Source organism: Marinobacter maroccanus, assembly GCF_002933275.1.
GTDB classification, from domain to species: Bacteria; Pseudomonadota; Gammaproteobacteria; order Pseudomonadales; family Oleiphilaceae; genus Marinobacter; species Marinobacter maroccanus.
Genome location: NZ_PSSX01000014.1, coordinates 1 through 57,014 on the forward strand (window position 1 = coordinate 1; position 57,014 = coordinate 57,014).

Genomic DNA, 57,014 nt, shown 5'->3' on the forward strand with positions numbered 1-57,014 from the left:
ATTAGCATTCATAGGGACGGCGGTGGATTGGTTAATTTTGTTGTTTTGGCGAACTCAAAACTAACCGGTTTTACCGCCGTCTCCTACTTTTTCACGCTAACCTGCGATGAACCTTTTTTTTGGGGTAATGTAAACGCCTCGCAACGGATGCCGATGAGCCGCCCGACAGGAGCCCCAGATGCAACGCCCCCTATCACTGAATGTTGTTTTCGTTCTGACTGTCTCACTGCTTCTGAGCGCCTGCTCACGTCAGGGAATTTATGAGACGGCCATCAGGTACGAACGGTCCTCTGCGGGCCTGGAAGCGGATACAGTGGCTGTTGGCAACCTGGAGATCGCCTACCTGAGGAACCACCGGGCGGTTAATGGTGACACCATCGTAATGATCCATGGCTTTGGCGCCAACAAGGACAACTGGACCCGCCTGGCCGGTCTCCTGACCGACGAGTTCAACGTCTACGCCATCGACCTGCCAGGACATGGAGAGAGCAGCAAGCCATTGGACATCGGCTATCGCCTGGAAGATCAGGCAGGCTATGTCGCCCAGATTCTGGAGGCACTTTCCGTAGATGATGCCCATATCATGGGCAATTCCATGGGAGGTGCGATTACCGCACTCTATGCTGCCAACCATCCCGGCAAAGTGAAATCAGCCGTGCTGTTCGATCCTGCCGGCATTCTGGAGTATGAAAGCGAACTGGTGGATCTTGTGATGGAGGGGGACAACCCCCTGATCCCCAAACAGCCCGGTGACTTCGAACGGCTCATGGAGTTTGCTCTCGAGAAAGAACCCTTCGTGCCCTGGCCTATCATGAGCGTTATGGAAGAGCGGGCCATTGCCAATCGGGAAGTCAACGAGGTCATTTTTGCGGCCATTCGTGATGCCGGTTTCGAGTCAGACTTCCGCAATGCCATTACCCGGATTCAAGCCCCGGTCCTGATCCTCTGGGGCAAGGAAGACCGGGTCATTAACTATCGAAACGGCGAAGTTTTCGAAGCAGCAATCCCGAATGCCAGGCTGGAGGTGATGGACGGTATCGGCCACGCACCGATGGTGGAGGCCCCGGTCGAATCAGCAGAGATTTTCCGGACCTTTATCGGGCAGCCGGCTGAGTGATGCCCATTTAAACACCAGCTTCCACATTCCACCTTCAGCGACTACAAGGGCACGGCAAAACAGGGTAGCCTAGCAATCATCGTGCTCTTGACGTCCGAACTGATACCCCATGCCTGAAGCGATCTGGATTACCTTTGCCTTCGGCCTTGGCCTGCTGGTCAAGCTTGTTGGTCTCCCCCCCCTTGTTGGCTACCTGGCTGCGGGCTTTGTGCTCAGTGGCATTGCAGAGACAACCAGTGTTGTGATTGAGGAGACCGACGTTCTCCAGCACATAGCGCACCTTGGGGTGCTCCTGTTGCTTTTCACCGTGGGGCTGAAACTGAAGCTCCGTTCCATCGTCAGCCCGGAAGTGATTGGTGGCAGCCTGCTGCATTTCGGGATTACCTGCGCGGTGTTTACACCCGGGCTGTACCTGCTCATGGATATCGAGTGGTCAACAGCGTTCATGCTCGCCATTGCCCTGTCCTTCTCGAGCACGGTCCTGGCCGCCAAGGTGCTTGAATCCAAACGGGAACTGCGGGCGTTCCACGGCCGGGTCGCCATCGGCATCCTGATCATGCAGGACCTGATTGCCTTGGTCGTCATGAGCCTCGCGGCCGGGAAAACACCCTCCGAGTGGGCGCTGATCGTATTCGGTCTTCCCCTGCTTCGGCCTCTCCTGTTCAGGCTGCTGGATGCCAGCGGCCACGACGAACTGCTGGTGCTACTGGGCTTGCTTCTGGCGCTTGTTGTGGGCGGGCTTGGCTTTGAAGCGGTCGGTCTGAGCTCCGAGCTGGGCGCCCTGGTTTTCGGTGCCATGCTGGCAAATCATCCTCGCTCCCAGGAACTCTCCAAATCGCTGTGGAGCGTCAAAGAAATGTTTCTGGTGGGTTTCTTCCTGCAGATCGGCATTGGCGGCCTGCCTGGTGGGGATGCACTTCTCTTTGCTGTGATCGCTGGTCTGGTCCTGCCGCTGAAAGGCATCCTGTTCTTTTTCCTGCTGCTTGCCTTCCGTTTGCGGGCCCGAAGCGGCTTCCTGAGCGCCCTGGCATTGACCAACTACAGCGAGTTCGGCCTGATTGTCGCAAGCGTTGCCTTGCCTGAGTGGCTGGTGCCTCTGGCCATTTCGGTGTCGCTGTCTTTCCTGGTTTCTGCCCCCATCAACCGCTTTGCACATGGGCTCTACGAGCGTTACTCGCAGGATCTCAGCCGGTTTGAGGGCAGCAAGCACCACCCGGATGAACAGCCGCTGTCACTGGGCGATACCCGGGTACTGGTCATGGGCATGGGGCGCACCGGAACCGCTGCCTACGACTGGCTCTGTGAAGATCGCCCCAAACTGATGGGGCTCGACTCTGACCCGGCAAAGGCCCGGCAACATCAGAAAGAAGGCCGCAACGTGGTCTTTGCTGATGCCGAGGATGCTTCCTTCTGGAACGGATTGCACATGCCTGCGGTGCAGTCGGTGATCCTTGCCATGGGTGACATCGAGGGCAAGCTGATCGCCGCACGAATGCTTCGGAAACTTGGCTTCAAGGGTTTTATCGTGGCCCACACCATGTATGAGGATGAGGCGAAACAAATCCGGGAAGCTGGCGCCGACGAAGCCTACCTGACCATGAGCGAGACCGGCGTGGCCCTCGCGAGCCACCTCATCGACAACACGCCCGCCAAACCATCCCTGGTTGTTGGCAGAACAGAGCCATAAGATCTGCGCGTAAAGCCTGACGATCAGCCCTGCTCAAGGGCGCAGGTTCGAAAGCCGGTATAGACATCGTTCCGAAGCGGAAGATAAGCCTGCCGATAGGTACCCCTGAGAAGGCAGGATGACGTTGCACAACTGCCGCCCTTGGTGACTTTGTGATCACCGAACTGGAGGGTGGACATGAAAGGGTACATATCCACCTTGAAGCCGTCGTAGGGCAGGAACTGATCGCTGGTCCATTCCCAGACCGTACCGGTCATCTGCCGACAGCCAAAGGGGCTGTCGCCATCGGGAAAATCAAACACCGGATTCTGGGCCATGGCCCGCCCGCTCAGATCCGCCAATTGCTCGGTCGGCGTCGAGTTGCCCCAGGGGAAACGCCGGAAGGGCTCGCCCGGGCGATTACCCAGGGCCGCGACTTCCCATTCGTATTCCGTCGGCAGCCGACGTCCTGCCCAACGGCACCAGGCCTCCGCCTCCCAGAATGTAACGTGAGTGACCGGCGCATCCGGATTGAGCGGCTGCCAGCGATCGAACACCCTCTCCTGCCACTGCTCATCATGCCAGCGCCAGTAAAGCGGGTGGCGAGGCGCCCGCAAAAGAGGCTGGTCACTGCCGTGAACCAGCGCGATATCGGTTTCGGTCTGGAGCCATTTCCGCCCGCCGAAAGACCAGAGCTCGGGCCGCCGGTAGCCACCGTCTTCCACGAACTCCAGGAACTGGCGATTACTGACCAGGTATTTTGAAATGGCGAACGACTCTAGCTTCACGGTAAACCGCGGCTTTTCATTATCGAAGGCGAAGTCGTCACTGGCGTACCGCTCGGACTCACCCGGCATCCCGATCAGCCACTCTCCTGCCGGAATCACCGCATCGCCCTGACAAGGATCTCCAGGTGCCGGTCGGTAAAGATCGGTGCCAGGCGGTGCCGGGTAGCCAACGGTCTGACGACACCAGATCATCGACTCGATGTGCATGTTCTGATGGTAGATTGCATAGCGATAGAGGTAAAGGGCCTGGTCGGTTAATGGCTCTTTTTCGATCCGCTCGGCAACGCGATCATAGATGAGATTGAAGTACTCGAGGGTCTTCCGACGCCCGGGAAACAACTCCCGGTTCCAGCGATCCCGGTGCTCGATATGGAACGAATCCCAGAGATCATCCATGGACGGATCATGGCTGGGCGTGCCATCCAGCAGATTGAATACGAACACCTCGTAGAAGAAGGCTGCGTGGCCCATTTCCCATAAGGGCGGATTGACGCCCGGATGGTAGGGAACGTCCAGCGCGGCCTCCGAAAGAGAACACACCAGGGTCTCGGTGCGCTTCCTTGTCCACTCAAGCTGATCCAGCAATTCCGCCTTTGCCTGATCGATTTGCTCAACCGCTGTCATCGTCAACCACTCTTCATTGATACGGTCTTCTCAGCATACCAGAGAGTCCGGAGCCGGGTTAAAAAGCTTCACCCCCAGACAGCCAGAATGACAGGGACAGCCACCGGGGTTACCAGAACAGACAGCGGCAGCCACAAATAGCCTGACTCGTGCTCACTGTACCTCCATGGCTTCAGCCTCTGCCCAACCGCCTTGTAACCTGTGTCGGCAAACTTTACAGAAAGCCCGTATTGGCAGAAGCCTCTGGCCCTAACCTCCTGAAAGGTCGGAAAGTGCATAAACTGGCATACAAACTGAATGTCCGCCAGCAGGAGTTGTTTGCCTGTTTCCCCCAGCCGTATGCGGTCACAGGGCAGTGATCGGATCGAGCAGTTCCGGTATTACCAGCATTTACTGAACGTCCAGCAGTTCGTTTTCCGGGCACAGTCTCAGGGAGAGTCGCCATGAAGGAAAAACGACCGCTCGTTTGGTTGTCGGCGGTGTACCCGGTTTTTTCAGCCAACGGGCCCTTGTTCAGGGACTGGCAGCTTATTCATGCCTCGCCCTTGGGCAAACCCTGCACTGGCGACAGGCCCGGCAGTGGAGCCAGAGTTGGCGTGTTTGATCTTGGCTCCCTGAAAGGAGATCAACTGACCCAGCTGCCCCAGTGGCTGGACACGATGCCGGTCCAGCACTGGGTTGCCACCCTGGAATCTCACCAGATCCAGAGTCCGGAAATCTGTGCTCTGATCAACCGTTACTGTAAGGACTACCATACACTTCCGCTACAGGCCGACCGACTCAATGCCATTCTTGGCCACCTGTGGGGAATGTCTGAGCTTCAGGCGAAGGCGTCCCGGGCAAAACCTGCCTGTTACCACGACGTTGCCCTTGAAGGTGAGTCGATGGCGATCCGGCATGTCAGAGAGTTATTGCAGAAATTTGCCCGCACCGAAGAATCCGTATTGATCTATGGCGAGAACGGAACCGGCAAGGAAGCGGCCGCCCGTTTCATTCACGACAATTCGCCACGTAAAAACAAGCCACTGATCGCAGTGAACTGTGCCGCCCTGCCCCGCTCTCTGACCCAGAACGAGCTCTTCGGCCACGAAAAAGGGGCATTTACTCATGCCATGAGTGCCCAGAAAGGTCGAATTGAAGCGGCCAACGGCGGCACCCTGTTATTGATCGGTGTCGATGAGCTTTGCTCAGAACAACAATCGGCCATTCTGCGCTTCCTCCAGGAGGGCCTGATTGAGCGCCTGGGCTCCAATCATCCCATCAGCGTCGATACCCGACTCATTGCAACAAGCACCAAACCGCTTGAACAGCTGGTCAGGACCGGGGACTTCCGAAGCGATGTGTTTTATCGACTTGGAAGCCTGCATGTGTTGTTGCCACCGTTACGGGAACGCAAGGAAGACATTCCTGTTCTGGCCCGACGGATACTCTCGGCCACACCCTCGGCTAAAGGCACCAGGCGCCTCACTGACAATGCATTGATTTGTCTGGCTGGACACCCCTGGCCAGGCAACCTCAGGGAACTGCAGAACCGATTGCGTCAGGCATTATTGCTCGGAGAGGGCCCACTGATCGGGTCCGAAGACATGGGTTTCACCGCCAACCCGGCAGACAGTTACGACCGCAGCCGAGAACTCTCACTGGACGCTTTTCGATCGAGAGCGGACCGGCAGGCGATCTCGGTAAGTCTCGCGCTTGCCCACAACAACGTATCAGCAGCCGCCAGGCTTCTGAATATTTCAAGGGTTTCGCTCTACCGGCTGATGGATAAGCACCGCGTGCCTCATGGCGCCTCGGCCCGGCCGCAGAAAGACAACTGAAGGAGTTTCCCCATGAATAAAAACACACTCTGGTTCATCCCGCTGATAGCTCTCAGCCACCCTGTTCTCGTTGAAGCCGCCCAGGCCGACGATGATGCCTCGGCCGCCCCGCCAAATATCCGGACAACAACTGATGAAGGCCATGATCCGGCAACCGACATTGCCTCCATTACCGCAGACCGGGGCATCGTCACGCGGCCGGGCCGGTTTACCATCGAACCATCGTTTTCCCATGCCCACAGCAACTCAACGGCAGTGGCGATCGAAGGTTACACGGTGATCCCTGCCCTGTTGATCGGACTGATCAACATTTCCGAAATCCAGCGTGATATTTTTGTTGGTGCCATGTCACTCAAATACGGATTTACCAGCAAATTTGAAGCGGCGGTCCGTGTGCCATACCTGAGCATCAATGAGGATCTGAGAGAGCGTGAGGTTTTCCAGGGCACGCCGGTGGATACACTGCGTGAATCCTCCGGCGAGGGACTCGGTGATGTTGAAGTTTCAGCCCGCTATCAGCTAACCGATGGCCTGGGCGGCTGGCCCTACGTGATTGGCGCGCTGCGGGTGAGAGCGCCAACCGGCGAAGGCCCCTACGACGTTGACCAGAGGGTCATCGAGGATAGTCAGGGTAATCCGATTGGCATCGAACTGGAAAGCCGGCCAACAGGTTCAGGCTTCTGGGCATTCGAACCCGGACTCTCATTTATCTACCCGACCGACCCGGCCGTGCTGTTCGGCAATCTGAGTTATGTCTGGACCCTCAAAGAGGAGCAAGGCTTTGAAAACGGAGGCACGGTCGACCCCGGCGATATCGTGCGTTTTGGCTTCGGGATGGGATTCGCCTTTAACGAACGCACGTCTTTCAGCCTGGGCTATGATCACTCGGTTATCCGAAAAACCACGTTCGAGAGGAACATTGATCTTTTTGAAGCCAATTTCGACCGAATTCAGATCGGTTCGCTGTCATTCGGGTTATCCCAGCGCCTGACGCAGTCCACATCCCTGAGCCTGACGGTGAGCATTGGCGTTACTGAAAACGCGCCTAACAGCGAGATTACGCTCAAGCTTCCAATCAGTCTCTAGAGAGGATTCAGGCACCCTTCAGCGGCCAAGCAACTGAATCAGTTGATCACTGAATCGGGCCGGGAACTGATTCCCGGCACCCAGATTGTTCAGCTCGATATTCAACTGATGCATATTCTGTATCACAGTGCTATCCAGGCTGTTCTGAACCACCGTCATCCAGCCGTTGGGACCCGCCATATTGCTGGCTACCCGTGCACCGCCGCTGCGGTTCGCGCTGATTACCTCCAATACGGTCTCCATCCGATGATCTGGTAAACGGTCATTGACCGGCTGATTAAGGTTGGGAATGGTCAATCGATTGATAACCAGGGTGTCACCGTTAATACCAACGATCTGCTCCAGACCAATACTGATCTCCAGGTTATCCATCAGGAAGCCGCCACGATACTCTGCCAGCTCCGTGTCACTGATAGGGTCAACCCCGGGATTCAGTTCGGCCCGGGTAACCGGCGATAGGATCGTGCAGGCAACAGCCAGCAATGCGACCTTAGGCATCCTGCCCTTCATGATTATCACCATTCCCTCGTGGAGGGCCAGTACGGCAGCGTGTGCCCCAGAGATGGCCCTCCGAGGCCTTTTGCCAATGGCGCCCTGGCCACCTGGGGCCAACGACCATCGGCGAGAAAGTGATCGCGCCCCCGATCAAGGTGACTGCGAATTACGAAGGCGGTGCCATCCCAATACTCGCTGAATTGTGAGTAAGAATAGATTTTCAGACCCCGGGCCGGGTCTCCTATTAACACCTCGTCTTCACTGATGCCCTTGATCAGCACGAAATGACGGAAACCCTCAATGTTCAGCAACACAATCATCGGCAGGCGAACCTTCTCCCTGAGCCCGGCCAGGGGCAAGCGGAATCCATCGGCCTGGTACCCTCTGGATGCCAGGTAGCGCTTCATATCGAGCATGGAGAACCCTTGCCGGCGCACCTTTTCCTCATCTGCCAACGCCAGCATTTCAATGAAAACATCGTGCTCGCTGACCTGATCGTCGTAATGAAAGCTCAATAAAGAGGCGACCGCTGCGGAGCCACAGCTGAAGTCGTACTGCTGTCGCAGGACACTGTCAAAGCGACGGCTTTCGAAACTGCTCACCGTAAGCCGGATATCACCGCCAATCCCCGGCACCATGACCGAGCCGGCAAATGCGGTGGACCATAGCAGCCCGGCACTCGCGCAAACCGCGACAAGAACCTTTCTGGTCATGGCCCACCTCCGTCAGTGATTGATCAGTATGTTGATCTGGGTACTGTCCTGAATGACCACCTGATTACCCGTGTTCTGGATAACCGTGGCAACCCCGCTCATGTTGCCGAACGCATTGTCGGAAATACTGTTATTTCCGGTGACAACATTTCCGGTCAGCAGGTTGTCGGAAACATTTGCATTCTGCTGGTTATTGTTAACCTGCAATTGCATCGAAACTCCCTGGCGACCACTTGCATCCGCCAACTGATCCTCCGTCAGGGGCATGGCATCCATCCACTGCTCAGCCGAACCAAATGCCGGTGTTCCGAGCAACAATGCCAGCAAGGCAGCCTTCAGTTTCCCTCTGATGACGTAACCCATGGCAGCTCTCCCGGAATAACCGGGCCGCACCCGTTGAGATGCGGCCCGGATTCCTTACTGGCCGGTGGACAGGTTGGACATTACACTGACATTCGCCTGTGTAACGTTGCCATTGCCTGCATTCTGGGCAAAAGCGCCAACACCGGTGAAGTTCGCTGAACCGCCAGAGATTTCGTTGCGGTTGCGAGCCTCGGTGTAGGAAGCTCTGCCGTTGGCATCGCCATAGGTGGTTGAGGAGCCCGATACACTGCCATCAAGATCGGCGTTGTTCAGGAACACATCCAGATCAAGGGCCAATGAGTTGTCGGAGCTGTCATTTCCGCTGTCGGAGATAGTGGTGTTCCCGCTATCGGCAATGTTGGTTGAGTTGTCGGAGCTGTCATTGCCACTATCCGAGACGGTGGTATTACCGCTATCGGCTACATTGGTGGAGTTGTCGGAGTTGTCGTTCCCGCTATCCGCGACGTTCGTGGAATTATCGGAGCTGTCATTCCCACTGTCTGCCACATTGGTGGAGTTGTCGGAGTTGTCATTTCCGCTATCGGCCACGGCGGTATTGCCGCTGTCAGCGACGTTGGTGGAATTGTCCGAATTGTCGTTTCCACTATCCGCAACATTGATAGAGTTATCGGAACTGTCGTTCCCGCTGTCAGCCACATTGGTGGAGTTGTCCGAACTGTCATTCCCACTATCCGCTACGTTGATGGAGTTGTCGGAACTGTCGTTCGCACTGTCTGCCACATTGGTGGAGTTGTCGGAGTTGTCATTTCCGCTATCGGCCACGGCGGTATTACCGCTGTCAGCGACGTTGGTGGAATTGTCCGAATTGTCATTGCCGCTGTCGGAGATCTTGAACGAATCAGCCACATCGGTGCTGTTGTCGGAATTGTCGTTCCCACTATCCGCAACATTCGTTGAGTTATCGGAGCTATCCGTGGAGTTGTCGTTGCCACTGTCGGCAATCTTGAACGAATCAGCCACGTCAGTGCTGTTGTCCGAACTGTCAGTGGAATTGTCGTTGCCGGAGTCGGTATTACCGGAATAGCCGTTATTGGCCGTGGAGGTGTTATCCGCGTTGGTATTCGGATCTCCATCTCCACCCTGGTCCGCATAGGCAAAACCAGAAACGCCCATTGTCATGGCGATGGCAGCTGCTAGCAGTGTTTTTTTGGTGTTCATGATGTCATTTCCTTTGAAGTTATTGGCTTTTAAGGGATCCGACCCAACCCGCTAGCCTTCGGGTAAGCCAAGGTTCAGACCCGCCAGAACAAAGGAGCGATTCCCGTGCCACAATTGAGAAACTGGAGCCAGATGCATGTTTTTTAGGGGTTTTCTGTTATTCGATGGGAAACCAACCGGCCCTGGCACCGTTGAAACTGTTTCAGGAATGAAACAGGGAGGGCAAACAAAGAGGAGGATACAGGCAGTTTATGCCGTTGTTTCAGACACATACCTCAAATACACAGTGTCAGAAAAACCAAACCCCGCACAGGGCGGGGTTTGGGGTCTGAAGCGAGCATCAAAGCCCGCTTCGGCAACATCTGAACCTTCGATTAACCGAACTGGTTCATGGTGTTGTCTTTACCACCGGCCTTAAGGGCCGCGTCACCAGCGAAGAATTCCTTGTGGTCGTCACCGATGTTGGAACCAGCCATATCCTGGTGCTTGACGGTGGCGATACCCTGACGGATTTCCTTGCGCTGTACACCGGCAACGTAGGCCAGCATGCCTTCGTCGCCGAAGTAGCCCTTGGCCAGGTTGTCGGTAGACAGAGCCGCAGTGTGGTACGTCGGCAGGGTGATCAGGTGGTGGAAGATACCTGCTTCGCGTGAACCATCACGCTGGAAGTTACGGCACCACTCGTCGGCCAGCTGACCCAGCTCGGTGTTGTCGTACTCTTCGCTCATCAGCTTGTCGCGGTCGTAGGCAGACACGTCCTTGCCCTCTTCCTTCCATGCGTCGAATACCTGCTGACGGAAGTTAAGGGTCCAGTTGAAGGACGGGCTGTTGTTGTAGACCAGTTTGGCGTCGGGCACCACTTCCTTGATGCGGTTAACCATGGCAGCGATCTGGCCAACGTGCGGCTTCTCGGTTTCGATCCACAGCAGGTCAGCACCGTTCTGCAGGCTGGTGATGCAGTCCAGAACAACACGGTCTTCGCCAGTGCCCGGCTTGAACTGGAACAGGCCAGAAGCCAGACGCTTCGGACGAACCAGCTGGCCCTTCTGCTTGATTACAACGTCGCCGTTGTTGATGTCTTCAGCTTTCTCGATCACTTCACCGTCAATGAAGCTGTTGTACTGGTCACCCAGATCGCCCGGCTCTTCGGTTACGGCGATCTTCTGGGTCAGGCCAGCGCCCAGGGAGTCGGTACGGGCAACGATCACACCGTCGTCAACGCCCAGCTCAAGGAAGGCCAGACGAACAGCGTTGATCTTGGACAGGAAGTCGGCGTGGGGAACAGTTACCTTGCCGTCCTGGTGGCCGCACTGCTTCTCGTCAGACACTTGGTTTTCGATCTGGATGCAGCAGGCACCGGCTTCGATCATCTGCTTGGCCAGCAGGTAAGTCGCTTCAGCGTTACCGAAACCTGCGTCGATGTCGGCAATGATCGGCACAACGTGTGTTTCGTGGTTGTCGATCTGCTTAATCAGCTCTTCAGCCTTGGCGTTGTCGCCGGCTTTCTCGGCTTCTTCCAGGGCACGGAACAGGTGGTTCAGTTCCCAGGCATCGGCCTGACGCAGGAAGGTGTAGAGCTCTTCGATCAGGCCGGATACGGCAGTCTTCTCGTGCATGGACTGGTCAGGCAGCGGACCGAACTCGGAACGCAGGGCAGCAACCATCCAGCCGGACAGGTACAGGTAACGACGCTTGGTGGTACCGAAATGCTTCTTGATGGACAGCATCTTCTGCTGACCGATGAAGCCGTGCCAGCAGCCCAGGGACTGGGTGTACTGGGACGTGTCCTTGTCGTAGTTCGCCATGTCTTCGCGCATGATCTTGGCGGTGTACTTGGCGATGTCCAGACCAGTCTTGAACTTGTTCTGGGCGCGCATGCGAGCGGCGTGCTTCGGGTTGATAGCGTTCCAGGTCGGGTGCTGCTTCAACAGGGAAGCAATCTGGTCAACGTCTTGTGCGTAGGGCATGGTCTCAATCCTTTCTACGTTGGTTTTCTAAGTCGATAGGGAGAAGCGTACAGCAACTTCCGAAGCCAAAAGCCTGCTCACTTTTTGAGCAAAGCGATGACGTTGGTGGTTACTTTAGTGGTTTCAAATTTATAATTGAAATTTATATGATCTATTTTCGGCATTTTTCTGGTGAATGCATACGCTCAGATCTGGAAAGGCCGAAAAGCCGGCTGCTTTCAGTGTTTCAGCAGTTCCATCAGGTCAGGCAGAGGACCACCAACCTGTCACCGGGCTGTAGTTCCAGATAGTCCTTCCGGAACGGATTCAGTTGCAGGTGACGCCCACGTTCATTGGCCTTGTTGCGAAAGACACCCAGGGCGAGTTCACCTTCTGCCGCCACGGTCTTCTCCAGAACCTGAAAGGTCGCACTGGCGGGCAATGGATAGTCCGCGGGGTCCCGGAACTGAATCTCGGCACCGCCAACGGTGAACAGTTCATCCAGCACGATCCGAAGCTCCCGCCGCAGGGCAACCTGGGCCAGAACGTGACTCAGAATCATGGGACTGATCAACATTTCACTCTGGTGCCCGTACAAAAGGTGGCGGTTATCCGGGTCACTCAGCTCCATTATCAACTGGGGCCTTCGGGCAAAATCGGCCAGAATATCTTCAAGCTGGAGGTAACCTACCATCGACCGGGCATCGGCCTCTTCGCCTGAGGCCAGACGGTCGCTGCTAAGCAGGATCACGGTATCGTAGCCCGCCGGCCCAATCCGGCGCAGCTCGCCTTCCACCATGTAATCCGCCTCGATATGCCGACAGGTCAGGCGTTCGGAATTCTCCACGTACTGGGCAATGGCCTGTTCCCGCTCGGCTTTCGGAACCACGGAAACCAGGTCCACTTCAAAATGACGGTGTCCGTAGCTCAGAAATTCCGCGATCAGGCTAGGCACCCGCCGGTTCCACCCCAACACCAGAACCCGGTGGTTCGCCTGATCGACAGGCCGGTCGACGCGCACCGCTTGTCCTCTCTCCAGCTCCGGCAAAGTTGCCTTTTTGGGATCGGGTTCGGTCTCAGAGTAGTCCCGGGCCATGAAGACCACCCGGTCGGTCGGATCAATTCGCGAGTCTGAAGGGGCCAGCAGCTGAACGTCCCAGCCTGCATCACGGTGTTTCAGAAGCCCCAGCACAATAACCTCGGGCCGGGCCGCGGCCAGCTCACCAAGCGTCATTCCGCCCAGCGACTCTCCGCCCCGGATATAGATTTCGTTGCCCTCACCCGCCGTGAGCAACTCGTTGTAAACTTCCGACAGCCCTGGGTGAAGAATGTTCTGAACCATCAGTCGGCTGATAGTGGCATCGCCGGCCACGACTTCCACCGCGCCGGGATAGGCACGTTCAATCACCGGCAGCTTGCGGACGTCCTGGATCTCCGCCACGACGAACGGCAGGGAAGCCTGAAAGTGCCTGGCCTGGGCGGCAATGGAAAGCAGCGCTTTGACCGTTTCCACGTCCGATGTCACCAGGCTGCCGGCCTCATGGGCTGCGCTGGGGACGATCACGGCTGCCGCATCCAGACAGGCCACCCGGTGCAGGGCATCCGGCTGGATCGCCGAGCCTGAACGCAGGATGATCTGGCGGGCTCTGCGCCCGATACCCGGCTCACTTCGCAGCTCGTGAACCTGGGCCGCAGAGGCCTCCTCCGACAACACCACCAGGTTCAGTTTCTGGGCATCGTGCTTCTCAAGAAAACGTCGCATCCGGCCACTGGAGCCCAGCAATTCGGAGAGCAGCGGCAGGGTCTGGCTGGTCCAGCCCAGCACCACCACATGGTTTTTGAGGGTCACCGGTGTGAGGCCGCGCTCAAGGTCCGCCATTTTGGCAATCAACCACCGGGTCAGAATGGCCACCAGGGTACCCATGAACACCACGTAGCCACTGATGGTCAGCAGGGTTGAGACGAAGCGCTGCCAGGTTCCTACGTCGTCACCCAGGTAACCGGGATCAGTCAATCTCAGAAATGCCCACCAGATAGCCGAGCCCGGGTCCTCGAAATCGCCACCCTGGGGGACCACCAGCAGTCCGCCGATCAACGAGATCAGGCCAATGAACACACCCACCACAACAAGCTGGAACCCCGCTCCCTTAACGAGTTGGCGTTCCAGTATGAATTTCACTCGGTCGATCAGCCGGAAAGGCAGCATGTCATTCCTTCATTTTGACGAACTCTCATCGCCAAAGGGTAAACCATTCGGAGACTTCAAGGATCAACGTTTTATCCGGAAGACTGATCAGCTTCAGCGCCAGGTCGGGAAATCAGACGCAAGGCTTCGTCCAGGGAGGAAGTATAGCGGCTAACGCCAGCTACCGGCGTAACCCCGGCGCGAGCGAGAGTTCGCAATGGCTGAAACTGGAGATCGGCGATGACGATCTGCGTGCCGTCCCGTTCACAGGTGGCGATGAGCTTGTTCAGGGCAGACAGGCCACCGGCATCGAGAATTGTGACGCCATCCATATACAGAACGAACCCGCGGGCATTCCGGGAAAGCGCTGCCAGCTCGCCGAAAATCCGGTCGGCGGCGGCAAAGAACAGCGGCCCGTTGATCTTGAAGACCTGCCAGCCATCGGGCAGTTTGTAGTCGGCAATTCGATTGCTCAGGGTGATATCCGTGACCCTGGTCATCTGTGCCATTTCCCGCATGAACAGCACCGCCGCCAGCAAAACGCCGGTCGTGATGGCAATCACCATATCCAGCAATACCGTGAGCGAAAAACAGGTGAGAAAAACCAGAATGTCGCTGCGCGGCGCTGTTTTCAGCAGATGCAGCGACTTGGGCGCCTCACTCATGTTCCAGGCCACCATAATCAGCAAGGCCGCCATGGCCGGCATGGGCAAGTACGCCAGTAGCCCCGCCAGCGAAACCAGGGCGAGTAGCACGACCAGAGAATGAACCATTGCGGATACCGGTGACTCGGCGCCGGCGCGGTAATTGGCTGCCGAGCGTGCAATGGCTGCGGTCGCAGTAATGCCGCCGAAAAACGGCGTAATGATGTTGCCCAGGCCCTGCCCCATTAACTCGCTGTTGGCGCTGTGACGTTTGCCGGTCATGCCATCCAGTACCACGGCACAGAGCAGGGATTCGATAGCACCGAGCATGGCGATGGCAAAGGCTGCTGGCAGCAGATCCCGGACCAGCGACCAGGACACCCCGATCGGCTCGCCCGATGCCCCCGCCCGCTGCCAGGGCCAGGCAAATTCCGGCAGAAAAGGCGGTATACCCGCCCCCACCGAACCATCCGGCAACAGATAGCTGAACCTTGAGCCGATGGTTTCAACAGCAGCGCCCTGGCCATTCAACCACAGTGCCAGAAGACTCCCGATCACCACGGCCGGCAGGTGGGGTGGCACCGGGGTTTTCAGCCTTGGCCAGAGCAACATGCAGGTGAGCGTGACACCGGCCACAAGCGTGCTCATGCCATCAAACTCCGGCAGCGCGCCGGCCAGCAGCGCCAGCTTGTCCCAGTAGTGTTCGGGCATATCGCCAATCGGCAGGCCCAGAAAGTCCCGGACCTGCAGAGTGGCAATCACCACCGCAATGCCGCCGGTGAACCCCAGGGTGACAGACTCGGGAATGTACTCGATGAAGCGGCCCAGGCGCATCAGGGCCATAAGAATCAGCAGAACGCCGGACATCAAAGTGGCCAGCAACAAACCACCCAGGCCATAGCTCTGGGCGATGGGGTACAGAATAACGACGAAGGCGGCCGTGGGGCCGGAGATACTGAACCGGCTGCCGCCCGTCAGGGCGATCACAAACCCGGCAATAATGGCGGTATAGAGCCCATATTGCGGCGCAACACCGCTGGCAATCGCCAGCGCCATGGCCAGTGGTATGGCGATAATGCCCACCGTCACACCAGCCATCAGGTCGCGCAGGAAACGGCGTCCCCGATAGGGTTCATCAATGCAGGCTTCACGAAATGCGTGAGCCATCCGGAGTGAAAACAGGTGGGCGCGATGCGGCATGAAAGGCTCGTTAATTGCCAAGGTTCGGAAATTGCAACGAATGCCTGTAAATTATATGCTCATAATATATTCATTCAATGTTAATCTGATTAACATCACTGAAAATCACCATAAGTGAAGAACAACCTGATGGAAAAACGCACTGCCCGCCTGACACTGCTGATCGACCCGGAAAAAAAGGCCGCCTTTGAAGAACTGTGCAAGCAGGAGGATGTAACGCCCTCCCAGCGCGTACGCCAATTCATCCGGGAATACGTGGAAGAAAGATTGGGGCCGGACTGGCGCGAAGAACGCGAAAAAAGATCCTGACTGTGTTCAGAACGTAAGGACTTCCATGAAACTGTTCGCGCCCGCCCTGCTATTTGCCTCACTCTCTGCTCTGAACGGATGCACTGCCATGCCTTCTTCAAATGCTCAGGAAGCCACACTGTCGGCACCTCAAACCCAGTACGATGCCCGGATAGTGCAGCCGGAAAGCAACACCGTCCTGACTCCGGAGGAGTTGGCGCAGCGACTGGTCAACACGGATGTCGTGGTTGTGGGGGAATACCATGGGCACCACGGTTCCCATCTTCTGCAGTCCCGGCTTCAGACGGCATTGTATCGGCTGCGGCCAGAGCAGGTTCTTGCCATGGAGCAGTTCAATCTGGACCACCAGGATGAGCTGAATGGGTATCTGCAGGGTGAGATCGGCGAAACCGAAATGATTGAGGATGCCGGGGCCTGGGACAACTACCGCGCGTCCTACCGGCCACTGGTGGAATTTGCACGCCAGCAGAATCTGCCGGTAATAGCTGCCAATGCGCCGGCGGACGTGGTCCGCTGTGTCGGTCGGAAAGGCCCTGAATATCTCAGCGGTGTCTCGGACACCATAAAGCAGAAGTTACCCACCGATCCTTTCATGGACACCCCGGCCTACCGGGAAAAGTTCATGGCAGCCATTGGCGCCAGCCATCAGGCAGACGACACCATGAGCCAGCGGATGGAGAACACCTACAATGCCCAACTGCTCCGGGACAACACCATGGCCACCCGCATTCTTCAGGCCCGGAAAGAGCATCCAGGGCACCAGGTTCTGCACCTGACCGGCACGTTTCACAGTGAAGAGGGCCTGGGTACCGTGGCTCTGTTGAAACAGCGAGCACCAGAAGTGTCTGTTGTCGTTGTCAGTCCGGTATTCTGGCCCTCGGACGTCAACGAACCACCACTGAACCAGAATCGCGAAAAAGGTGACTTCATCTACTTTATCGAGCCCCTGCCCGACGAATTCCGGGACGCCGAGCGGGAACGTAAAGCCATGCAGGCCCGTTTCAGCCGATCGACCGACAAGACCTGTGACTAGAAATCGCCGCTACCGATCTGACAGTCTGGATTCGAGCTTCAATGCCTTATCGAATACGGAAAGATCCTGATCGCTGAACAGGACAAACCGGACCAGGCGAACAGAATTGAGATCCGCCAGGGTGCCGGCGACCGCTTTCATAGCCACGACGGCTGCATCTTGCAGCGGGTAACCAAAAACACCGGTAGAGATGGCAGGAAAGGCAATGGACGCCTGCCCATGACGGTCTGCCAGCAACAGGGCGTTCCTGAAACAGTCCGCCAGCAAACGGTCGGATGGTTCATCAACTCCGTAGACCGGCCCCAGGCAGTGGATGACATACTGGTTCGGCAGGTTATGGGCCGAACTGATTACCGCCTGGCCTGGCCTGATGGGCGCCAGTGCGCCGCATTCCTCTGCCAGCCCCGGTCCGGCAGCACTGTGAATGGCACCGGCCACGCCACTGCCGGGCAGAAGTTCGGCATTGGCCGCATTCACGATTACATCCATATCCTGCTGTGCGGCGATGTTGCCTTTGACACACTCAACTTTCACAGCCGTCATGATTCCTCCCTTTCAGCCTGGGGCGTGAAGCGCTAATCTTGTTCCTGATCTTCAGGATAGCAGCTAGCAAACGGACGCTTTCCGGAACTTTCCGGTAGTGCAATACAGGGAACACTCCATGAAACTTCTCGCCTCACTGATTCTCGGTATCAGCGCCATTATTTCCGCAGGCCTGATCGGCAACGGCCTTACCGACCTGCGCACCGGCGACCGCTATGTCACCGTCAAGGGCGTGGCGGAACGGGAAGTGAATTCAGATCTCGCCTTGTGGCCTATCCGCTTTGTTGCAACCGGGGCGTCGCTGAGTGAGGCCCAGGACAGGGCCCGAAACAGCCGGGATGCGATCATGGCATTCCTGAAACTGCAGGCCATTGACCAGGATGCGGTCGAGCTCCAGCGCCTGGATGTCACCGATACCAGGGCCAACCCCTACCAGGCCAATAACGGCGAACAGAAATTCATCATCAGCCAGACCCTGATGGTTCGCAGCACCGATATCGACCGAATCCGTCAGGCCGCCCAGGGTGTCAGTGAGCTGGTGGACTCGGGGGTGGTGCTGTCTTCCGACTACGGCCCATCCGGCCCGACTTATCTGTTTAATGGCCTCAACGAAATCAAGCCGGAAATGATTGCGGAGGCCACGGCATCGGCGCGGGAAGCCGCCGCCCAGTTCGCCCAGGATGCCAAGGCGGAGCTCGGGGGCCTGCGCCGGGCCAATCAGGGCGTTTTCCAGATACTGGCCCGAGATCAGGCACCCGGCATCATGGAAGGTCAGCAGCCGGTGAAAACCGTTCGGGTGGTCTCGACCGTTGAATATTACCTTCGGTAGTTCGCCGGCCTACTGCGTTGCCACCATCTCATCGGTCACCTGATACTCACCCGCCAGCCAGCGCAGAATCTCATTGGCCGCCGGGTGGTCAAAGGCGTCGTAGGTGTGTTGCAGACTCTGCCGCTTTTCATCACTGATCCGGCCCAGACCAGCGTCCTGCAGCACCAGTAAATCCGCATGCAGCTGCGCCGCCAGTTCCCTGCCCAGCACCTCCCGGGCGACATGGCGGAACGCCTGACCGTATTGATAGGACGGCCCAAGCCGATAGGACTCTGCCAGCGTGATGGCCGGAATCGCCGTTAATGTGGGCTGCAATGCCGGATTGATTCCGTGGCCGGCCAGGTGAGCCGCATTTGCAGCGGGTCGCCCGGTGAACGCTCGAAGATGCAGGTGCTGAGACATCCGGTCACCATCATTGACCGGGTAATTATCCCAGAGTACCGGCTTGCGCCCGAGCAGGTCCCCGACCCGCTTCAGGTGCCCGGGAGACACTTCCCGGGAACACACCTCCTCCCCGGTCCAGAAGACGTTGACCGAGTGGTCCAGCTTGCGTCCGAGAGTCTCCAGATAGTCCGCCGGACGCTCCCCGAAAACCCGATCCAGCACCGGATCGTCGGAATAGTAACTGGGACAGACACTCAGATGCCTGATGGTTGTGCGATCACGAACCCAGTGCACTATGTCTGCCTGGGTGCTGGCAAGATCGGGAGTATCGGAGCGCATGTCATCAAACAGGATCGCCAGTTCATCAATGCCGATACGCTCCAGCAGGGCGAGTTTGTCTGCCAACGCTGCGCGAGCCTCATCGTCAAACCGGTTGAATACTTCGAAGGGGCTCAACCCTACCCCGAAACGCACCCCCTCATGCCGGCAGAAACGGGAAAACTCGGCCAGCTCAGAGGCCATGGCCGGTGGGTGGGGCTGCTGCCATTTGCGACGCAGGAAGGCATCGGCCTTGGGGGCATAGAGATAGAATCCGTAACCGTGGGGAGCCAGAGTGCGGACCAGGTGCCGACGTTCCTGCCAGGTCCACATGGGGCCGTAGAATCCTTCAATGATGCCGAGTGTCGTTGCCATGGCCACTTTCCGCTCCGCTGGTTCCCGGGTCCGGTACAGGTACCCTATGCCCCCTAATTTTGACTAGACTTATCGATAATGCCAACTACAAACGATCCGCCCCGGCGAGGAGCAATGCAATGGAGATAAAAACGTTCGAGGACCTTATCGAATGGACCCGGCAACTGCACGCGTATCTGTCACGATGCCTGAAGGAATCCGCCAAACTGAACAACGACGAACGTGCCAGTGCACTGCTTGATTATCTTGCTGGCCACGAGGCCCTGATGGAAAGAGCCGTCACTGAATTTGAGAAGCAGGCTGATCCCAAGGCCATGCACACCCGCATGTACGACTATCTGAACCATAAGCCGATCAGGGCCAGCGCCGACTCCTACACGCACTACGCCTCCATGTCGTTCACTGACATCGCCAAAGAGGTATTCCATTTCCACGACCAGGTCATGGACCTCTACGACTCCCTGATCGGAAAGGCGGAAATTCCCGAAGCCAAGTCCCTGCTGGAGGACCTCCTGGCTCTGGAAGAGCACGAGGCCATGCGTCTCGCCAGCCAGATTGGCCGGATGGAAGACCTCTGATCCGCCTTACGACCAAGGTCGTACAACCAGCGGTTTTTGATTTCGTTTGTTAACGATAATTGCTAACGTGAACTAGCATCAAGAGTGGTTTTTCCCCAAAAGGGGGACCCTCGACCCACAAAAAAGATAAGAGGATAGAAGAGCAATGAAGATCCGTTCTGTTCTTTCCGCGGCTGTGCTGGCTGTGGCAACAACCTTTGCCTCCACACAGGCGCTCGCCCAAGACACCTTCACACTCCGCCTTGCAGAAACCTGGGGGCCAAACTTCCCGATTTTCGGTGATACCACCAAGCGCTTTGCCGAAACCGTAGAGAAAATGTCTGACGGACGACTCAAAGTCCGCATCGATTCGGCCAACAAACACAAAGCCCCGCTGGGTGTGTTTGATATGGTCAAGGCTGGTCAGTACGACATGGGCCACTCCGCATCCTACTACTGGAAAGGCAAGGTTCCCGAGACCCTGTTCTTCACCAGCATGCCGTTTGGCATGAACGCCATGGAACAGTACGCCTGGTTCTACCACGGCGGTGGCATGGAGTTGATGCAGGAAGTCTATGAACCCCACAACATGCTGTCTTTCCCGGGCGGTAACACCGGCGTGCAGATGGGTGGCTGGTTCCGCAAGGAAATCAAATCCCTGGAAGACCTGGAAGGTCTGAAAATGCGCATTCCCGGCTTTGCTGGTGAAGTGTTTGCAGAAGTTGGCGTAAACCCCACCAACATCGCTCCGGGTGAGCTCTATACCGCACTTGAGCGCAACACCATCGATGCGGTTGAGTGGGTAGGCCCGGCACTGGACCTGCGTCTCGGTTTCCAGCAGATTGCCGACTACTACTACACCGGCTGGCACGAGCCTGCCACCGAGTTGCAGTTCCTGATCAACAAGCGGGTATGGGAGAAGCTGCCGGCGGACCTGCAGGAAATCATGCGTGTTGCCATGCGCACGGCATCCTACGACATGCTGGTTCACTCCCAGCACGCCAACGCCGAAGCCTGGGCTAACATTCGTGAGGAATATCCGAATGTCCAGATCAAGCAGTTCCCGGATGACATTTTCGACGCGATGTACGCCGCCAACAACAAGCTGCTGAAGGAAGCTGCTGCTGAAAGCGACATGGCTGCCAAGATTATCGACTCCCAGCAGAACTATCTTGAGCAAAGCCGCGCTTACACCAACATTTCCGAGCGCGCTTACCTCAACACCATGGCCGAAGTCGAGTAAGATATAGGCTGTAACGGAGCCGGGATCGCTCTACGAGTGATCCCGGTTTTGTCGTTTATAGCAACTGAAAAATCGCCAGTCCGCCTGGCGGAGGATCATCAATGCGGTGGATTATCAAACTGGACGAGGGGCTCTCGCGCCTGTCCACATTCTGTGGCTGGGTTGCCTGTGTCGCGATGATACTGATGGCAGCCAACGTCTTTTACGACGTCGTAGCACGCTACGCCTTTAACAACGTCTCAATTGGCATGCAGGAAATGGAGTGGCACCTATATTCGGTGGTGTTCCTGCTGGGTATACCTTACGCATTGCGCACGGATGGTCATGTTCGGGTTGACGTGTTCTACACCCGCTGGAGCAATAAAGCCAAAGCCTGGGTTAATCTTGTCGGTGCATTGATTTTCGTTATTCCTTTTGCGTACCTGATCGGCATCTACGGTTACGATTTTGCACTGGACTCTTACCGCATGGGCGAAGGCAGTGGTGATCCGGGTGGCCTGCCACATCGCTGGATCATAAAGTCGGTTATCCCGATCAGTGCCGTGTTCATAGGCATTGCAGGGCTGAACATGGCCACCTACGCCCTGCGCGTGATGGCCGGCGACAAAGAATATGAAGGTGAACACAGCGCAGGAGGACTCGCATGATCGGTATGATTATGTTCGGTGTCGCCCTGCTGATGCTGATGCTGGGCTTCCCCGTAGCATTCACCTTTGGCGGCGTTGCCCTGTTTTTCGGAGTTTTCGCCGAGGGCATGGATCTCTTTGCCTTCATGCCCTATCGCATCATGAGCGTGATGCAGAATACGGTCCTGATGGCGGTTCCCCTGTTCATTTTCATGGGCGTTGTGCTTCAGCGCACGAAACTGGCAGCACAGCTGCTGACATCCATGGGCCGGCTGTTCGGTGGCCTGCCGGGTGGCCTGGCCATTTCAACCATTCTGGTGGGCGCCCTGCTGGCCGCCTCCACCGGCGTCGTGGGCGCCAGTGTGGTTGCCATGGGTCTGATTTCGTTGCCCGTCATGCTCGCGCACAAATACGACAAACGACTGGCTACCGGTACTATCTGTGCATCCGGGACTCTCGGCCAGATCGTGCCGCCTTCGATCATCCTGATCATCCTGGGTGACGTGCTTGGCCTTCCGGTTGGGGATCTGTTCAAAGCCGCGGTCTGGCCCGGCATCGTGCTGGTCGGGCTATATATCGTGTATATTCTGGTTCTGACCAGACTGAAGCCCGAAACCGCACCGGCCATGCCGGATGAGCCAGGCGTATCCCGCAAGAAGGAAATCTTCAATGCGCTGTTGGCGATCATTCCGCCGCTGGCATTGATTGTGGTGGTTCTGGGCTCAATCTTCACCGGCATTGCCACACCCACTGAGTCATCCGCGCTGGGTGGCGTTGGCGCTGTGGTTCTGGCGATCATCTACCGGCAGTTCTCCTTCAAGATGGTGTGGGACGCGTCCAAGGACACCGTCAAGGTGACCGCCATGGTCTTCGCGATCCTGATCGGTGCCACCGCATTCTCCATGGTGTTCAGCTACACCGGCGGCGACTACCTGCTGGAAGAGTGGCTGCTCCAACTGCCCGGTGAAAAGTGGGGCTTTATCATTCTGGCCATGGTGGTGATTCTGGTATTGGGTTTCTTCATCGACTTCGTTGAAATCTCTTTCATCATCGTGCCGATTCTTGCTCCTGTGGCCGAGGCTCTTGGCATCAACATGCTCTGGTTCGCCATCCTGATCGCGATGAATCTACAAACCAGCTTCCTTACGCCACCATTCGGGTTTTCGTTGTTCTATCTAAAAGGCGTCGCGCCGCCTGAAGTGCGAACGACGGATATCTACAAAGGCGTGCTGCCATTCATCCTGATACAGATGTTTGTGCTGGCACTGATTGTGATTTTCCCTGAATGGTTTGGTATGAGCTCTTCATACTGACCGACTGACCGAAAGTACCGGGCCTCAAGGCCCGGTACTTTTTTACCCTTCAATTTTTGTGCCTCGCTATCCTTCCGATAGTTTTCTTCTATTCTCGCTCAACCTGACAAACTCTCAGCCTTTTCTATACTGAACGGACAACCGGCGATTCTCAGACTGGTATTCGGGAACCCTGGCGTAAACACGTCGACAAACATTGATGTTGAGGTTATCAAGGGAGAGCGGAGTCCATGAACCAGAGCACTGCCCAGAAAACCCGTGACAACGGGCAAGAATCCAAAAGCCACGTTCTGACCCTGCCACTGGAAAGCACCCACGTTGACCGGTCACCGCACACTTATGAGCGCTGGCTGATTGCCAAGCTCATGCGTATGGCGGGATCACCCCCTCTCCGCTTCCGGCTCTGGAACGGCGATGTTATCGAACCGGAGGGCCAACACGCACAGTTCACTTTGCACCTGACCGACCCCAAAGCCCTGTACGCACTGGTGACCAATCCCAACCTGGCGTTCGGCGATCTCTACAGCGCCGGTCGCCTGGAGGTGGAAGGCGACCTGCCTGACCTGATGGAAACCCTCTATCGCTCAGTTCATCAGGCGCGCCAGAAATGGCCGAAATGGCTGGAAGCCCTGTGGCGCAATCACAACCCCCGGTCTACCGGCATCTCGGAAGCCAAGGAAAACATTCACCACCATTACGACCTGGGCAACGAGTTTTACCAACTCTGGCTGGACAGCGCCGAAATGCAGTACACCTGCGCCTACTACGAGAGCCCGGACCTGTCCCTGGAACAGGCTCAGCTGGCGAAGCTGGAGCACGTCTGTCGCAAGCTCCGGCTCAAGCCCGGCATGACCGTGGTCGAGGCCGGTTGCGGCTGGGGCGGGCTGGCCCGTTACATGGCCCGCAACTACGGCGTCAAGGTGCACTCCTACAACATCTCCCGGGAACAGTTGGCCTATGCCCGGGAAGAGTCCCGCAAACAGGGGCTGGATCATCTGGTGGAATACGTCGAAGACGACTACCGTAATATCAGCGGACAGTACGATGCCTTTGTCTCCATCGGCATGCTGGAACATGTGGGCAAGGGCAACTACGAGGCCCTGTCCAAGCTCATCAAGCGGAGCCTGAAACCCGACGGCATCGCGCTTCTGCACAGCATTGGCCGTAATCGCCCGATGCTGATGAATGCCTGGATCGAAAAACGCATATTCCCCGGCGCCTACCCACCGAGCATCGGAGAATTCATGCAGATCTGCGAGCACGGTGATTTCTCGGTGCTGGATGTCGAGAATCTACGCCTGCATTACGCCCAGACCCTGAGCCACTGGATGGAGCGCTTCAACGAGAACGAAGACAAGGTAACCGCCATGTACGATGGCCACTTCACCCGGGCCTGGCGCATGTATCTGGCCGGATCCATCGCCGCCTTCCGGGCCGGCTCCCTGCAGCTGTTCCAGGTGGTCTTCAGTCATGGCGATAACAACAAGCTGCCCCAAACCAGACAGGATCTCTACAATTTTCCTGCCGCACCCGAGGAGGGCTGATGGACTATTACGACCTGATCATTGTCGGTGCCGGTCCAGCCGGCTCCACCCTGGCCAGCGCTCTTGAGGACAGCGGCAAAAAAGTACTGATTATCGACAAGCAGGATTTTCCCCGGGACAAGACCTGTGCCGGCTGGGTGACCCCTGCAGTCATGGATACCCTTAAGATTAATCCCGGGGAATACGGCAAAGGACGAACAATTCAGCCCATTCGTCGTTTCCGCATCGGCATGATGGGTCAGCCGGCCGTTGAAAACGATCACGGCGAGGTGGTCAGTTATGGCATCCGCCGGTGTGAATTCGACGATTATCTGCTCAGCCGCGTAAACAGCCCCAAGCAACTTGCCACGCCGGTCAAATCCATCGTCCGTAAAGACGGCAACTGGGTGATCAACGACACCTGGGGCGCGCCCCTGGTGGTTGGCGCCGGCGGCCACTTCTGCCCGGTTGCACGGCTACTTGGCGACGGTCCGGGTGGCCATGAGACTGTCGTCGCCGCCAAAGAGGTTGAGTTCGAAATGACGCCGGAACAGGCCTCGTCCTGCCAGGCGAGGGGGGATACACCGGAACTCTGGTTCTGCCGCGATCTCAAGGGCTATGCCTGGGTCTTTCGCAAAGGCAATTATCTGAATATCGGCCTGGGCCGGGAGGACAACCACAAGCTGACCGGCCATCTGCAGGCGTTTGTCGATGAGATGAAGTCCACCGGACGCATCCCGGAGGACCTGCCAGGGCGCTTCAAGGGCCACGCCTATCTGCTTTATGCCCATGCAGAGCGGCCTCTGGTGGACGACGGCATTCTGCTGATCGGCGATTCCGCCGGCCTGGCCTACACCCAGAGCGGTGAAGGCATTCGGCCTGCGATCGAATCGGCACTGCTGGCAGCGGATGTGATACGCAACGCGCCAAATTATTCAGCTTCTTCATTGCAGGTCTACGGCGATGCCATTGCCGAACGCTTTGGCAACCGCGCAGCGGACACGGATCAGGGCTGGCAGGTTCCGGACTGGGTCAAGATGCCTCTGGCCAGTAGCCTGATGCGTTCGCACTGGTTTACCAGAAAAGTGGTGACGGAGAAGTGGTTCCTCCATCAGCAAGTGCCGCCGCTGAAAGTCGCTGTCTGAGACGGAAAACAAAAACCCGGGAGCACCGATAACGATGCCCCCGGGTCTCTTTCAGGCCCTGTGAACTCAGTTCGCAGTCAGTTCAATCACGTCGATACCGTACAGAGTGGTGGTTCCGCTGATCTCATTTCCGACAACCAGCAACGGCTGCCCATTGGGGCTGTCTTCTGCGGCGATGAAGGCAATGCCCTCCGGTCCGAGATCACCGGCCATGCCCGCTTCCAGGTCTGCATCCGACACCGAGAAATCCCGGTTGTTCAGGTACTGAACGAACCCCGGATTCTGGGGGTTGGTCACGTCATAGACCATGATTCCGCCAATCCGCTCAAGCCCGATAAACGCGAAGGTCTGGCCGTTGATTGCGCCAACTGTCACTGCTTCCGGCTCCGGGCCCTTGTCATCCGATCGGTTGTCGAAATTGTTCTCGTCGTTGGTGGCGTTGAAGTTGTCTGGCAGCAGACTGGCGGTGATACGTTCGAATTCGCTACCGCTGTCGAAGACCCGCTTGCCATCGGCGGACCAGATGGAGAACGACCGCGCGCCATACGTGTAGATTTCACTGTATTCGCAGTCGACTTCTGGATCTGTCGCCGGATCACTCGGCTCACATCCATTGCTGACACCCATAGTCGAAGTCACGTTGATCCGGCCAAGGTTCTCCTCCAGCTGAAGATCGACCGCATTCGGAAAGGCCGTGGCATCCAGGGTCAGATCCGCAAGCCGGAACTCTTCGGAGAAACCGTCATAATCCCTGGAATCGCCTTCGTTGGCGGTGATGTAGTAGGTCTTGCCGTTGTAACCGTAGCTGGTGATTGCATCCGGCATGTACATGCCTTTTACCGGCCAGTTCCGGATATTGATGCCGTTGTCCCGGTTGCTGGCGTCCAGCTCGTTGCCAATAATGCCGTGGTCCTTGAAACCAAGCGGCAGGATCGCATTGATCACGCCGGCTTCGATGTCCAGCTCGGCAACGGCATTGTTCTCCTGCAGGGTAACCCAGGCCGTCTTGTTATCCAGAGAAACCGCAATGTATTCCGGCTCCATGTCCTGGGCGACAGTTGCGCCCGGACCAAATACCCGCACCCCGCTGGCTTTCAGGGCTGCCTCGTCGGCATTAAATCCCTCGAATCCTGCCGTGGTTACTGTGGCGCCGGCGACGCCCGCGGACAGATCAATAATGCTGACGGATCCGACCGGATCATTGGTGTAATCGTCGCTCGGCTCACCTTCGTTGGCAACCAGCACTTTCATCCCATCCCGAGTGAAGGTGACCATATCCGGGAGCGCACCAACGGTGACTTCACCCACCTTGCCCAGGTCTATGGCGTTGTAGAATACAACCTTGCCATTGTCCTGTTTTACGGTCGCTTCAATGGCCACCGCGACCAGATTGCCGAACACCGCGACGCTGTTGGCCGAAGCCCCCTCAGCGGTTGCATCAATGGTCTGCAGCAACACTGGCTGGGACGGATCCTGAATATCCAACACATCGACTGTACGAGCACCGGCATTGACCACGAACAGACGCTGGTTGGCCGGGTCGTGGGCAACAATCTCGGCGGCGCCCACGTCGAACACGTCACCCGGAGCCTGGTAGGTGCCCAGAACATTGAGTTCGATCAGGGATTTGCTAGTGCCGTTTACACCATCAGCGCCATCGTCGCCGTCATCGGTACAGGCACTCAGGCCCAACAGGGAGGAAAGTATGGTTGCGGAAAGCAGGGTCTTTCGAAACATGACATTGCGCCTCTGGAATAGCTTGATGTAGAGAATCCCTACACACGCTAGGTCAAAGGCGTGACAGTTCGGCGTCAGTTTCGAGTCACTACGATTACCAATTGATGAAAATGACAAAAAAATGGCAACCCGAAGGTCGCCATTCCTTCAGTTCGCTCAATTCAGTGACCGAGATAACTGCGGTACATCCAGACAGTCTTCTCCTGCTGCGAGATGTAGTCGCTCATCAGGGCAACGGTGCCCTCGTCTTCCGCTTCGCCGGCCAGGCTGAGCAGTGTGCGCTGTTTGCCGATCAGTTTGGCAAAACTTTCCACGATGTTCTCCATCGCTTCCTTGCCGTCGGAAACATCCTTGCGCTCAGGAACTTCAGATCGCTCGATGTAGGTGCTGTAGGCGTGAGCCGGGCGATGGCCAAGCGTCAGTACCCGCTCTGCGATCTCGTCAATCTTGAGTAGCAAATCGTCGTACAGCTCTTCAAATTTGACGTGGAGCTCGAAGAAGTTGTCGCCCTTAATGTTCCAGTGGTATCCACGAACATTCATGTAAAAGATCTGATAGTTGGACAGCAGATCGTTCAGCGAATCTGCAAGTTTTGCCGTTTTCTCGGTATCCAGGCCAATAAAATTCTTACCCATAACGCGTCTCCTTGGCAGTTATGTGAACAGGATGAAGCTTAAGATACGCCCGTTGGCCGGACGCCGGGAAGTTTAGTTTGCTAATCTCGGTGATAGCGACGCTGCATAACACTATAAAAACCCCTAAACAGATAGTTAGAGGCTATCGAAATCCTCAATACAATTCATTTAACAATCATTCTCAACCGGCGTCTAATGGCAGCATCCTAGAACGTCACCGGAGAGAACCATGAGCGCCTTGAAACTGTTCGTACACAACCATGGCACGAATGGCGACCAGTCGCTGATAAAGACGGTAACGTTCGCCCTTACCCACTTTACCGTCGCCTTTACCGTGGCCTACCTGCTCACAGGTGACATCCTCATCGGAAGCCTGATCGCCATGGTGGAACCGGCCATTAATACCGTTGCCTATTTCTTCCATGAAAAGATCTGGGCCCGCCGCCAGCACAACGCAAGAACACCAGAAGGAACGGTCCCCCAGAGTCAGCCCCACACCTGTTGATCCCGATCAAGGGCCGGCTCAGACACCCGGCCCACAGTCGGTGCAGCCTTCCTCTGGCGCCGGTCCGATACTGAGATTGCGGTTGAGGTTTTTCAGTGCGGTTCTCAAACCTTCCTCAATGACCGGGTGATAAAACGGCATTTCCAGCATTTCAGTGACGGTCAGTCTTCGCTGGGCAGACCATGCCAGTAGATGGGCGATGTGCTCTGCGGCAGGGCCAAACATCTCGGCTCCCATAAAAAGCCCACTACCATGCTCACCGTAAACCCTCAGTAGCCCCCGGTTTTTGCCGATCACCCGACTGCGCCCCTGATCCTCGAAGGACACCTCTCCAACGGCAAAGCAACCGCGACAACGCTCGCCCACCTCCTGAATCGTCAGCCCGACCGTCGCAATCTGCGGATCGGTGAAAACCACAGCCAACGGCGTCCGACGAAGTCCGGTTCGCACATCCGGGTAGGATGCCGCGTTGTAGCCGGCTATCCGGCCCTCGTCGGCTGCCTCATGCAACAGCGGCAGACTGTTATTGGCATCGCCGGCGATAAATATGTGGCTCTGGCCACAACGCAGGGTATGGGGATCAAACAGGGGCATGCTCTTTTCATCCAGCTCAATACCGGCATTCTGGATATCCAGTCCGTCTATGTTTGGTCTGCGCCCAGTTGCCGCTAGCAGGTAATCGAAGGTTTCCGTCTTTTCACCAGCATTCCCATCCACGAAAGTTATGGCGACACCGTCATTAATCCGCTCAACGTTCTTTACGTCCGAATCCGGATCCAGCGGAAATTCATCGTTGAATGTTTTCAGCGCGTAGTCGCGGATGGCGTCATCCTGGATCGGGCCGACCGCCCCGCCAACGCCGAACATCCGGACGCGAACGCCCAATCTGCTCAGCGCCTGCCCCAGCTCCAGACCAATCACGCCCGGACCGAATACCGCAACCGAATCCGGAAGATCCCGCCATTCGAAAATATCGTCGTTTACCACCAGCCGGTCCCCGGCTTCATTCAGAAAGCCCGGGATATTCGGCCGGGAACCGGTAGCGATGATGATACGCGCGGCCTGTACCTCGAGATTGCCGTCCACCACCAGACGATTCGGGCCGACAAAACTGGCGTGGCCTTTCAGACGATGTGCTTCCGGAAACTTCTCAACTGAATCGATCACGGACGAAACGAACCGGTCCCGTTCGGTTCGCACCCGCTCCATTACCCGTCTGCCATCGACCCGGATGGCCCCGGAAGAGACGCCGAACAGGTCGCCAAGTTGCATCTGATGAGCGTTGTCAGCGGCCGCTATCAACAACTTGCTGGGCATACACCCGACTCTGGCGCAGGTGGTTCCATACTGGTCGCCTTCGATCAACACAACCTTGTCGGTCGCTTTGCGCACACGCTGGTAGGCCACCATACCGGCGGTGCCTGCTCCGATAATCGCAACGTCTACGGCTCGCTTTTCCATACACGGTTCTCCTGACAGGCATTCCCGGCTTTCGGGAACTGGGAAGGTTCGAAGGGTAAGAGCTCAGTATAGAAGCCATGGCAAGTTTCACCCACACCGTGAAAAAAGCCTGGATCCGGCCTATGCTGTCAGACTTTTCAGGCAACGGCAGGCGCAGGATAGGAGTAGGGAATATGCAGAGTTACTGGCCGGAATTTCTGACCGTAGCGGTGGTCCACTTGCTGGCCGTGGCAAGCCCCGGGCCGGACTTCGCGGTAATGCTCAGACAGGCGCTCTGCCAGAGCCGGAGGAACGCACTGCTGACCGCCATTGGTATCGGCGGCGGAATTCTGGTGCATGTCTGTTATTCCCTTCTGGGGATTGGCCTGCTGATCCAGCAATCGATCATGCTGTTCAATGTTCTCAAGGTGCTGGGGGCCCTCTACCTTGCCTGGATTGCGTTGCAGTGTCTGCGGGCCAGGGCCGGTGGCGTTCATGTGGAGCAGGACTCCGCAGGTGGGCAATCCGGTCTTGCAGCCCTTCGACTGGGTTTCCTGACCAATGCCCTGAACCCCAAGGCAACGTTGTTTTTTGTCTCCCTGTTCTCGGTTGTGATCAGCCCCGGTACGCCCATTGCGCTCCAGGCCGGCTACGGTATTTACATGGCCCTGGCCACCGGGCTCTGGTTTGCCATGGTTGCCGTGTTCTTTACCCTGCCCCGGGTTCGCCGGGGATTTAACCGGTTTGGCCACTGGCTGGACCGGCTGATGGGGGGCGTTCTGCTGGTGCTGGCCGGCCAGCTGCTACTGTCTACAGTGAGCGGATCAGAGCCTCCGTCTGGGCCCATCCCAGACACGGATCGGTAATCGAACAGCCGTAGCGCAGGTCTTCACTATCGTCCTGCCGGCCCGGTTCCAGGAAGCTTTCCAGCATCAGACCACGGATATGGTGGTTGCCGGCACGGCGCTGGGCCATCACTTCACGGGCGATATCCAGCTGTCGCTCGGCCTGTTTGCAGGCATTGTCGTGGCTGCAGTCCACCATCACCGCGGTGGACAGGCCGGCATTCCCTAGGGCGCCGACGGCCTGTTCAATACTTGCTGCATCGTAGTTGGTAATTCCGCGGCCACCGCGCAACACCAGGTGGGTGTCGGGATTCCCCCGGGTGGTAATCATGACCGGCGCGCCGGTCGCAGACACCCCAAGGTGGTGATGAGGATGGGAAGCCGACTTCATGGCGTTGGTTGCCACGGCAATTCCGCCATCTGTACCGTTCTTGAAGCCGGTGGGCATGGGCAGCCCGCTGACCATTTCCCGATGCACCTGCGATTCGGTGGTTCGGGCACCGATGGCCGTCCAGCTCACCAGATCGCCCAGGTAATCCATGGCGAACGGGCTCAGAGCTTCGGTAGCCAGGGGCAACCCCATGGCCGCCAGGTTCAGCAGCAGGCGACGGGAGCGGCGCAGCCCCTCATTCAGATCGCCTGCTCCGGTGCGCTCCGGGTCGTACAACAGCCCTTTCCAGCCGACGGTGGTCCGGGGCTTCTCCAGATAGGCCCGCATAACGATCAGGAAACGGTCGCTGACCTCATCCGCCAGCGCCTTCAGCTTCTCCCCGTATTCCAGGGCCGCCACCTCATCGTGAATGGAACAGGGTCCCATCACAATCAGGGTTCTGGTGTCGCTGCCGTGCAGAATTTCCCGTATCGCCTGCCTTTGGTTATGGACCTGACTTACGACAGAGTCGCTGGCAGGCATCTGCAGTTTGAGCTCAGCCGGTGATGGCAGAGTCACCTCCTCCCGGTGGCTGACGGGTGACTCCATTTGCTGGTGTGACAGCTCAGTGTTCAAGGGCATGTTCATGTCAGTGCTTCCGTTTCCCTGCGTCAGAATCAAAAAAGCCCCGGCTGGGCTACCAGTCGGGGCTTTTTGAGTCCGGTGGCAGCCTGGGTTTTCTGCCGGGCTGCCTTCCTCGTTATTCGTTCGATGAAGATGCTATGGGCGGCCCCGGCTCTGGCTAAAATAAAAGCCATAACCAAACCACCAGAAAAACACAGCAGCGACTGCAGCCGCCGGCTTGGTACCGAAAGCTTGCAAAACATTCAATTGACAGGTCGCGTGTGTCGTCTTCATGCTTTTCAATATATACCCCTGGTTTTCACCTTGGCAACCCGTGTGTCGGAGTTTTTTCAATACCGACGGAAGGGTTGGGAGTAATCAATGGCCATTTTTGTCCGACGACACCCCGTGCAGCTTGTCCTCGCTCTATTGCTGACGTTTGTTTCCAGCCAGGTTCTGGCCCAGGCGGAGTCCCGGGTTTATCAGCTCAATAACAGACCGGGCGACGATGTGGCCGTGCAGATTCGCGAGCTCTACCAGGGCTCGCCGTTGACGGTGACCGCCCGGGGTCAACAATTGGTAGTGCGCGGTGAGCCCGACCTGCTGGACGAAATCGGACGGCTTGTCGAGACTCTGGACGTGGCGCCAGTGCAGATTCGCATTACCGTTCGCTCCAGAACGGATAGCGGCGGCAAGCGCTCAGGTGCTGGCATTTCCGCTTCCGGAGGCCAGGCCGAAATATCGGCAGAGCGCCGCGTTACCACCACCGGCAGCGCCCAGGAAAGAACACTGGTCATGCAGGATGGGCAGTCGGCGCATATTACCTCGGGCCAGATCCGGACGATTCCAGTTGCCGTTCGCGGCGGACGGAATCCGGCGGCCTTCCTTCAGCAAGTCGAAACCCGTAGCGGATTTCTGGTCAGCCCCCAGGTGATTTCCGACCAGGCGGTAGAGCTGAGCATTGTCTCGTTCGAGGAGGAACCGGCAAACCTGGACGGTTATGAAACGGAGGCGGTAGTCACCATCCGGCGGGTTGAACCCGGACAGTGGGTGTCACTCGGCAGCACAGCGACCCGATCAACCCAGGAGCGGAGCGGTATTACCTACCAGGTGAACAGCAGCCGATCGGATAATCGGAGCTTTGAAGTGCGGGTCGATCTGCTGCCCTGACATCAGGCGTGTCGCTTGCCCAGAAGAATCTGCTTGGCTTCGTTCAGTTTGGCTGCCAGATAGTCGTTTCCGCCCCGGTCCGGGTGAAGCTTTTGCATCAGCCGGCGATGGGCCATCACAATCTCCTCTTCGGTACAGCCCACTTTCACTCCGAGGATATCGCAGGCCTCACGCTCTGACATCTGGCCAGTGAGATCCGTACCCGGGCCAGAGTGATCGTTCGTCTGCTCTTGACCCTCTCCCCGCTGCTTCCCTCCCATGAATCGGTTGATCTCTGGTGCAAATTTCAGCAAGGCGGGAAGCTTGCGCAACAGCGGAATCACAGCCGCCACAGCCGCGGTCAGTACATGGATCCGACCGGTCAGCACCATGAACACCAACAAGGCACCGCCAATCACCAGCACAACTTTCCAGGTGGCCGCCTTTTTCTTCTCTGCGGATAGCGCGCCCCACTGTTTCAGAATCACAAACACGGCGGCTGCCAACGCGATTCCCAGAATCCACTGCATGGTTGATCCTCACCCTGAATAACGTCGTAATTCTGTCACTGACGCCTGTTACATTACCAGTGCCCTGCGCGGACAACCGCCCGCAACAAAATAACCATGATATCCGTCAAACCCGGCGAGCCCGAAGTCTAGATAGAAATACTTACAACCCGGTGACAATAGCGACCCTGATTTTGTAGGATGCTATGCTTCCCCAAATCTGACACAGATCCTCAGGACCCGAACCATGCGCACTGCTTCCCGCTTTCTGATCGTCATTATATTTCTCGGCGTAGTGCTCGGAGGCATCTTCGGCTACAAGTTCTACCAGTTTGGCCAGATGCAAGAGCAGATGTCCCAGCCCCAGCCACCGGCCCAGATTTCCGCAGTTGAGGCTCAAAAAGAAGCCTGGACTCCGGCCATTAAAGCCGTCGGCAGCGTTGAGGCCGTCAACGGCATCCAGGTGGCCAATGAAGTGCCCGGCGTCATTGAGAACATCAATTTCGAATCAGGCGATGTAGTTAAGCGTGGCGACGTGTTAATCCGGATTGATGCAGCCATCGATGAGGCCGCACTTCGCACCCGTCGTGCCGAGGCACAATTGGCCGGGCAGGAATTCAAGCGGGTATCCGACCTGCTACCCAAGCGCGCAGTTTCCCAGTCTCAATATGATGAAGCCAAGGCCAACTTCGACGCTGCCCGCGCCCGTGTTAACGAAGCCGAGGCCCAGCTGAGCAAGAAGATTATTCGTGCGCCTTTTGATGGCACTCTGGGTATCCGGATGGTCGACCAGGGCGAGTATATTGCCACCGGCACTCCCATTGTCGAAATCAACATGCTGGACCCGATCTATGTCGACTATACCCTGTCGGAGAAGAACCTGCCCAACGTGAAGACAAACTATCCGGTAGTCGCCACTGTCGCAGCCGTTCCGGAGCAGGATTTTGAAGGATCCGTCAGTGCCATCAACACCTCGGTTAACCCGGAAACACGGACTGTCAGGATCCGAGCCACGCTCTCCAACCCGGACAACCTGTTGCGCCCGGGCATGTTTGCGACTGTTCTGACCCAGCAGCCTGAGGACGACGAGGTTGTGACCGTCCCGCGCACAGCCATCTCCTACAACACCTACGGCGACTTTGTGTTTGTGGTTGAGGAGAACGATCAGGGCAACCTGGTTGCTAGCCGCCGCACGGTAACCACCGGCGAAACCCGCAACACCCGTGTTGCCATTCTCTCCGGGCTGGAAGCCGGCGAAACCGTCGTCGAGAAGGGCTTGCTGCGCCTGCGCGCAGGCCAGCAGGTAGCCATCCAGGAAGAAGACCAGAAGCAGGGGGCATCTGAGTAATGCGCTTCACTGACATATTTATCCACCGTCCCGTACTGGCGACGGTGGTCAGCCTGCTGATTCTGCTCCTGGGTGCCCGGGCGGCCATGGAAATGGAAATCCGGCAGTATCCGGAACTCGAAAGCACCACGGTGACCGTCACGACCGCCTACCCGGGTGCCAGCTCCGACCTGATCAAGGGCTTCATAACCACGCCCCTGCAACAGGCAATTGCCGAAGCCAGTGGCATCGACTATCTGACGTCCACCAGTTCCCAGGGCACTTCCACCATCGAAGCAAAGATGGTGTTGAACTATGACGCCAACGCGGCGCTGGCGGAAATCCAGGCCAAGGTGGCGAGCCAGCGGAACGTATTGCCAGCCGAAGCTCAGGACCCGGTGATCACCTCTACCACCGGTGACTCAACGGCCCTGATGTACATCGCCTTCTACAGTAACGAGCTGGCGGTGCCCCAGATCACTGACTATCTGACCCGTGTGGTCCAGCCCAGGCTGCAGGCGCTCTCCGGTGTCGGCAAGGCGGAACTGCTGGGCCGGAAATTCGCCCTGCGGGTGTGGCTGGATCCGGAACGCCTGGCGGCGGTGGATATGACGCCTCAGGAAGTGGTGGCAAAGCTTCGCGCCAACAACTACCAGGCCGCCGTTGGCAACACCAAGGGCACCTATACCGAAATCAGCATGACCAGCGACACCGATGTGGCTGATCCGGATGCGTTCCGCAACCTGGTGGTCAAGCAGTCCGATGGCACCCAGATCCGCCTGCAGGACATTGCCCGCGTTGAGCTGGGCTCTGAAACCTACGACCAACTGGCGCTCTACAAAGGCCAGCCGGCCACCTATGTCGCCATTGAACTGGCTCCCGGCGCGAACCCGCTGACGGTTGCCGGGCTGGTGAAAGACGAGCTGCCGGATATCGAAAGCCAGCTGCCGTCCGGACTGGATGTGCGCCTGGCGTACGATGCGTCTGACTTCATCGAAGATTCCATTAACGAGGTTATCCAGACACTGCTGGAAGCCATGGTCATCGTTCTGGTGGTGGTGTTCCTGTGCCTTGGATCGGTTCGAGCCTCGGTTGTGCCATCGGTTGCAGTGCCGCTGTCACTGATCGGCGGCGCCTTCGTCATGCTCATGTTCGGTTTCTCGCTGAACCTGCTTACTCTGCTTTCCATGGTGCTTGCCATCGGCCTTGTGGTGGATGATGCCATCATCATGGTGGAGAACGTGCATCGACACATCGAAGAGGGTGAGTCCCGCTTTGACGCCGCAATCAATGGTGCCCGGGAGATGGCGGTTCCCATCATTGCCATGACCACCACTCTGGTGGCGGTATACGCACCCATAGGCTTTATGGGCGGGCTGGTTGGCTCGCTCTTCACCGAGTTCGCGTTCACGCTTGCGGGCACCGTGGTTATATCCGGCATTGTTGCCCTGACGCTCTCCCCCATGCTTTCGGGCAAGGTTCTGAAGCCTCATGGCAACCCCGGTAGATTCGAGCAGGTGGTTGAAAAAACCTTCAATGGCGTGGCGGCTGGCTACAAGTCTGCCCTGAGCTCGCTGATGCAGACCAAATCGGTTGTGGTTTTCTTCGCTATCGTCGTACTGGGCTCCATTTACTTCATGGTCTCCATGAGCCAGAACGAGCTGGCTCCCACGGAAGACCAGGGCATACTGTTTTATCAGGGGCTTGGCCCCCAGACCTCAACCCTGGACTACCTGCTCGAGCACGGCGATGAAATCCAGGAACGGATGTCTACGGTCCCGGGCTACAACGAGGACTTCATGATCATCGGTATTACCGGCCCCAACGCGGTATTCGGTGGCTTCAAGCTGGCACCCTGGAGTGAGCGGGAGATCAGTCAGTTTGAAGTCCAGCCGAAGCTGGATGCCGAGCTCAAAAACGTAACCGGTTTGCAAACCGCCGTGTTCCCGCGCCCCTCCCTGCCGGGTTCCGGCGGTGGCCTGCCATTCCAGTTCGTGATTACCACCGGCAGCAGCTATGAGCAGCTGGATCAGGTAGCGGATGAACTGCTGGGCAAAGCCATGGGCAGCGGTAACTTCATGTTCCTGCAGAAGTCCATCAACTTTGATCGTCCGATCACCCGCATCAACGTCGACCGGGACCGGGTGGCGGACCTGGGTCTGTCCATGCAGGACGTTGGTCAGAGCCTGTCGAGCATGCTTGGGGGCGGTTACATCAACCGTTTCAGCATGGAAGGCCGCTCCTACCAGGTGATCCCACAGGTTGACCAGCAGTTCCGGCTGGACGCCCAGGCGCTCAATGAGTACTACATTCGGGCGGATAACGGCGAACTGGTGCCACTGGGCAGCGTAGTCAGCTTCAGCCAGGATGTTGAACCGTCCAACCGTACCCAGTTCAACCAGCAGAACTCCCTCACTCTTGAAGGCGTGGTACAACCGGGCGTCGCCGCAGGTACCGCCATGGATTTCATGGAACAGACTGCCGCAGAGGTGTTCCCGCAGGGCTTCAGCTACGACTACACCGGCCAGAGCCGCCAATTGGCCACCCAGGGCAGCGCCCTGATGGTGACCTTCTTCCTCTCGCTGCTGGTGATCTACCTGGTTCTGGCAGCGCAGTTCGAAAGCTGGCGGGATCCGTTCATCATCCTGGTGTCGGTGCCCATGTCTGTGGCCGGGGCCATGGCGTTCATCGTGCTCGGCTTCGCCACCATGAATATCTACACCCAGGTGGGCCTGATCACGCTGATCGGGGTGGTGTCCAAGAACGGCATACTGATCGTCGAGTTTGCCAACCAGTTGCAGAAGGAACGTGGGCTTAACAAGGTGGATGCGGTGATCGAGGCGGCGGCGATTCGCCTGCGGCCAATCATCATGACATCACTGGCGCTAATCTTCGCCATGGTGCCGCTGCTGATTGCCATTGGCCCGGGCGCGGAAAGCCGCTTTGCCATCGGCCTGACCATCAGTGCCGGACTGGGTATTGGTACCCTGTTCACCATCTTTGTGTTACCGGCGTTCTACATCCTGCTGGGCCGGGATCATCATGGTTCAGCCGCGGATGAATACGGCAACGGCTCCGGAACCGAGGGTAGTTCAGCTCCGGCCCACTGATCCTGCAGGTTTCGCCGCCACTGTACCGTTTCACTGGGCAACTCCCCGAAGTGTTCCCGGTACAGGGCGGCAAACCGTCCGAGGTGGGAAAAACCTGCGTCGGCGGCATACCAGGAGATGTGCGGCACGTCGCACTGGCAGTCCACCAGGCGCTGCCGAACCCTCATCAGCCGGTTACGCTGGTACAACCGGTAGGGTGTCATACCGGTTTCCCGCTTCATCAGATAGTAAAGATTCCGTTCGCTTACGCCGGAGTGGCTGGCCAGTTCCTGCAGGTTGAACTCCCAGCCCGGCTCATACCTGATTTTTTCGATAGCCCTGAGCAACCGTCGATCGAGTTTCGGGCACTGGCAGATGTGGGCCGATTGTTCAGCTGAACGCGTCAGGTTGAGGAAAAGCTCATTCGTGACCCTGATGGCATGAGCATCATCCCGAAAGAAGGGTGACCGATGGAGATAACAGGTGATGAGCTCTTCGCATTTCGAGAGACCGGCGTCACTAAAGTCGGGGACAAGCGGGGCCGACTTGCCCGGTTCCAGTCTGAGAATCAGCACGCTCGCTTCCGAAGGCAAACGCAATCGGAACCGGTCTTCCGGCCATGCCAGGACGAGCTGGTTCAGGGATTGCCAGGGCGCATCCCGTGTTGCGATCTCCGGGTTGCCGGCCCTCGGTAACAGGAAAACAGGGGCAGTCGCCCGGCAGCCTGTAATTTCCATGCCCTCAGCGGCATACAGACAGATCAGTCGGCCACGCTCAGTGCTCAGCGTCGACAGGGCCCCTACCTGATGCCCACTCCCCTCGAACAGGGTGCAGTCAATATCGTCACAACCGGACAACTCGCGAATTGCGGCAAGCCACTCAGCAAGGGAGGCACGATTGAGTCGCAGGTAGGCATCGAGTTCCAGGTCTGGCACAGAATTTCGCATAGAAGTCCGGGGTAGAGATTTGCCCCTTGATAATTGAAACGGGGCCTCAGACCTAGCCAAATCTTGCAAAATGCCCCTGGAAAGGCATCCGACTCATCTAATCTTGATTTCAATCAATAAATAACGAAATCAGTTCCTGCCAGGGCGCAGGCCTGGCCATCAGGAAACCCTGGCCCCGGTGGCACTTTAACTCCCGCAATCTGTTGTGCTGATCTTCGGTCTCGATTCCTTCGGCCACCACCTCCAGATCGAGTGCCTCGGCAATTCCCAGGATCGCCGAGACGATGCGGGGATCGCGGGATTTTCCGCCGAGCCGCCAGATGAACTGACGATCAATTTTCAACACCTGCACAGGAAGCGCATGCAGATAGGCCAGAGAAGAGTAACCGGTTCCAAAATCGTCGATCGCGACCACCACTCCCTGCTCGCCGAATTCCCGCAGCCGGTTCAGGCACTGCCTCGACAGGTTCATCAGGTGCGTTTCCGTAATCTCGACTTCAGGTACCCAACCAACACTGCGAATCCGCTCAAACAACGGCGCCAGCAAGGCTTCCAGCCGCGAATCGGTAATCTGGCGTGCCGAGATATTGATGGCCAGGCCAAGTCCCTTGGGCAACTTGTCCGCGTGCGTTGAAAGGTCGGAGAGCACACAGCGCACCAGGTGTTCGGTCAATTCGTGAATATGGCTGCGCTGCTCGGCGATGGCGACAAAGTCCCCGGGCGATACCGGGCCGAATTCCGGATGGTTCCAGCGTAACAGTGCCTCCAACCCGGCGACCTTACCAGTCGCGAGGTGGTACTGGGGTTGATAGACCACACTGAATTCCCCCGGAGCTGTCTTCAACGAGGCAATCAGCGCCTCGGAAAGACGCTGTCGGTGCCTCCCCCTTTCGGTGTCCGCGGCACTGTAAATCCGGTAGCAGGCCCGCCCCACCATCTTGGCCGTGTACATTGCCCGATCTGCATTCTGCAACAACTCGGCGCCGGTTCGGCCATGGTCCGGGTAGACGGCGGCGCCAACCGACGCTGACAGAAAATACTCCCGGGCACCCACGATGATCGGCGCCTGGAAAATCTGCGTCATTCGCTGACATACATTCTCCAGGTCCTCATCATTCTGCAGTTCGATGATAACCGCAAACTCATCGCCGGAAAGCCGCGCTACCAGATCTCCCTTTCGTAGAACGCTCTGAATACACTGGGCCGCCTGCTGCAGCACCTGATCGCCGCATTCATGTCCGTGCAAGTCGTTAATAGACTTGAAAAAATCGAGGTCGACGTACAGCACGGCGAAACAGCCGCCGTCTCGCTCCCGCTGGGCCACGCGAGCCTTGAGGAATTCCTGGAACAGCGAACGGTTTGGCAGCTCCGTAAGCGGATCATAATAGGCCAGCGAGGCCAGGCGCTCATCGCTGGCAGCTATGTCCCCGACATCCGTGAAAATCCCTGCAAAGAACTGTCGCCCATCCCGGTGGACAGGATATATGGTCAACCATTGGGGATAGGTCTCGCCGTTCTTGCGACGGTTCCAGATCACCCCTTCCCAGCGCCCGTGATTGTCCAGGCTTTTCCACATGGCTTGATAGAACTCCGGGGAGTGCAGCCCGGAGCTGAGCACTGACGGCGCCTGACCAACCACTTCCTCGGCATGATACCCGGTCACCGATCGGAACATCCGGTTGACGTAGGCAATTCTGGGTTCCGTTGTCGACAGCATGATTGCCCTTGGATGGTTATCCACCAGGGCCCTGAAATCTTGTTGTTGTAATGCCTGCATGCACTGCTCACTCCCTTTTCGCAGCCCTGAACCTGGTCCCACCAGCTCCAGTCACCAGCATAATCAGTATCTGTCGCCAACCTAGCCACATATTGCAAAAACACGATTGTTACGACCAAAGCACAAGAAAACGTGAAGAAACGTTCAACTTTTGCAATAACCGGATATCGAAAGGGCCCAAGGCAGTCGATAGTTGGTTGATGTGAAGACTAATGCTAGAAAAGGCAAGGACAATTCATGCGAATCAACGAACCCGTCAGCCAAAAAGAACGGGGATACCCGGACCACTACCACCTGATCACCACCACCGACCTGCGCGGCAAAATCACCGCCGCCAATGAAGAGTTTGCCGAGGTCGCTGGCTATACGATTGACGAACTGGTCGGCCAGCCCCACAACCTGATCCGTCATCCGGACATGCCACCAGGGGCCTTCGAGAATCTCTGGCAAACCATCAAATCCGGCGAATCATGGCGCGGAATCGTCAAGAACCGATGCAAGAATGGCGATCATTACTGGGTGGACGCATTTGTCACGCCAATCCGCAAAGACGGCGAGATTGTTGAGTTCCAGTCGGTTCGCACCCGTCCCCGACCAGATCAGGTTGCCCGGGCCGAGAAACTCTATGCAGCCTGGAACCAGGGCAAAGTGCCTCGCCGATACCTGGCGATCAGCCCACCACTGCCACTGAAACTGGGTTGCCTCTATGGACTGCTGGCGATCTCGCTTCTCTGGTTCGGTCTGTCCGAGCTCACCCTGCCCCATCTATTGATATTGCAAGGACTGCTGCTGGCCGTATTTGCAGTGCTGGTCTGGCTTACCCTTCCCATGATGCGCAGCGCGAGGGCAGCCTGCTGCGAGGCCCACCCGGCCATGCCCTGGATCTATACCGGTCGTCGGGATGAAGGTGCCTGGATCGAGTTTGATCGCCAGAAGCGGGACGCCGTCCTCCGGGCAGTCTCTGCCCGCATGCATGCAAATATCGGCAAACTTCACGGCCGAAAGCAACGCACGGTCGAATGGGTTTCGAATTCGGTGGCCAGTATTCGCAGCCAGCAGGATGATATTCAGGACATTACCCGGGCCTTTGAGGAGCTTGCAGAAAGCGTTCGTCGGGTCAGTGAACTGACTGCCCGTACTCACGAGGCAACAGACGATGCACGTCAGTCAGCGGGCCAGTGTCGCGGCCAGATGACATCCATGAACCAGTCATTGACGGACCTCAGGGAGCAGCTGTCTGTCGCCAATGAACGCATGCAGGCGCTGTCTGAAAAGAGCGACGCCATCGGCATGGTTCTGGACGTAATCTCGGACATCGCCGAGCAGACCAACCTGCTGGCTCTGAATGCCGCTATCGAGGCCGCCCGCGCCGGCGAGTCTGGCCGCGGATTTGCCGTGGTTGCCGATGAAGTGCGGGGCCTGGCACAGAGGACCCATGAATCCACCCGCAAGATTGATGAGATGATCGGAGCCCTGCAGACCGAGACCCGGGAAGTGGTTGAGGTGATCAGCAACGGCACCCACTGCTGCCGGCAAACTGCTGGCATCGCCAGTGAAGCCAGCGAAACGTTGGAGGCGACACTCAGGGATGTTGATGTCATTACCTCCTGTACCCACGAGGTGGCCGGGGCTACCGAACAACAGGCCGCGCTGAGTGTTCAGGTTGAACGTCAGGCAGCACGGCTTCTGGAGCTCGGTAACCGGTCCGTCCAGAGCAGCGAAAACGCGCGGGAGGAGTCGGAACATCTGGGCAATAACGTGGATCAGGCCCAGTTGCTGACCAGTCATTTCCTGCAAATGCTGTGTGACCGGCTGTTGCCGGCAGCGGCACCAGAGAAGCGGCAACGATTCCCCGAGCCGACGCAATAAGGTAGGCTGGCGATCAACCCTCTGAGCAACCATGGAAGATCGCTGCAACCGTGACTCTTGGAACCCTGTTCTGGCTGTTCGTGGCCGGATTCGCTGTCTGGTACTGGTGGCGCGCCAAAGCCATCAAGGATTTCGTGCTTCAGGCCGCGCGCCGCTACTGCAAAAGCATGGACGTGATGCTGCTGGATGACGCGGTATTCCTCCGTGGTCTCTGGTTCAAGCGCGACGATCAGGGCCGGATCCGCGTATGGCGCCGTTTCCTGTTCGATTTCACCTCCACCGGTGAGGAACGCTATACCGGTCGCATCATCATGCTGGGCCAGCGCATCCAGCATATGGAACTGGAACCCCACCGGTTTTCCTGAATACGCAGCCTCCCTGTCCTCACCCATTTGGGCGATTCCTGATCACGACGTTCGAACCAATAATCGACAACGCATCGACGACCGTCGGCTGCCTGACGCAGCCGTCAACAAAAACAACAGGAGTCAAACATGCGTATTCGATTTACCACAGCAGTTCTGCTGGGGCTGGCCTTGCTGTCCGCCTCATTTCTGAGTCACGCCGGCTATACCCAGACCCGCCATCCGATTGTCCTGGTTCATGGTGTAACGGGGTTCAACACCATTGGCGGTCTTGTAAACTACTTCCACACCATCCCCTGGAATCTTGAGCGCAGTGGCGCACAGGTCTATTCCGCCAGCGTTTCCTTCGTCAACAGCAGTGAGCAGCGGGGCCAGCAACTGGCGAACTACGTCAACAGTCTTGGCCATGCCAAGGTCAACCTGATGGCCCACAGCCAGGGCGCGCCTACCTCCCGGGTGACCGCAGCCCTGATTCCCCACCGGATTGCCTCAATCACCTCCATCGACGGCGTCAATAAAGGCTCCAAAGTAGCCGATGTGGTCCGAGGGATTCTTCCGCCGGGTAGCTATGTCGAAGGCGGCGCCAATGCCATTGCCAACGCCCTGGGCGACCTGGTCAATGCATTGTCCGGAGCGAACAACCCGCAGAACGGGCTGGCAGCCCTGGAGACCCTCACAACCCCCGGCACAACCAGCCTTAACGACGCCCTTGGCTGGAAAGGCGTGAACCGGAATAGCTGCGCCGGCACCAGTGAGGATGTCTGGATCGACGGCAACCGCATCAAGTTCTTCTCATGGACCGGCCGGGGCGTGTGGACCAATGTTTTCGACATTACCGATCCTTTCCTGGGTGTTACCGCACTGGCCTTCGGCAGCGAGCCCAACGACGGTCTTGTGGGCGTCTGCTCCACCATGATGGGCCGGGTGATCGGTACCCACTACGACATGAACCATGTGGATGCTATCAACCACCTGCTGGGTGCCCGCTCCCTCTGGACCAACCCGGTCACCCTCTATCGCACCCAGGCCAACCGGCTTAAAAACCGCGGTCTGTGAGGTGACCATGAAACGGACATCCATCGAACCCCGTCGATGGCTGTTTCCGAGTGCCCTGTCGGCCATTCTGGCCGGCAGTGGTCTCTGGTACGGCCTTACAGGAACACCGCAGACAGAAACCGGCATGGCGGCTTCAGTCCCATCGCCATCCGCCACCCTGGCGGACTCTACCGGACCCTCCCTAGGCTCCAGCGGAAAGCTCGCCACAGACAACGTGGCCCAGGGGCCGGAGCATGCCGCAACACCGGATTCACTCGGCCCACAACCCTTCGCAGCCTCACTTTCGGGCACTGAAATCGACGGTGCCCTGACAGCCGATGAAAACGGTGAGCTGGTTATCAACCTCCAGGTCCGGGATTTCTTCGATTACTTCCTCAGCACGGTCGGCGAAGTATCTCCGGAAACGGCCATTCAACAGATCGAGGCTATGGCCCGAACTCATCTACCGGAGCCCGCGTCTTCCCAGGCGCTGACTTTGCTTGATGAATACCTTGCCTATAAGCAGGCGTCACTGCAGGTCATGCAAACGCGCCTCGATCCTGCCCGGGCAGGCAATCCGGGCTACCAACTGGGTGCTCTGGGCGACGCCCTGGCACAGCTGAAACAGCTGCGGGCGGCCACCTTCAGCTCCGAGACGCACCAGGCCTTCTTCGGGCTCGAAGAGGCCTACAGCGAATACACCCTGGCAACCCTTGCCATTCAGCAGCGCACCGACCTTAGCGACCAGGGCAAGCAGGCTCTCGTCCAATGGCACCGCAACCAGCTACCGGAACAACTGAGAACAACCGAACAACACCTGCATGCCAGCACCCGACAGCAACAGGCACGGACCGCTGCCATTGAGTCTGCCTCTTCTCCAGAGGCAGCCGGACGGCAACTGGCAGAGCTGGGCGTGAATCAGGACGGGGTCGAAAGTGTCGTGAGTTATCTGAAGCAGCGAGAACAGTTTAACCAGCGTTTTCAGGACTTCCGAAAAGCGATGGACCAGACAGACTCGTCAGGATTGGCAGAGGCCGATCTGGAAAAGCAGCGGCAGGCGTTGCTGGAGCGACATTTCCCGCAGGAGCAGGACAGGACCTGGGCACGGCTGAAGATGCTGGGCAACGGCTGACCAGAATGTGCTCGGGTTCCCGAAGAGGCGGGCCAGGGCCAGCTACAATCCAGAGACTTGCCCGCCACTGGACACGTCCATGACGACCGAGCAGATCGAACAGCAGCAGGCCGCTGGTTTTCGCAACCTGCGTTTCGCGCCAAACCTCGAAGAGGCATACCGGCAATCCCGGGCGGGCCTGATCCGGCAGCGGGCCCGGCCGGTCTCGGTAGCCGGGCTGTTCCTGTTTCTGGTCTACGCGGTTATGGATGTGCTGACCCTGCCACCCGAGCTGGCACAGGTCACGGTATCCATCCGGCTCGCGATCACCTGCCCGGTCATAGCCCTAGTGGTCTGGCTCGCCTACCGTCCGGCTCCCTCCGACAGTACCTTTGAACGCATCTATACACTCGCCTATCTCCTGGGTGGTCTGAGCGTTGTGGCAATCATCGCAGCGGCGCGGCAGCTTGCGTTTCCACTGCCCTACGAGGGCATGATCCTGATGCTCATGTTCGGATACTTTGCCATGGGGCTGCCATTTTCCAGCGCGTCCCTTGTCTCACTGGTGCTGGTGATCAGCTACCTGATGATTGAGCTTTGGTACGGGATGTCCGGCTCTGTTATTGCATCCAATCTGTTCTTTCTGACGACGGCCAACATCATCGGCATGGTGGGGGCCTGGACCAGCGAATACCGCCACCGCGCACACTTCCTGGACCGTCAGCTACTGGATCGACTGCACCGGGCGGCCCGGGAAGAAAGTCGGCGTAAAACCGACCTGATCACCGCTGCCAGCCATGACCTGCGCCAGCCCCTGAACGTGATCGACATAACCCTGGAAAACCTGTCGCCGGGTAAAGGCGGCACCAGAGCAAACTCTGCCACCAGGCAGTTAAAGGACATGATCCGACACCTTCGCCGCCTGCTGGGCACCGTCTTCGACAGCGCCAGACTGAACGAGGGCATGGTGCAGGCCGATATCCGCCCGACGCCACTGGCGCCGATTTTCCGGGATATAGGTGATTTACTGGCTGATTCTCTGGGCAACAGTGAGATGAACGTCGAAATTGACCACGGCGCTGGCAACCTTATGGTCATGGCGGACCCCGCCCTGCTGTCCCGGGTACTCCAGAATCTGATGTTCAACGCGGTGCAACACAGCGGCGGCAATGGTATTAACCTGTCTGCACACAGGGTGGATGCGCAGGTTCTGCTGGAGGTCTCGGATAACGGAACCGGCGTGCCACCCGGGCTGAACGATACCCTGTTCTCACCTTACGTCAGGGGCCATGGCCAGACCGATTACCCGGGCCTGGGACTGGGCCTGACAATTGTTCGCGAATTCGTCGCCCTGATGCGGGGAACGTGCGGCGTAGACACTGAGCCTGGCCAGGGTTCGGTGTTCTGGGTACGACTACCTGCGGCCGTCACAGCCACCCGCGTGCTCGGGCCAGATTCACGCACTCCGTCCGGTTATGAACACCAAGCTGGGTGAAAATCGCCTTGAGATGGGTTTTCACCGTGTGTTCGGTCAGATTCAGACTCTGGCAGATACGTTTATTGGGAAAGCCCTGGGCGAGTAGCAGGAGGACATCCATCTGCCTCGGTGTTACCGGCAGAGCCGGCGCCACGGGTTCAACACCACCCGGGAAGTACCCCTCACCACGGGTTACAGACCTAACCATATTCACCAGCGCCGACCGACCGGCGGATTTCGCCAGAAAGCCACTGGCACCGGCCGCCCTGGCCGCCCGTACCGTCCTCTCATCTTCGCTGCTCGAAATAATCACCACCGGAGGTGTGTCGCGGTAACCTGCCAGCCTCGGTAACAGGGCCAGCCCCGTCTCACCCTGAAGGGCAATATCGAGCAGGATCAGCTGAAAATCGTTCTGGCGGGCCAACAGACTTGCGGCAACCTCGACCGTGCTGGCAGTGATAACGCATTCGGCCAGCCCTTCCTGACGGATAAGACCCGCCAAACCCTGGGCGAACAGGGCATGATCATCAACCAGCAACACCTTTTCCAGTGGAAGCGATTGAGTGGGACAAGCAACAGCCTGCCCCGTTTCTGATGTGATGGCATCCATGAATGTGCCTCTGCCCGCTGTGTTTATTTTTGTTACGGCGGATGCATCACTATAGGCCAGCCGGGCCTTGCACTCCGCGGACTGCTTAACACTTTTTTACAGATCCTTCCCGGTCACCGGCATGGCGCGCGATCAATGAAACATAACTGTCATATTTTTGAAGCATCCTTCTCGGTTCTCAACCACCTGACTGGTAAAGGTTTTCGTAAAAATGCCGCGACTTACACGGATGACTGCAACACTTTCGGGACTGCTACTACCGGCCTTACTGGCGTTCCAGGCCCAGGCCTATGATCTGGAAATCCACGGTTCCAATACCGTTGGCGCTACCCTGGCGCCAATGCTGGTTACCGGCTACCTGGAAGAGCATGGCGGCGGCCAGGTTGCAGCCAGGGGCACGGGCGCGGAAAACGAGAAGATCCTGCGAGCGCCTGTGAACAGCCGGACAACCGAAGTGCTGGTTGCAGCGCACGGATCAAGCACCGGCTTCAAGGCGCTGGCCGCCGGCGAGGCCGACATCTGGGCCTCCTCCCGCCCGGTAAAACCACAGGAAGCAGAGCAATTCCAGGCCCGTGCGGACCTCACTGCGCCCGAGAGCGAACACGTGATTGCCATTGATGGACTGGCCGTTCTGGTACATCCATCCAACCCCGTCAGCAAGATGAGCATCGAAACCCTGGGCCGTGTGTTCTCCGGTCAGATCCGGAACTGGTCAGAGCTGGGCGGCCCAGACCGGCCCATCCACCTTTATGCCAGGGATGACCGCTCCGGCACCTGGGACACGTTCAAATCCCTGGTGCTGGGGAAACAGTTCGAACTGGACAGCAATGCCAAACGCTATGAATCCAACGACCAGCTGTCGGATGACGTTAGCCGGGATCCATCGGGCATCGGCTTCTCCGGCCTGGCCTCAGTTCGGGACAGCAAGCTCCTGGCCATTTCGGAAGGCAATGCACCAGCTCTGCGCCCCAACCAGCTCACCGTCGCCAGCGAGGACTACCCGCTGTCACGGCGATTGTTCATGTACACGCCGGGAAGCGATGTCCCACCGCTTTCCGCCGGTCTGATCGGATTCGCCCTGGGCCAGCAAGGTCAGGCACTGGTGGCCGAGTCCGGCTTTATCTCGCAGAACCCCATCGCAGTACAGCCGGAATTCGACGAAGCGACGCCCGAGAGTTTTCGCCGCCTGACCGGCAACTACCATCGCCTGACGGTCAATTTCCGCTTTTCAGAAGGCCGGACCAGACTCGATAACAAGGCGCGCAGGGACCTGCAGCGGGTTCAGCAGTACCTGACCCAGAACGGCCGATCCGCTGACGATCTGTTACTGATCGGATTTGCCGACACCCAGAGCCACGAACTGCGAGCCCAGATGATCTCTGAACTTCGCGCCCTGTCAGTCCGCAAGGCTCTGCAGGAAGTAGACGTGCCGGACGTGGCCTACACCGGCTACGGCCAGTACATGCCGGTTGGTGGCAGTGGCAGCCCACGCAATGGTCGCGTGGAAGTCTGGATCAAATCCCGCTAGCCGAGACCAAAGTCTGACGAAAAACTGCGGCAATCACCTATCCGCTACGGCATCACAGATATGTTTGGGTTTTCTATACTGACGGGGTCATTTCCAACCAACAGACAGGGACAATGGACATCCAAAACGACCACCGTTACGCGATCAACCTGAACGTTCGGGGCATTCAGCCCTCGGCCACCCTTCGCATCAATGAACTGAGCAACCAGCTCAAATCCGAGGGCAAGGACATAATCAAACTCGGGCTGGGGCAGTCCCCCTTCCCGGTTCCTGATCGCGTGGTGGAAGCGCTCAAGGAGCACGCCCACGAAAAGGATTATCTTCCGGTCAAAGGCCTCAAGGGCCTTCGCGAAGCCATTGCCGGCTACATCAACCGCAGCGAGCGAATGCGCTGTACCTGGGAAGATGTTCTGATCGGCCCGGGCTCCAAAGAGTTGCTCTTCATACTTCAGCTGGCCTACTACGGGGATCTGCTGATTCCACGCCCCAGCTGGGTTTCCTACGCACCGCAAGCGCGGATCATCGGCCGCTCGGTACACTGGCTGCCCACCCATGCCGAGAACAACTGGCAGCTCACCGCGGAAGAACTGGACATCATCTGTCGCGATGATCCCTCGCGACCCCGGATCCTGATCCTGAACTATCCGTCCAACCCCACCGGGTGCACCTACACCGACGACCAGCTGCTGGCCATCGCCAACGTGGCCCGCAAATACCGGCTGATTCTGCTGTCGGACGAGATCTACGGTGAAGTGCATTTCGAGGGCAAACACAAATCAATCGCCCGTTATTACCCGGAAGGCACCATCATCAGTACTGGTCTGAGCAAGTGGGCGGGTGCCGGTGGCTGGCGCCTGGGCACGTTCATCTTCCCCCGGGAACTGCGGCCGCTGCAGGACGCCATGGCGATCATCGCCAGCGAAACCTATACCGCCACCAGCGCCCCCATCCAGCACGCAGCTATCGCGGCGTTCAACGGCGGTGACGACATCGAGGAATACCTGAAACAGTCCCGCCGGGTGCTGAAAGTTGTTGGCGAGTACATGCATCGCCGATTGAGTGAGATGGGCGCGGTGGTACAGAAACCGGAAGGTGCGTTCTACCTGTTCCCGGACTTCTCCGGGTTCCGGGAGCAACTGGCCAGCAAAGACATCAAGACCAGCCAGGCCTTCTGCCAGGCCCTGCTGGAAAACACCGGCGTCGCCATCCTGCCCGCCAGCGATTTCGGCTTCGTGCCGGATCACCTGGCAGCCCGCCTGGCCTTCGTCGACTTCGATGGCGCCGAATCCCTGCAACTTGCTGGTGGCGAATACGCCGATCAGGATTTGGGCGATGAGTTCGTCAAGCAAGCGTGCCCAAGGCTGGTCAAGGCCATGGACAAGATGGAGCAGTGGCTGAACAGCCTATGATTCTGCCGTGTTAGACTGGCGCCCTCACTCTCTAACGGGATATCAACGGGGGCGCCATGCCTGATTCTGTTTCTCTGCTCGAGATTACCGACTTTGCCGAAAACCTGGCCCGGGAAGCCGGCGTACTGATTCGCCGCGAGCGGGACAGCAACACCCTGCGCACCGACTACAAACACCAGACCGAGTTGGTCACCCACGCCGACGTGATGGCCGACGAATTCATCACCGGTGCCATCCGCAAGCGTTTCCCCGGCCACCGAATCCTATCCGAAGAAACCATGCCCGACCTGAGCCAGGCCGAAGAGCTGGACACCCCGCTCTGGATCGTCGACCCCATCGACGGCACCGTGAACTATGCCTATGGCCATCCCCAGGTAGCCGTCTCCATTGCCTATGCTGAAAAAGGCCGCGTTCAGGCGGGTGTGGTGCATGCACCCTTCCCGGGCGAAACCTTCCGGGCGACCCGCTCAGAAGGCGCGACTCTGAATGGCCGCCCTATCCGCCACAGCGGCGCCACGGTTCCCAGAGACTCCCTGTTTGCCACCGGATTCCCCTACACCAAAGACGGCCTCGAGCCGTTGGTCAAACGCCTGGACGCCATGATTCACCAGTGCCGCGACCTGCGCCGCATTGGCTCGGCGGCCCTGGATATCTGCTGGGTGGCCTGTGGCCGCCTGGATATCTATTACGAGAACGTCAGCCCCTGGGACTTCGCCGCCGCACGCCTGATCGCCCTGGAAGCGGGCGCCACCGCGGGCCACTTCAGCGAAGTACCTGAGGGCTATCCTGCCGACCTCTGGGGTCGCGATATTCTGATCTCGGCGCCGGCTGTCTGGGAGCCTGTTCGTTCAATTTTGCGGTCGGCCTCCGGATACGACTGATTGCGCTAGTGCTTGCCTTCAGAGTGTGTTCCCTAGCCTGACAGCTTTGGGGCAGGCACGGAATGGGAACCTTCTTCCCGGAACCGCTACGAGCACATCCATGTGCGCTTGGCGCCGGCCATCCCTGGCCGTCGACATTCCGGGAAGAAGGTTCCCATCCCCTGCCGGCATTGCTGTGGTGATATCGCGAATCTATCGTAGTGAGTTTGGTAGGTCGGATTAGACGAAGTCGTAATCCGACATAGTGAAAGCAATCACAGAGTGTCTTGTTGGATTACGGCTTCGCCTAATCTAACCTACAGGCTTCGTGATTCTATTATTGGAGAGATATCGGAAAGGCCTGAAAGGCGGAGGCAGGAAGGGCTTTCCCGAAATGTCGGCGGCCATGGATGGCCGACGCCAAGCGCACATGGATGTGCTCGTAGCGGTTCCGGAAAAGCCCCACCTAACAGCGCCAGACTCCCCAGCTTTCAGGCTACAGAGTTTAAAGAGGCCAACTCCAAGCTCAGCCCCAAACACCTTCTGCAACCAACCCCCAACTCTCGTCGAAGTCAGTAGAAGGCAACCGCGAGAACGACGAACGGATAAACCGCTGAATCCGGCCTTCAACGAACACCAGGACAAAATCTGCGCCCCGAGCGGACGTGGTTCTGGGCCGCAGGCCCTGGCGGATTTCGCCTTCCTTGAGGGTCTGGCGTACCTGGGTTTCCAGGCGCTCGAAGAACTGGGAAGCACGTTTGCGCAGGGTGTCGTTTTCGCCCATCAGCGCGTCTCCGGTCAGTACACAGCATAGGCCAGGGTTGCGCTCGGCAAACACCAGTACCAGGTGCACCAGCTGTTGAAGGCGGACCCGCACATCCTCCTGCTCCTGCAGGATCACTTGGCAGCGCGAGAACACGGCCTCTTCCGCGAACTCGATAAGCGCCTCGAACATCTTCCGCTTGCTGGGAAAATGGCGATACAAAGCCGCCTCGGTAACGCCCACGGATTTAGCGAGGCCGGCAGTGGTGATTCGGGCACCCGGATCGGTCTCCAGGAGTTCCACAAGAGCATGGAGAATCGCCTCGCGGCGACTGGGTTTCTGATCAGTCATGGCAGGACAGCAGCGCTCTGATTTATCGTTGTCGGGACCGGTCGTTCAATGCCGGCCCTCGGTTATCTTTGAACAAGGGTCAGATGAAAGCTTTCATCTGACCCCATTTTCAGCTTTTTCAGAAGAAGGTGCCATCAATGGGCGAGGATGCACTGGCATAGAGTTTCTTGGGCATCCGGCCCGCAAGGTAAGCTTCCCGACCCGCTTCGATAGCAAGGCGCATGGCATTGGCCATCCGGATCGGGTCTTTGGCCTGGGCAATCGCCGTGTTCATCAACACGCCATCGCAACCGAGCTCCATGGCGATGGTGGCGTCTGAGGCAGTGCCGACACCGGCATCCACAAGCACCGGTACCTTGGCGTTTTCCACGATCAACCTGATATTGTAGCGGTTCTGAATACCCAGTCCGGACCCTATTGGCGCGCCGAGGGGCATGATGGCCACACAGCCCATGTCTTCCAGGCGCTTGGCCAGCAGCGGGTCATCCGAGCAGTAGACCATCACCTTGAAGCCATCCTTGATGAGTTCCTCGGCGGCCACCAGCGTTTCGGTCATGTTCGGGTAAAGGGTCTTTTCCTCACCCAGCACTTCCAGTTTCACCAGATCATGGCCATCCAGGAGCTCCCGGGCCAGCTTGCAGGTGCGCACGGCATCTTTCGCGGTATAACAACCGGCAGTGTTGGGCAAAATGGTATAGCTGTCCGGGGAAATCACATCCAGCAGATTCGGCTCATCCGGGTTCTGGCCAAGGTTGGTACGGCGAACCGCAACGGTAACAATCTCTGCACCGCTGGACTCTATGGCATGACCGGTTTCCATCATGTCGCGATATTTGCCGGTACCGACGAGCAAACGGGACTGGTAGACCCGTCCGGCGATTTCGAGCGGTCTGTCTTCTGGAAGCTGAAGTTCGGATGTCTCTGTCATAGTGTTCCTGAATAATTTGAATACGGGAGGATGGAAACCGCCGTGATCGGTGAATTACACGGAGCGGGCTGTTCAGCCGCCGCCAATAGCGTGAACGACTTCTACACGGTCGCCATCGCTCAGGGTAAATTCCGGGTGCCGGCTTCGTGGCACAATGTCCTCGTTCACCTCAACCGCCAGCCGCTTGCCCGCGAGAGCCATCTTTTCAATCAGCGTGGCAATGGTGGCGCCATTCGGCAGCTCCATTGCGTCGCCATTTACCTGAACCTGCATCGTGACTCTTGAACCTCTGTATTCATCACTTGTTCCGGCGAAGACCGGAGGTTATTAACAGCGCCCAGCCCACCATGAAACACAACCCTCCAAGGGGCGTGATCGGGCCGATCCAGCGGATATCTGTCAGCACCAGCAGGTAAAGACTGCCACTGAATAACAGGATGCCGGCCAGAAAAAATCCCGCTGACAAACCCAGTAACTTTCTGGAAAGCCCCTGTCCGGCCAGCAACGCCAACAGAACCAGCGCTATGGAATGATACATTTGATATGTGACGGCGGTCTGGAAAACTTCAAGCCCCCGCTCGCTGACCAGGTTGCGCAGCCCATGTGCGCCAAAGGCGCCAGCCATCACCGCCAGGAGCGCCAGAAACCCGCCCGCAACCAGAGGAAACCCAAGGATTTTGCCTGCGGAATGTTGTACGGACTCAGCAGTCACAGTGGATCTTTTCTCCCGTATCCAGATTCATCATGGTCAAGGCACCACCCCAGACACACCCGGTATCCAGGCCGATAAACCGGTCGCTGCCGGTTTTTCCTTCCAGGGCTGCCCAGTGACCAAACACCACACGGACATCGTCAGCACGGGGGAAATGAAACCACGGTTCGAAACCTTCCGGGGCGCTGTCGACACTCTCTTTGGCCGCCAGTTCCAGGGTGCCATCCTCGGCAATAAAGCGCATGCGGGTGAAATAATTGGTAATGATCCGCCAGCGGTCCATACCCTGCAGGGTTTCATCCCAGCGTTCGGGCTGGTTGCCGTACATGTGGGTGAAGTACTCCCCGGCGGCATCTCCCCGGATCACCGCTTCCACTTCCTGAGCGCAGGCCATGGCCTGACTGACTGTCCAGATATGGGGCAGACCGGCGTGGGTCATCACCAGATTCCGGACCGGGTCGTGCACGCAGAGATTCTGCTGCCGGAGCCAGTTCACCAGCCGGTCATGATCTGGCGCTTCAAGGATATCGGACAGGGTATCTTTGCGGCGGGTCTGATGGCCGCCCAGCGCCACGGCGAGCAGATGCAAATCGTGATTTCCAAGCACCACCACCGCCGAATCTCCAAGGCTCTCGATATACCTCAGGGTTGCCAGTGAGGACGGGCCACGGTTGATCAGGTCCCCGGCCACCCATAAACGGTCACGGGAAGGGGAGAAATCCACTTTGTCCAGAACATCTCTCAGGCGTTCGTAACAGCCCTGAATATCGCCAATGGCGTAGTCAGTCATCACTTACCTCGTTTGCGGGGTTAGCTGAGGCCTTCTCCGCAAAAAGCAGGTCTGCAATGGCCACGTAATCGGCCAGGGAGAGGTTCTCCGGACGCAGACCGTCATTGATTCCCAGGCTCTGGAGCTGCTCGGCCGACACCATGCCGCCCAGTGCCTTGCGGAGGGTTTTACGCCTTGCATTGAATGCCGTGCGAACCACGGCCTGAAGTGTCGTCAGATCCTTCGCCGGGTGCGGAAGCGTCTTGTGAGGCACCAGCCGGACAATCGCCGAATCCACCTTGGGCGCCGGGCGGAAAGCGCCGGAACCCACTTCGAACAGCGGCTGCACCTTGCAGAAATACTGGGTCATGATTCCAAGACGACCGTAATTGTTGTCACCGGGCACCGCTGCCATCCGCTGTACCACCTCTTTCTGCAGCATAAAGTGCATATCCTGCACAACACCGGCCTGGGACAGAAGGTGGAAGATCAGGGGCGTGGAAATGTTGTACGGCAGGTTACCGATGATCCGCAGGGGACGATCAACCATAAGCTGGCTGAAATCAAACTTGAGCGCATCCGCCTCGTGAATCCGGAACTCGGGGTAGTTGAAGAACTTGGTGCGCAGCACAGGAATCAGGTCGCGATCCAGTTCCACCACCTGAAGCCTTGGGTTCACGGCCAGTATCTCTTCGGTCAGCGCGCCCAGGCCGGGACCAATCTCCACGATGGCGTCATCGGGTTTCGGATTGATCGCGCGGATGATCTGCTCGATGACCCCCGGATCATGGAGGAAATTCTGGCCAAACCGCTTTCTGGCCTGGTGGCCGGCTTTGTTACTCACGAACAGGTCTCTTCAATTGCAGATTTGCGACAACGAGCCATTTGCTCGCCCACTTTCAGGGCCGTATGCAGACTGCCGGCATCAGCCCGGCCAGTGCCAGCCAGATCCAGGGCGGTGCCATGGTCCACGGAGGTGCGAACAATCGGCAGCCCCAGGGTAATATTGACGGCCCGCCCGAAGCCCTGAAACTTCAGTACCGGCAGTCCCTGATCGTGGTACATGGCCAGTACCGCATCGGCCTGGTCCAGCCAGTGCGGGGTAAACAGGGTGTCGGCCGGCAGGGGCCCCGTCAGCGACATGCCTTCGGCACGAAGACTCTCGAGGGTTGGCTCGATGATGTCGATTTCCTCCCGACCGAGATGGCCGCCTTCCCCGGCATGGGGATTCAGGCCTGCCACCAGAATTCTGGGCCGCGCAATGCCGAAGAACTTTTTCAGATCAGCATTGAGAATTCGGGTGACCTGGGCCAGGCGCGCCGGGGTAATGGCGGCGGAAACGTCTCTGAGCGGTAAGTGGGTGGTTACCAGCGCAACCCGAAGCTCTTCGGTCGCCAGCATCATCACCACTCGTTCAACTCCGCACAGTTCCTGGAGGAACTCGGTGTGGCCGCTGAACGATATGCCGGCCTCATTGATAACACCTTTGTGGACCGGCGCCGTCACCATGCCGTCAAAATCGCCACTCAGGCAGCCATTGGCGGCAACTTCCAGCGTTCTGAGCACATAGGCACTGCTGCCAGTATTCAGCGTGCCCGGCTGGTGATTGGCGCAACCGTCCACGTGCAGCACCGATAGCAGGCCTGCTTCCATTTCTGGCGCTTCTCCGGGCTGCCAGTGACGCAGTTCAACCGCCAGATTCATTTGCTTCGCCCGGGCTTCCAGCAGCGGTTTGCTGGCAACCACGACCACTCCCGCGGTCCTGGCCTCCAGCGCCAGCTGCAGACACAGCTCAGGGCCAATGCCAGCGGGTTCGCCGGCGGTAAGCGCCAGCACCACGGGATCAGCCATCAGGATACCGGCTCTTCTTCGGCAGGGGCGTCCTTGGCGTACTCGCCCTTGAACTCGATAAAGGCCTCATCGCGGATTTCCTGGAGCCAGTTCTGCAACTCGGTCTCGAACTTGCGGCGATAGATGGCCTGACGAGCCTCAGCGTCGCGCACATCACCGCTGATGTCTTTCTGGCGGCGTTCCTGAACCTGCAGGATGTGCCAGCCAAACTGGGACCGGAACGGCCCGCGCAACTCGCCGATATCAGCAGCCAGCATGGCCTGCTCAAACGCCGGCACCATCTGGCCGGGGCTCACCCAGCCCAAATTACCGCCATCGGAACCAGACACCGGGTCATCAGAATACTCTCTGGCCAGGGCACTGAAGCTGGCTCCGTTCTGAAGCTGTTGGTACAGGTC

General features: G+C 57.9%; 52 protein-coding genes (1 of these 52 running past the window's edge). 26 read left to right on the top strand and 26 right to left on the bottom strand.

Going from position 1 to position 57,014, the window contains the following annotated elements; translation table 11 throughout:
* The first annotated feature begins 178 nt into the window (after positions 1-178).
* Together KEHDKFFH_RS14355 and KEHDKFFH_RS14360 are read left to right on the top strand one after the other, a co-directional pair.
* Positions 179-1,117, top strand: coding sequence for an alpha/beta fold hydrolase (locus tag KEHDKFFH_RS14355; protein WP_104322540.1), 939 nt, complete (start codon positions 179-181; stop codon positions 1,115-1,117).
* Between the two features lie 109 nt (positions 1,118-1,226).
* On the top strand, positions 1,227-2,804 hold the full coding sequence (locus KEHDKFFH_RS14360; protein WP_104322541.1) for a cation:proton antiporter family protein: 1,578 nt from the start codon (positions 1,227-1,229) through the stop codon (positions 2,802-2,804).
* A 23-nt stretch (positions 2,805-2,827) separates the two neighbouring features.
* Here KEHDKFFH_RS14360 and senA read toward each other — a convergent pair whose 3' ends face one another.
* Positions 2,828-4,195, bottom strand: a complete 1,368-nt coding sequence (senA, locus tag KEHDKFFH_RS14365; RefSeq protein ID WP_104322542.1) for a selenoneine synthase SenA — start codon at positions 4,193-4,195, stop codon at positions 2,828-2,830.
* 443 nt (positions 4,196-4,638) lie between these two features.
* Between senA and KEHDKFFH_RS14370 the strand changes: the two genes are divergently transcribed.
* The gene (locus tag KEHDKFFH_RS14370; protein ID WP_104322543.1) at positions 4,639-6,015 is read left to right on the top strand and encodes a sigma-54 dependent transcriptional regulator; all 1,377 of its coding nucleotides are present in this window, start codon (positions 4,639-4,641) and stop codon (positions 6,013-6,015) included.
* 12 nt (positions 6,016-6,027) lie between these two features.
* A complete protein-coding gene (locus KEHDKFFH_RS14375) occupies positions 6,028-7,101 on the top strand; it encodes a transporter family protein (RefSeq protein ID WP_104322544.1) in 1,074 nt (357 codons plus the stop codon).
* Between the two features lie 18 nt (positions 7,102-7,119).
* On the opposite strand, the gene KEHDKFFH_RS14380 is transcribed toward KEHDKFFH_RS14375, so the two are convergent.
* The 7 genes from KEHDKFFH_RS14380 to dauA form a co-directional block, all read right to left on the bottom strand.
* The gene (locus KEHDKFFH_RS14380) at positions 7,120-7,611 is read right to left on the bottom strand and encodes a hypothetical protein (protein ID WP_241956521.1); all 492 of its coding nucleotides are present in this window, start codon (positions 7,609-7,611) and stop codon (positions 7,120-7,122) included.
* Between the two features lie 5 nt (positions 7,612-7,616).
* Positions 7,617-8,309 (bottom strand): C39 family peptidase, encoded by a 693-nt coding sequence (locus tag KEHDKFFH_RS14385; RefSeq protein WP_104322545.1) that lies wholly within the window; start codon positions 8,307-8,309, stop codon positions 7,617-7,619.
* A gap of 12 nt (positions 8,310-8,321) precedes the next feature.
* Positions 8,322-8,672, bottom strand: coding sequence for a hypothetical protein (locus tag KEHDKFFH_RS14390; RefSeq protein WP_241956522.1), 351 nt, complete (start codon positions 8,670-8,672; stop codon positions 8,322-8,324).
* Positions 8,673-8,726: 54 nt separating this feature from the next.
* Positions 8,727-9,851 carry a hypothetical protein gene (locus tag KEHDKFFH_RS14395; protein WP_104322546.1) on the bottom strand — a complete coding sequence of 375 codons (1,125 nt, stop codon included), beginning with the start codon at positions 9,849-9,851 and terminating at the stop codon, positions 8,727-8,729.
* 374 nt (positions 9,852-10,225) lie between these two features.
* Positions 10,226-11,818, bottom strand: a complete 1,593-nt coding sequence (locus tag KEHDKFFH_RS14400; protein WP_104322547.1) for an isocitrate lyase — start codon at positions 11,816-11,818, stop codon at positions 10,226-10,228.
* A 238-nt stretch (positions 11,819-12,056) separates the two neighbouring features.
* Positions 12,057-14,003, bottom strand: a complete 1,947-nt coding sequence (locus tag KEHDKFFH_RS14405; protein ID WP_104322548.1) for a CASTOR/POLLUX-related putative ion channel — start codon at positions 14,001-14,003, stop codon at positions 12,057-12,059.
* 71 nt (positions 14,004-14,074) lie between these two features.
* Entirely contained in the window at positions 14,075-15,826 is a 1,752-nt protein-coding gene (gene dauA, locus KEHDKFFH_RS14410) for a C4-dicarboxylic acid transporter DauA (protein ID WP_104322549.1), read from the bottom strand.
* Positions 15,827-15,955: 129 nt separating this feature from the next.
* Between dauA and KEHDKFFH_RS14415 the strand changes: the two genes are divergently transcribed.
* Entirely contained in the window at positions 15,956-16,135 is a 180-nt protein-coding gene (locus KEHDKFFH_RS14415) for a CopG family transcriptional regulator (RefSeq protein WP_069182795.1), read from the top strand.
* Positions 16,136-16,223: 88 nt separating this feature from the next.
* The gene (locus KEHDKFFH_RS14420) at positions 16,224-17,168 is read left to right on the top strand and encodes a ChaN family lipoprotein (protein WP_104322625.1); all 945 of its coding nucleotides are present in this window, start codon (positions 16,224-16,226) and stop codon (positions 17,166-17,168) included.
* Positions 17,169-17,177: 9 nt separating this feature from the next.
* On the opposite strand, the gene KEHDKFFH_RS14425 is transcribed toward KEHDKFFH_RS14420, so the two are convergent.
* Positions 17,178-17,711, bottom strand: coding sequence for a macro domain-containing protein (locus KEHDKFFH_RS14425; protein ID WP_104322550.1), 534 nt, complete (start codon positions 17,709-17,711; stop codon positions 17,178-17,180).
* Between the two features lie 118 nt (positions 17,712-17,829).
* Here KEHDKFFH_RS14425 and KEHDKFFH_RS14430 point away from each other — a divergent pair, with 118 nt between their 5' ends.
* Entirely contained in the window at positions 17,830-18,540 is a 711-nt protein-coding gene (locus KEHDKFFH_RS14430) for an SIMPL domain-containing protein (protein ID WP_104322551.1), read from the top strand.
* Positions 18,541-18,549: 9 nt separating this feature from the next.
* Here KEHDKFFH_RS14430 and KEHDKFFH_RS14435 read toward each other — a convergent pair whose 3' ends face one another.
* Positions 18,550-19,617: a beta-N-acetylglucosaminidase domain-containing protein gene (locus tag KEHDKFFH_RS14435; protein WP_104322552.1), complete on the bottom strand. Its 1,068-nt coding sequence runs from the start codon at positions 19,615-19,617 to the stop codon at positions 18,550-18,552.
* A gap of 119 nt (positions 19,618-19,736) precedes the next feature.
* Here KEHDKFFH_RS14435 and KEHDKFFH_RS14440 point away from each other — a divergent pair, with 119 nt between their 5' ends.
* The 6 genes from KEHDKFFH_RS14440 (at position 19,737) to KEHDKFFH_RS14465 (ending at position 26,024) form a co-directional block, all read left to right on the top strand.
* Positions 19,737-20,195 carry an ATPase gene (locus KEHDKFFH_RS14440; protein ID WP_104322553.1) on the top strand — a complete coding sequence of 153 codons (459 nt, stop codon included), beginning with the start codon at positions 19,737-19,739 and terminating at the stop codon, positions 20,193-20,195.
* Between the two features lie 145 nt (positions 20,196-20,340).
* Positions 20,341-21,417 (top strand): TRAP transporter substrate-binding protein, encoded by a 1,077-nt coding sequence (locus KEHDKFFH_RS14445; RefSeq protein WP_104322554.1) that lies wholly within the window; start codon positions 20,341-20,343, stop codon positions 21,415-21,417.
* A gap of 101 nt (positions 21,418-21,518) precedes the next feature.
* Positions 21,519-22,064 carry a TRAP transporter small permease subunit gene (locus tag KEHDKFFH_RS14450; protein WP_104322555.1) on the top strand — a complete coding sequence of 182 codons (546 nt, stop codon included), beginning with the start codon at positions 21,519-21,521 and terminating at the stop codon, positions 22,062-22,064.
* A complete protein-coding gene (locus KEHDKFFH_RS14455; RefSeq protein ID WP_104322556.1) occupies positions 22,061-23,356 on the top strand; it encodes a TRAP transporter large permease in 1,296 nt (431 codons plus the stop codon). Before KEHDKFFH_RS14450 ends, KEHDKFFH_RS14455 begins: the two co-directional genes overlap by 4 nt.
* A gap of 230 nt (positions 23,357-23,586) precedes the next feature.
* Positions 23,587-24,900 carry an SAM-dependent methyltransferase gene (locus tag KEHDKFFH_RS14460; protein WP_104322557.1) on the top strand — a complete coding sequence of 438 codons (1,314 nt, stop codon included), beginning with the start codon at positions 23,587-23,589 and terminating at the stop codon, positions 24,898-24,900.
* The gene (locus KEHDKFFH_RS14465) at positions 24,900-26,024 is read left to right on the top strand and encodes an NAD(P)/FAD-dependent oxidoreductase (RefSeq protein ID WP_104322558.1); all 1,125 of its coding nucleotides are present in this window, start codon (positions 24,900-24,902) and stop codon (positions 26,022-26,024) included. Before KEHDKFFH_RS14460 ends, KEHDKFFH_RS14465 begins: the two co-directional genes overlap by 1 nt.
* A 66-nt stretch (positions 26,025-26,090) precedes the next feature.
* Here KEHDKFFH_RS14465 and KEHDKFFH_RS14470 read toward each other — a convergent pair whose 3' ends face one another.
* Positions 26,091-27,761: a choice-of-anchor I family protein gene (locus KEHDKFFH_RS14470; protein WP_104322559.1), complete on the bottom strand. Its 1,671-nt coding sequence runs from the start codon at positions 27,759-27,761 to the stop codon at positions 26,091-26,093.
* A gap of 161 nt (positions 27,762-27,922) precedes the next feature.
* Entirely contained in the window at positions 27,923-28,396 is a 474-nt protein-coding gene (locus tag KEHDKFFH_RS14475; protein WP_064229855.1) for a Dps family protein, read from the bottom strand.
* Between the two features lie 229 nt (positions 28,397-28,625).
* Here KEHDKFFH_RS14475 and KEHDKFFH_RS14480 point away from each other — a divergent pair, with 229 nt between their 5' ends.
* Positions 28,626-28,901: a DUF2061 domain-containing protein gene (locus tag KEHDKFFH_RS14480; protein WP_104322560.1), complete on the top strand. Its 276-nt coding sequence runs from the start codon at positions 28,626-28,628 to the stop codon at positions 28,899-28,901.
* 18 nt (positions 28,902-28,919) lie between these two features.
* On the opposite strand, the gene KEHDKFFH_RS14485 is transcribed toward KEHDKFFH_RS14480, so the two are convergent.
* On the bottom strand, positions 28,920-30,362 hold the full coding sequence (locus tag KEHDKFFH_RS14485) for a dihydrolipoyl dehydrogenase (protein ID WP_104322561.1): 1,443 nt from the start codon (positions 30,360-30,362) through the stop codon (positions 28,920-28,922).
* A 173-nt stretch (positions 30,363-30,535) separates the two neighbouring features.
* Between KEHDKFFH_RS14485 and KEHDKFFH_RS14490 the strand changes: the two genes are divergently transcribed.
* Positions 30,536-31,207, top strand: a complete 672-nt coding sequence (locus KEHDKFFH_RS14490) for a LysE family translocator (RefSeq protein ID WP_104322562.1) — start codon at positions 30,536-30,538, stop codon at positions 31,205-31,207.
* On the opposite strand, the gene KEHDKFFH_RS14495 is transcribed toward KEHDKFFH_RS14490, so the two are convergent.
* On the bottom strand, positions 31,152-32,204 hold the full coding sequence (locus tag KEHDKFFH_RS14495; RefSeq protein WP_104322563.1) for a 3-deoxy-7-phosphoheptulonate synthase: 1,053 nt from the start codon (positions 32,202-32,204) through the stop codon (positions 31,152-31,154). The two genes, KEHDKFFH_RS14490 and KEHDKFFH_RS14495, sit on opposite strands and share 56 nt — an antisense overlap.
* A 357-nt stretch (positions 32,205-32,561) precedes the next feature.
* Between KEHDKFFH_RS14495 and KEHDKFFH_RS14500 the strand changes: the two genes are divergently transcribed.
* A complete protein-coding gene (locus KEHDKFFH_RS14500; RefSeq protein ID WP_104322564.1) occupies positions 32,562-33,350 on the top strand; it encodes a secretin N-terminal domain-containing protein in 789 nt (262 codons plus the stop codon).
* Positions 33,351-33,352: 2 nt separating this feature from the next.
* Here the strand turns inward: KEHDKFFH_RS14500 and KEHDKFFH_RS14505 are convergent, their stop codons facing one another.
* A complete protein-coding gene (locus KEHDKFFH_RS14505) occupies positions 33,353-33,859 on the bottom strand; it encodes a DnaJ domain-containing protein (protein WP_104322565.1) in 507 nt (168 codons plus the stop codon).
* Between the two features lie 226 nt (positions 33,860-34,085).
* Between KEHDKFFH_RS14505 and KEHDKFFH_RS14510 the strand changes: the two genes are divergently transcribed.
* Positions 34,086-35,186, top strand: a complete 1,101-nt coding sequence (locus KEHDKFFH_RS14510; RefSeq protein ID WP_104322566.1) for an efflux RND transporter periplasmic adaptor subunit — start codon at positions 34,086-34,088, stop codon at positions 35,184-35,186.
* Entirely contained in the window at positions 35,186-38,275 is a 3,090-nt protein-coding gene (locus KEHDKFFH_RS14515) for an efflux RND transporter permease subunit (RefSeq protein WP_104322567.1), read from the top strand. The genes KEHDKFFH_RS14510 and KEHDKFFH_RS14515 overlap by 1 nt, the downstream gene beginning before the upstream one ends.
* On the opposite strand, the gene KEHDKFFH_RS14520 is transcribed toward KEHDKFFH_RS14515, so the two are convergent.
* Both KEHDKFFH_RS14520 and KEHDKFFH_RS14525 read right to left on the bottom strand, forming a co-directional pair.
* Positions 38,206-39,201: an AraC family transcriptional regulator gene (locus KEHDKFFH_RS14520; protein WP_104322568.1), complete on the bottom strand. Its 996-nt coding sequence runs from the start codon at positions 39,199-39,201 to the stop codon at positions 38,206-38,208. The two genes, KEHDKFFH_RS14515 and KEHDKFFH_RS14520, sit on opposite strands and share 70 nt — an antisense overlap.
* Positions 39,202-39,310: 109 nt before the next feature.
* Positions 39,311-40,978: a putative bifunctional diguanylate cyclase/phosphodiesterase gene (locus KEHDKFFH_RS14525; RefSeq protein ID WP_104322569.1), complete on the bottom strand. Its 1,668-nt coding sequence runs from the start codon at positions 40,976-40,978 to the stop codon at positions 39,311-39,313.
* A 237-nt stretch (positions 40,979-41,215) separates the two neighbouring features.
* Here KEHDKFFH_RS14525 and KEHDKFFH_RS14530 point away from each other — a divergent pair, with 237 nt between their 5' ends.
* The 5 genes from KEHDKFFH_RS14530 (at position 41,216) to KEHDKFFH_RS14550 (ending at position 46,853) form a co-directional block, all read left to right on the top strand.
* Complete coding sequence (locus KEHDKFFH_RS14530; RefSeq protein ID WP_104322570.1) at positions 41,216-42,847, top strand: methyl-accepting chemotaxis protein; 1,632 nt, start codon at positions 41,216-41,218, stop codon at positions 42,845-42,847.
* A gap of 50 nt (positions 42,848-42,897) precedes the next feature.
* Positions 42,898-43,212, top strand: a complete 315-nt coding sequence (locus KEHDKFFH_RS14535) for a DUF3301 domain-containing protein (protein ID WP_008173344.1) — start codon at positions 42,898-42,900, stop codon at positions 43,210-43,212.
* A 129-nt stretch (positions 43,213-43,341) separates the two neighbouring features.
* A complete protein-coding gene (locus KEHDKFFH_RS14540; RefSeq protein WP_104322571.1) occupies positions 43,342-44,268 on the top strand; it encodes an esterase/lipase family protein in 927 nt (308 codons plus the stop codon).
* A gap of 7 nt (positions 44,269-44,275) precedes the next feature.
* The gene (locus KEHDKFFH_RS14545; RefSeq protein WP_104322626.1) at positions 44,276-45,379 is read left to right on the top strand and encodes a lipase secretion chaperone; all 1,104 of its coding nucleotides are present in this window, start codon (positions 44,276-44,278) and stop codon (positions 45,377-45,379) included.
* A gap of 79 nt (positions 45,380-45,458) precedes the next feature.
* Positions 45,459-46,853, top strand: coding sequence for a sensor histidine kinase (locus KEHDKFFH_RS14550; RefSeq protein ID WP_104322572.1), 1,395 nt, complete (start codon positions 45,459-45,461; stop codon positions 46,851-46,853).
* Here KEHDKFFH_RS14550 and KEHDKFFH_RS14555 read toward each other — a convergent pair.
* The gene (locus KEHDKFFH_RS14555) at positions 46,786-47,445 is read right to left on the bottom strand and encodes a response regulator transcription factor (RefSeq protein ID WP_104322573.1); all 660 of its coding nucleotides are present in this window, start codon (positions 47,443-47,445) and stop codon (positions 46,786-46,788) included. The two genes, KEHDKFFH_RS14550 and KEHDKFFH_RS14555, sit on opposite strands and share 68 nt — an antisense overlap.
* Positions 47,446-47,674: 229 nt before the next feature.
* On the opposite strand from KEHDKFFH_RS14555, the gene KEHDKFFH_RS14560 reads away from it, so the two are divergent.
* From KEHDKFFH_RS14560 to KEHDKFFH_RS14570, 3 genes are all read left to right on the top strand, one after another.
* On the top strand, positions 47,675-48,973 hold the full coding sequence (locus tag KEHDKFFH_RS14560; RefSeq protein WP_241956523.1) for a substrate-binding domain-containing protein: 1,299 nt from the start codon (positions 47,675-47,677) through the stop codon (positions 48,971-48,973).
* A gap of 113 nt (positions 48,974-49,086) precedes the next feature.
* Positions 49,087-50,382, top strand: coding sequence for a pyridoxal phosphate-dependent aminotransferase (locus KEHDKFFH_RS14565; protein WP_104322574.1), 1,296 nt, complete (start codon positions 49,087-49,089; stop codon positions 50,380-50,382).
* A 56-nt stretch (positions 50,383-50,438) separates the two neighbouring features.
* On the top strand, positions 50,439-51,263 hold the full coding sequence (locus tag KEHDKFFH_RS14570; RefSeq protein WP_104322575.1) for an inositol monophosphatase family protein: 825 nt from the start codon (positions 50,439-50,441) through the stop codon (positions 51,261-51,263).
* Between the two features lie 505 nt (positions 51,264-51,768).
* Here the strand turns inward: KEHDKFFH_RS14570 and slmA are convergent.
* The 8 genes from slmA to KEHDKFFH_RS14610 all read right to left on the bottom strand — a co-directional run.
* Entirely contained in the window at positions 51,769-52,356 is a 588-nt protein-coding gene (gene slmA, locus KEHDKFFH_RS14575; protein ID WP_008173360.1) for a nucleoid occlusion factor SlmA, read from the bottom strand.
* Between the two features lie 118 nt (positions 52,357-52,474).
* Positions 52,475-53,284 carry a thiazole synthase gene (locus tag KEHDKFFH_RS14580; protein WP_104322576.1) on the bottom strand — a complete coding sequence of 270 codons (810 nt, stop codon included), beginning with the start codon at positions 53,282-53,284 and terminating at the stop codon, positions 52,475-52,477.
* A 72-nt stretch (positions 53,285-53,356) separates the two neighbouring features.
* Positions 53,357-53,557, bottom strand: coding sequence for a sulfur carrier protein ThiS (thiS, locus tag KEHDKFFH_RS14585; protein WP_064229836.1), 201 nt, complete (start codon positions 53,555-53,557; stop codon positions 53,357-53,359).
* A 25-nt stretch (positions 53,558-53,582) separates the two neighbouring features.
* On the bottom strand, positions 53,583-53,909 hold the full coding sequence (locus tag KEHDKFFH_RS14590) for a DUF423 domain-containing protein (RefSeq protein WP_104322628.1): 327 nt from the start codon (positions 53,907-53,909) through the stop codon (positions 53,583-53,585).
* 76 nt (positions 53,910-53,985) lie between these two features.
* On the bottom strand, positions 53,986-54,786 hold the full coding sequence (locus KEHDKFFH_RS14595; protein WP_104322577.1) for a symmetrical bis(5'-nucleosyl)-tetraphosphatase: 801 nt from the start codon (positions 54,784-54,786) through the stop codon (positions 53,986-53,988).
* Positions 54,779-55,609, bottom strand: coding sequence for a 16S rRNA (adenine(1518)-N(6)/adenine(1519)-N(6))-dimethyltransferase RsmA (gene rsmA / locus KEHDKFFH_RS14600; RefSeq protein ID WP_104322578.1), 831 nt, complete (start codon positions 55,607-55,609; stop codon positions 54,779-54,781). The genes KEHDKFFH_RS14595 and rsmA overlap by 8 nt, the downstream gene beginning before the upstream one ends.
* Positions 55,606-56,616: a 4-hydroxythreonine-4-phosphate dehydrogenase PdxA gene (pdxA, locus tag KEHDKFFH_RS14605; RefSeq protein ID WP_104322579.1), complete on the bottom strand. Its 1,011-nt coding sequence runs from the start codon at positions 56,614-56,616 to the stop codon at positions 55,606-55,608. Before pdxA ends, rsmA begins: the two co-directional genes overlap by 4 nt.
* Positions 56,616-57,014, bottom strand: partial view of a peptidylprolyl isomerase gene (locus tag KEHDKFFH_RS14610; protein ID WP_104322580.1) — the 3' end only. 942 nt of this gene lie beyond the right edge of the window; the window shows 399 of its 1,341 coding nt (coding positions 943-1,341); its start codon lies off the right edge, out of view — the gene reads right to left on this strand; its stop codon occupies positions 56,616-56,618. Before KEHDKFFH_RS14610 ends, pdxA begins: the two co-directional genes overlap by 1 nt.

Bases quoted from the DNA above. Each gene is read 5' to 3' on its own strand.
- KEHDKFFH_RS14485 (WP_104322561.1), bottom strand. From the start codon at position 30,362: ATGGAAAAGCGAGCCGTAGACGTTGCGATTATCGGAGCAGGCACCGCC.
- KEHDKFFH_RS14395 (WP_104322546.1), bottom strand. From the start codon at position 9,851: ATGAACACCAAAAAAACACTGCTAGCAGCTGCCATCGCCATGACAATG.
- KEHDKFFH_RS14430 (WP_104322551.1), top strand. From the start codon at position 17,830: ATGAAACTTCTCGCCTCACTGATTCTCGGTATCAGCGCCATTATTTCC.
- senA (WP_104322542.1), bottom strand. From the start codon at position 4,195: ATGACAGCGGTTGAGCAAATCGATCAGGCAAAGGCGGAATTGCTGGAT.
- KEHDKFFH_RS14460 (WP_104322557.1), top strand. From the start codon at position 23,587: ATGAACCAGAGCACTGCCCAGAAAACCCGTGACAACGGGCAAGAATCC.
- KEHDKFFH_RS14530 (WP_104322570.1), top strand. From the start codon at position 41,216: ATGCGAATCAACGAACCCGTCAGCCAAAAAGAACGGGGATACCCGGAC.
- KEHDKFFH_RS14520 (WP_104322568.1), bottom strand. From the start codon at position 39,201: ATGCGAAATTCTGTGCCAGACCTGGAACTCGATGCCTACCTGCGACTC.
- KEHDKFFH_RS14480 (WP_104322560.1), top strand. From the start codon at position 28,626: ATGAGCGCCTTGAAACTGTTCGTACACAACCATGGCACGAATGGCGAC.
- KEHDKFFH_RS14370 (WP_104322543.1), top strand. From the start codon at position 4,639: ATGAAGGAAAAACGACCGCTCGTTTGGTTGTCGGCGGTGTACCCGGTT.
- pdxA (WP_104322579.1), bottom strand. From the start codon at position 56,616: ATGGCTGATCCCGTGGTGCTGGCGCTTACCGCCGGCGAACCCGCTGGC.
- KEHDKFFH_RS14510 (WP_104322566.1), top strand. From the start codon at position 34,086: ATGCGCACTGCTTCCCGCTTTCTGATCGTCATTATATTTCTCGGCGTA.
- KEHDKFFH_RS14385 (WP_104322545.1), bottom strand. From the start codon at position 8,309: ATGACCAGAAAGGTTCTTGTCGCGGTTTGCGCGAGTGCCGGGCTGCTA.
- KEHDKFFH_RS14470 (WP_104322559.1), bottom strand. From the start codon at position 27,761: ATGTTTCGAAAGACCCTGCTTTCCGCAACCATACTTTCCTCCCTGTTG.
- thiS (WP_064229836.1), bottom strand. From the start codon at position 53,557: ATGCAGGTTCAGGTAAATGGCGACGCAATGGAGCTGCCGAATGGCGCC.
- KEHDKFFH_RS14540 (WP_104322571.1), top strand. From the start codon at position 43,342: ATGCGTATTCGATTTACCACAGCAGTTCTGCTGGGGCTGGCCTTGCTG.
- KEHDKFFH_RS14425 (WP_104322550.1), bottom strand. From the start codon at position 17,711: ATGACGGCTGTGAAAGTTGAGTGTGTCAAAGGCAACATCGCCGCACAG.
- KEHDKFFH_RS14450 (WP_104322555.1), top strand. From the start codon at position 21,519: ATGCGGTGGATTATCAAACTGGACGAGGGGCTCTCGCGCCTGTCCACA.
- KEHDKFFH_RS14580 (WP_104322576.1), bottom strand. From the start codon at position 53,284: ATGACAGAGACATCCGAACTTCAGCTTCCAGAAGACAGACCGCTCGAA.
- KEHDKFFH_RS14405 (WP_104322548.1), bottom strand. From the start codon at position 14,003: ATGCTGCCTTTCCGGCTGATCGACCGAGTGAAATTCATACTGGAACGC.
- KEHDKFFH_RS14560 (WP_241956523.1), top strand. From the start codon at position 47,675: ATGACTGCAACACTTTCGGGACTGCTACTACCGGCCTTACTGGCGTTC.
- KEHDKFFH_RS14505 (WP_104322565.1), bottom strand. From the start codon at position 33,859: ATGCAGTGGATTCTGGGAATCGCGTTGGCAGCCGCCGTGTTTGTGATT.
- KEHDKFFH_RS14380 (WP_241956521.1), bottom strand. From the start codon at position 7,611: ATGAAGGGCAGGATGCCTAAGGTCGCATTGCTGGCTGTTGCCTGCACG.
- KEHDKFFH_RS14420 (WP_104322625.1), top strand. From the start codon at position 16,224: ATGCCTTCTTCAAATGCTCAGGAAGCCACACTGTCGGCACCTCAAACC.
- KEHDKFFH_RS14525 (WP_104322569.1), bottom strand. From the start codon at position 40,978: ATGCAGGCATTACAACAACAAGATTTCAGGGCCCTGGTGGATAACCAT.
- KEHDKFFH_RS14360 (WP_104322541.1), top strand. From the start codon at position 1,227: ATGCCTGAAGCGATCTGGATTACCTTTGCCTTCGGCCTTGGCCTGCTG.
- KEHDKFFH_RS14415 (WP_069182795.1), top strand. From the start codon at position 15,956: ATGGAAAAACGCACTGCCCGCCTGACACTGCTGATCGACCCGGAAAAA.
- KEHDKFFH_RS14455 (WP_104322556.1), top strand. From the start codon at position 22,061: ATGATCGGTATGATTATGTTCGGTGTCGCCCTGCTGATGCTGATGCTG.
- KEHDKFFH_RS14495 (WP_104322563.1), bottom strand. From the start codon at position 32,204: ATGAACATGCCCTTGAACACTGAGCTGTCACACCAGCAAATGGAGTCA.
- KEHDKFFH_RS14465 (WP_104322558.1), top strand. From the start codon at position 24,900: ATGGACTATTACGACCTGATCATTGTCGGTGCCGGTCCAGCCGGCTCC.
- KEHDKFFH_RS14500 (WP_104322564.1), top strand. From the start codon at position 32,562: ATGGCCATTTTTGTCCGACGACACCCCGTGCAGCTTGTCCTCGCTCTA.
- KEHDKFFH_RS14475 (WP_064229855.1), bottom strand. From the start codon at position 28,396: ATGGGTAAGAATTTTATTGGCCTGGATACCGAGAAAACGGCAAAACTT.
- KEHDKFFH_RS14490 (WP_104322562.1), top strand. From the start codon at position 30,536: ATGCAGAGTTACTGGCCGGAATTTCTGACCGTAGCGGTGGTCCACTTG.
- KEHDKFFH_RS14435 (WP_104322552.1), bottom strand. From the start codon at position 19,617: ATGGCAACGACACTCGGCATCATTGAAGGATTCTACGGCCCCATGTGG.
- KEHDKFFH_RS14355 (WP_104322540.1), top strand. From the start codon at position 179: ATGCAACGCCCCCTATCACTGAATGTTGTTTTCGTTCTGACTGTCTCA.
- KEHDKFFH_RS14590 (WP_104322628.1), bottom strand. From the start codon at position 53,909: ATGGCTGGCGCCTTTGGCGCACATGGGCTGCGCAACCTGGTCAGCGAG.
- KEHDKFFH_RS14570 (WP_104322575.1), top strand. From the start codon at position 50,439: ATGCCTGATTCTGTTTCTCTGCTCGAGATTACCGACTTTGCCGAAAAC.
- KEHDKFFH_RS14595 (WP_104322577.1), bottom strand. From the start codon at position 54,786: ATGACTGACTACGCCATTGGCGATATTCAGGGCTGTTACGAACGCCTG.
- KEHDKFFH_RS14375 (WP_104322544.1), top strand. From the start codon at position 6,028: ATGAATAAAAACACACTCTGGTTCATCCCGCTGATAGCTCTCAGCCAC.
- KEHDKFFH_RS14550 (WP_104322572.1), top strand. From the start codon at position 45,459: ATGACGACCGAGCAGATCGAACAGCAGCAGGCCGCTGGTTTTCGCAAC.
- KEHDKFFH_RS14440 (WP_104322553.1), top strand. From the start codon at position 19,737: ATGGAGATAAAAACGTTCGAGGACCTTATCGAATGGACCCGGCAACTG.
- KEHDKFFH_RS14445 (WP_104322554.1), top strand. From the start codon at position 20,341: ATGAAGATCCGTTCTGTTCTTTCCGCGGCTGTGCTGGCTGTGGCAACA.
- KEHDKFFH_RS14555 (WP_104322573.1), bottom strand. From the start codon at position 47,445: ATGGATGCCATCACATCAGAAACGGGGCAGGCTGTTGCTTGTCCCACT.
- KEHDKFFH_RS14545 (WP_104322626.1), top strand. From the start codon at position 44,276: ATGAAACGGACATCCATCGAACCCCGTCGATGGCTGTTTCCGAGTGCC.
- KEHDKFFH_RS14565 (WP_104322574.1), top strand. From the start codon at position 49,087: ATGGACATCCAAAACGACCACCGTTACGCGATCAACCTGAACGTTCGG.
- KEHDKFFH_RS14390 (WP_241956522.1), bottom strand. From the start codon at position 8,672: ATGGGTTACGTCATCAGAGGGAAACTGAAGGCTGCCTTGCTGGCATTG.
- KEHDKFFH_RS14400 (WP_104322547.1), bottom strand. From the start codon at position 11,818: ATGCCCTACGCACAAGACGTTGACCAGATTGCTTCCCTGTTGAAGCAG.
- KEHDKFFH_RS14515 (WP_104322567.1), top strand. From the start codon at position 35,186: ATGCGCTTCACTGACATATTTATCCACCGTCCCGTACTGGCGACGGTG.
- slmA (WP_008173360.1), bottom strand. From the start codon at position 52,356: ATGACTGATCAGAAACCCAGTCGCCGCGAGGCGATTCTCCATGCTCTT.
- dauA (WP_104322549.1), bottom strand. From the start codon at position 15,826: ATGCCGCATCGCGCCCACCTGTTTTCACTCCGGATGGCTCACGCATTT.